The sequence below is a fragment of the Streptomyces sp. CBMA123 genome, assembly GCF_014596465.1.
In the GTDB taxonomy this organism is placed as follows: domain Bacteria; phylum Actinomycetota; class Actinomycetes; order Streptomycetales; family Streptomycetaceae; genus Kitasatospora.
Genome location: NZ_MECK01000445.1, coordinates 1 through 57,671, shown reverse-complemented (window position 1 = coordinate 57,671; position 57,671 = coordinate 1). Strand labels below are relative to the sequence as shown.

Genomic DNA, 57,671 nt, shown 5'->3' with positions numbered 1-57,671 from the left:
CCGGTCGTCCGCGGCCTGCTCCGCCTCGGCTACCGTCCGACCGACGGTGAGTGGCTGACCGTCTTCACCTTTCTCGACGAGCTCGACTGAGCGCTGTCCGCTGTCGCCGCCGGATCGCCGACCACGGCCACGACCGCCTACTTGTCCCGTCCGTGCGCCCGCGCCGCCGACGGACCGGGCTGCGCTGCGCTGCGAACGCTGCCCATGGACTCCTTCTCTGCCGCTGCCACCGCCGATGGGCGGGCCGGGACCCGGGAGCACGGTCCCGGGTCGGGGCGGGGGCGGGAGTGCGGTCCCCGTTCCGGTGGGTGACGCCCGGTGACGGGTGCGCTCCGTAGTGTCGTGGGTGTGACCTGGTGGTTCGTCCACCGTCACCGTCAACGCCCGTTTCCCGCGCCGCACCCGTGGCGCCGCTGTCCAAGGAGCCTGCCCATGGCCGATCGCCACTTCCGCCATCGTCTCGATCTCTCCGCTTCCACCGGCGACGGCGGGCCGGGGTTCGGGCCCGCCCGGTGGAGCGGGCCGGAGGCCGCGCTGGCGGACCTCGCACCCGCGGGCCTGTCCCGGCGGCGCTTGCTGACGGCGGGCGCGATGGCCGGGGCGACGCTTCTGGGCACCGGCCTGATGGGGGGCAAGGCCTCGGCCGCGTCCGCCCCGGCGATCTTCTACTCGCCGCACCAGGACGACGAGGCGCTGGGCCTGGCCGGATCGATCCTGGAGCACAAGGCGGCCGGACGGCCCGTGTACCTGGTGCTGGTGACACGGGGTGAGAACGACCAGCTGGCGGCCATCATGAACGAGTGGGCGTGGCAGAAGAACGATAAGACGGGGGAGATGGAGAAGGTGGACTGGCCGTGCAGGCTGCGCCCCTCGGGCCGGTGCGCGGCCCACGGCCTCCACGGGGTGGACTGGCCGACCGACGGTGCCAGCATGGTCGTGCCCGGCCGGACCACCGAGTTCATGGCCTCGGCGAAGGCCCTCGGCGTCGACAAGGTGATCAACTGGAAGATCCAGGACTCCGCGTACAACGGCGGCGACGCCTTCAAGAAGCTCACCAAGACGGTCAAGTCGAAGATCGCATCCCTCGCGGACCAGTACCCGGGCGCCTCGCACAAGTTCACCGCGGGCTGGCTGGAGGTCACCCGGACCCACAAGGCGATCACTGACGCGGCCGTGGAGCTGGCGTGGGACGGCGCGCTCACCGACGTGCGCTTCAACTTCGTCTACGCCTACGACTACCCGGAGAGCGACCGCCGCAGGGGCGCCGCCTACGTGCTGGACATCCCCGACGAGCACATGAAGAAGAAGCGCAACGCCATCTACTGCTACAACAAATGGAACCCGTCCGAGAACTTCTACGCGCTCGGCTACCACAGTGTCTCGGAGAAGATGGAGAGCGCGGCGGCCGACCGGCGCGAGTACGTCTTCGCCCTCCCCAAGAAGGACAAGTACAAGACCGGCAACATCGACAAGGAGAACAAGGACTTCACCGGCGAGCCGCAGTGGGACTGGTCCTGACGGACCGCCGGGCACGGACCGCCGGGCGGGACCGGCGCCCGGGCGGTTCGTTTCCTGACCACCGGGTCGGGGCGTTGAACGCTGCACCATGTTCTCGACGCAAAGCCCCCCGGCGCCCGTTCGCCCCCGGCACGCCGACCACCGCCGCCGGCGTGGCGCCGGCCGCGCTGCTGCCGGCCCCGGCCCGTGCCGTTCCGGTGGAGCCGGTGGCGTACGAGCTGCGCAACGCCCGTACCGGCACCTGCCTGCACCACACCCCCGGCACCGCCCAGGTGGTCGGGTTGTAGCCGGCGAGGTGCCAGTGGTCGGCGGCGTCGGGGCCGACGATCGTGGGCCAGCGCTCGCACAGGCCTCCGCCTGCGGTGCCGAGGGTCCAGCCGTGAGCGGCGGCAAGGCGAGGAAGTCGTCCGCGATCGGTTCGGGTCTACCGGCAGGCGGCGTGGTGGGCGAGGATGGACGGCTGACCGTGTCCCGTACGCGACCGAAAGGGCAGCATCATGGGTAAGCACGAAAAGGCACCGCCCGACCCCTCCAAGGGAACTCCACCCCCCGGAAACGGCGACGGGCAGGTCCCGCCACCTCCGCCGGGCACCGGCAAGCGGGGGCGGTAGCGCGGTGACGAGCGGCGAGGACCTGGCGGGGCGCCGGGCGCGCCTGGACGTGGCGATGGCGAACGAGCAGGCGTGGCCTGCCCGTTCGCCGTGGGTGCGGGAGGCCTGTGCGGCGGTGCCGCGCGACCGTTTCGCGCCGGACCGGTTGTGGCGGTGGGATGGTCGGGCGTACCGACCGGTGGACCGAGCGGTCGATCCCGGAGGCTGGGCCGACGAGCTGTTCACCACGATCCACGACGCGGCCATCACCCAGGTGCGCGGCAGCCTGCCGTCCTCGTCGCTCTCCGCGCCCGCGGTGGTGGCGGACATGCTGGACAGCCTGCGGCTGGAGCCCGGGCACCGGGTCTGGGACATCGGCACCGGGCAGGGGTGGACGGCGGCGCTGGCCGCGTGGCGGGCCGGTCCGGGCCGGGTGGTCTCCAGCGAGGTCGATGAGGGCCTGGCCGCGCTCGCCCGTCGGCGCCTGGCGGCCGCCGGCCTTGCGGTCGAGGTGGTGACCGGCAACGCGACCGGCGGCCCGGTGCCCGGGGGCGGGCAGGTCGACCGGATCCACGCCACCTGCGCGGTGCAAGCCGTTCCGTGGACATGGGTGGAGGCGGTGCGGCCGGGTGGCCGGATCGTCTACCCATGGGGCCTGCTGGGGCATGTGGCTCTGATCGTGGCCGACGACGGCAAGAGCGCGACCGGCTGGGTGCAGGGACTCGCGCAGTTCATGGCCGACCGCGCCGGCCCCACCCCGGTGCCCATCGGCCACGCCGCGTACACCGCGGTGCGCGGCGACGCCGAACCGGACTCGCAGCGGCTGCTGACGCGCGACCTGAGCCCGCTGGAGAGCGACTGGGACCTGCGGTTCGCACTGCGCGTGGCCGTGCCGGACGCGGTGCTGCTCACCGGCCGGGACGAGGACGGCGTCAACGCCTGGGTCCACGACGGCGCCCGGTCGTGGGCGGCGTTCACCGCCCGCGGTGACGGCACGGTGACGCTGTACCAGGGCGGGCCGCACCGTATCGGCGACGAGGTGACCACCGCCTGGTCCGAGTGGGAGGAGCTCGGCCGGCCGGACCGGTACGACTACGGGATCACCGTCACACCCGACTCCCAGTGGGCGTGGCAGGGCAGCCCGGACGGACCGCGCTGGCCGATCGCGCAGCCCGCACCGGCCAGGCACTGACCGACGGCGGCCCCCGCTCCACGGGCGGAGCCCGGCGCTGTCGGCCTGTCCACCAGGCCGAGACCAGGGCCGATGTCGAGCGCCACCGGCCCCGCGTCAGCTCCGACCAAGGCGTGGGTGGACGCCGGCTGCAGCGACATCCTCAGGTCAGAGCCCGGCAGCGGCGTTCGATGACGAGCGAAAGTCAGCCAGGAGCTGGTGCGCGTGCTGATCCGCTGGGCCGAAGTCGTGGACGTGACCCCACCCCTTCGGCTCACTGCGGGGTTGCACAGTGACGTCCCGATGCCCCCGCTCCGTCACGCGGGAGGCCGGTCCGGTACGGGGCGGCTCCCCGACGCGCGGGCGAACTCGGCCGGGCTCTGGCCGTAGTGGCGCTTGAACGCCCGGCTGAAATGGCTGCTGTCGGCGAACTGCCAGTACGCGGCGAGCTCGGAGATGCTCGGCCGACCGGTCGCCAACAGGAGCGCACTTCGGGCGTGTTCGAGCCTGCGGCGGCGGATGTATCCGGCGACGGTCTCCTCGGCACCGGCGAAGGCCCGGTGCAAGGTCCGGACCGAAACATTGAGTTCCCTGGCGAGCAGGGCGGGCGAGAGCTCCGGGTCGGCGAGCCGGGTGTCCGCGAGGTCCCTGGCGGCCTGCGCCAGGGCGGGAGCGTGGGCGGCCTCGGTGGCATCGGGTTGCTGTCGCAGCACGCCCCGGATCAGTTCGACCAGGGCCAGGTGGGCGGCCTGCGCGCCGTTCGGGGAGAGGTCGGGGGCGCTGCGCGCTACGAGCCGGACGTGGCCCAGGAGCAGCCGTGCCTCGGGCGCGGCCGAGGAGCCGGTGATCAGCCGGTCGCCGATCAGCGGACCGAGCGTGCGGGCGGGCAGGATGACCACCGTCGCCCTGGCGCGCCGGGCTGCTTCGAAGGTCGGTGGCCCGCTGCGCTGGAGTGCGAAGCCGCCTGCGGGGACGGTGAGTCGGCCGCTCTGCTGTCGGGTGAACTCCCAGGCGTTGCTCGTCACCGCGTGCAGCAGCAGCAGGTCGTCCCCCTGGTCGAGGGCACTGCCGTTGGTGCCGATCAGGGACTCGCTGCGGACGTCCGCGAGTACCGACTCGTGGGCCAGGACGGCGCGGGCGCTGATCCTGAAGTCCCCGGTGGCTCCGGGTGTGAAGGCGGGCGCGGGGTAGGGGCCGCCGATCTGGTCCTCCCAGCCGTGCCGGAACCGGTCGTAGCCTTGCCCGGGGGCGCTGGAGGCTCTGACGTCGACCGCGAAGGTCCTTCCGCCGGCCGAGCCGCTCGACCCCGACACCGCCATCTCGCCTCCCGTCTGGCGCTGAAGTCCCGTCGACGTGGCACTGGAGTTCAAGCGTACGGGGCCACGCCGTTCCTAGGGTGGGTGGTGCCGGACAGGACGGATTCCTGACGCGCGTCCCGCCGCGACGGCCGGATTCGCGAACGCTGCGCCGAGGAGGACGTGATGGGTTCAGAGGCCGGGCGGGTCGTGGTGGTGACCGGGGCCGGGTCGGGGATCGGCGCGGCGATCGCACACCGCTTCGCCGCCGAGGGCGCGAAGGTCGTCCTGGTCGGGCGCAGTCGGGACAAGCTCGACCGGACGGCGGCCGAGGCGCCCCCGGGCGCCGAGGTCCTGACGCGGACCGCCGACCTCACCGTGCCCGACCAGGTCGAGGCGCTGTTCGCCTCGGTCGCGGCGGAACTGGGACGGCTGGACGTCCTGGTCAACAACGCGGGTGCGCCCGCGTTCGGCGCCGTCGACACGGTGGCCCCCGAGGCTTGGCGGGCCGCGATGGCGCTCAACCTGGACGCGGTCTTCTACGCCAGCCGTGCCGCGCTCGGGCTGTTGCGGGCCGCGCGCGGCGCGATCGTCAACGTGGGCTCCACGGGCGGTCTGGGCGGCGACTACGGCATGGCCGCCTACAACGCGGCCAAGGGCGCGGTGGTCAACCTGACCCGCGCGATGGCGCTGGACCACGCCCCGGAGGTGCGCGTCAACGCGGTCCACCCGGGATTCACCCTGGGTACCGGCATCACGGGCGGCCTGAGCGCCCAGGCGCCGGTGGTCAAGGCCTTCGCGGAGCGCATCCCGCTGGGCCGGGTCGCTTCGCCCGCGGAGATCGCCTCGGTGGTCGCCTTCCTCGCCGGTCCGGACGCCCGCTACGTGACCGGCATTCAACTCCCGGTCGACGGCGGCCTCAGCGCCTCGAACGGACAGCCCCGCGTCGTCGTGTGAGCCGGCCGCACGGCTCGGACACCGGCCGCAGGCGCCGCGCGCGGTCGGGGCGGTGTCCGTTGCTCATGTGCCATGTGCTGATCGATCGGCCCCCCCCGACCGCGACAGGGTGGGGCCGACCACGAGTCCCGCCCGGTCGCACGGGCCTCGGCGGAGGAGCGTTCGAGCGGCCCAGCAGGCTCCCGGCGGTTGCGTGACGGGCCTCAGGCGGGCAGGTCGGCGAGCCAGTCGGTCAGGATCCGGTTGACCTCGGTGGGGCGTTCCTGCTGGATCCAGTGGCCGCAGCCGTCGAGCAGGTGACAGGAACGCAGGCCCGGCAGGGTGACCGGGAACGCCTCGATCGCGTCGGCCAGCCAGGTCGTGGAGGCGTCCAGGCTGCCACCGACGAACAGGGACGGCTGGGTGATGGGGGCGCCGGCGTGGGCGGCGAGGTCCGCCCAGTCGCGGTCCATGTTCCGGTAGCGGTTGAGCGCTCCGGTCAGGCCGGTGCGTTCGAACTCCCCGGCGTAGACGTCGAGGTCCCGCTGGTCGAGCCAGGCCGGTAGCGGGCCGGCGGGGAACCGGTCGCGCAGCGTTGCGCCGACGCCGACGAAGTGCGGATCGGGGGCTCCGGGTGCGGGCATGGTGTCGGCGGAGAAGGCGGCGTAGAAGCCTGCGAGCCAGCCGCGGACGTCGGGTTCGATGTCGTCCTCGGCGCGGCCCGGCTCCTGGAAGTAGGAGACCTAGAGCTCGTCGTCCCCGCCGAGACTGGCGAAGACGTCGCTGGGACGGGGGCCGCCGGGCGGGGTGTAGGGAACGCTCAGCAGGCCCACCGCGCGGAAGACCTCCGGGTGCAGCAGGGCCGAGTTGGCGGCGATGGCCGCGCCCCAGTCGTGGCCGATGATCACCGCCGACTCCTCGCCCAGCGCGTGCACCACCGCCACGTTGTCCGCGACCAGGTCGAGCATCCGGTAGGCGTCCGTGGCGGCCGGCCTGGATGAGCGGCCGTAGCCGCGGACGTCGACGGCGACCGCGCGGAATCCCGCGGCCGCGATCACCGGCAGCTGGTGGCGCCAGGAGTACCAGGATTCGGGGAACCCGTGGACCAGCAGCACCAGAGGCCCGGCGCCCTGCTCCGCGAGGTGGATCCGGCCGCCCGGCGACGCAACCACCCGGTGCGTGATCTCTACGGCCTGCTGCGACATGCGTCTCCTCCTGAACCATGGGACCGCTGTGCGATCAAGGTAGCGTCCACCGCATCGGGCGGCCGCTTGCCTCCGCCCATCCTGCAGAACCGGCGACGAAGCCACCAGACTTGTTGCCAGGTCAGCAAAAATCAGGCTCAGCCGATCCCGCCGCCTGCCCACTGGAGCAGGCCGCCTGCGGCGGGGAATACGGACGGTAACCTTGCCGTGGTGAACTTATTAAAGGAACACCTCACCGGTGCACTGGCCCGGCTGCGTCTGGTGACCAGACCCAGGGTGGCACTGGTGACACTGTCGATTCTGGGTACGGCACTCGTCGTGGTACCAGGAGCTTCCCCCGCCGCCGCGGCGCCGTTACGGCAGACGTCGATCATCACCAACAACATCCAGGGCGAGGGCGACGCGACGGCCAGCAAGTGGTCCTCGCAGGTCCAGGGCTACGCCAGGTCCGCCGAGATCGTCCTGATCCAGGAAGCCGGGCCCCAGGGCCCGAGCCACGCCACCCAACAGCCGGACGTCACCACCGCGGACGGTGACACCGTCCGGCACTCGGCCTGGCAACCGTTCAGCAGCCGGCTGCAGCCCAGCCCGTACCACGTCTTCTTCATCCAGACCGACGACAACGGCGGCCGGGGCCAAGGCGGCCGGGTGAACCTGGCGACCATCACCCATGACCAGCCCGACGAGGTACGCGTCGTCACCAACCCGATCGAGCGGGGCCGGGCCGCGCTGGGCGTCCGGTTCGGAGACGACTGGTACTTCAACGTGCACGGCCTGTCGGGCGGCGGCGGTGACTCCAACACCCTGCTGACGGCGATCCGCGACTCCGTCCGCTCCTGGGGCGCGCAGTACCGCTGGACGGCCGGCGGCGATTTCAACATCGACCCGCGGACGCTGCAACGCCGCGGCACCTTCCCGATCGGCGCCCGCGTCTACAACTCCAGACTTCCCACCCACCAGAGCGGAAACGAACTGGACTACTTCGTCAGTTCCGACGGGAACCCCGGCGACGCCACCGCGAGCCGTATGAACGGCGGCAGCAGCGACCACTACCCCGTGTGGTGGAACGGCATGCGCGCGGCGGCGGAACCGCCGGAGCTGAAGGTGATGCCGCTGGGCGACTCGACCTTCGGCACCACCGCGAAGATCGGCTACGGCGCCACCCTGGCCGGCTCGCTCTATGCCCTGATCTCGCTCGTCTCCAAGAAGCGGGACGTTCCGGTGGACTTCGTCGGCTCCGGCTCCACGGGGCAGAAGGGGGACCCGGCCTACGAGGGCGCTCCCGGCGAGCAGATCAGCGACATCGCCAAGCGGTCCACGACCGCCCTGCCGAAGTACCGGCCCAACATCGTGACGCTGCAGGCCGGCACGTACGACATGCGGGACGGCAAGCAGGACGGCGCCGCGCAGCGGCTGAAGGACCTGGTCGACCAGATCGAGAAGGACAACCCGGGCACGGTCGTGGCACTCGCCACCCTGGGTCCCGCGACCGACCCCGCCGTCCAGGCCCGGATCACCGCCTACAACGCCGAGATCCGCGAGATGGTCGGCGCCTGGCAGAGCGCGGGACGGCACGTCGTCCTGGCCGACACCGGCGCCCTGACCACCGAGGACCTGTCCGGTGACGGCCTGACGCCGAACGACTCCGGCAACAAGAAGATCGCCGAGGCGTTCCAGGACGCCATCCGCTGGGCCCTCGTCATGGACTGGGTCGCGGAACCACGAGCCGGCGACGGCGGCACCGACGAGTCCAGGGTGCCACTGAAGGTGATGGTGGTGGGCGATTCGATGAGCCAGGGCTACGAAGGCGACTGGACCTGGCGCTACCGCCTGTGGGAATGGTTCAAGAAGGAGCACATCGACGTCGACTTCGTCGGTCCGTACCAGGGAACCCGTCCTCAGGAATCCCCCAAGCCCCCGCCCGTGCCGCCGTTGCAGGGGGAAGCCCCGCCACCGGCTCAGAGCGCTCCCGTCACCTCGGGCGCGTATGCCCCCGGGGTCGCGAAGGACTTCGACTCCCACCACTTCTCGGTCTGGGGCCGGCAGGCGGCGCAGGACAAGACGCTGATCGCCGAGCAGGTGGCGAAGTACCAGCCCGACCTGCTCCTGGTCGGGCTCGGCTTCAACGACATGGGCTGGTTCGTCAGCGGCCCGGAAGGCACGCTGGACAGTATGCGGACGCTGGTCGACCAGGCCCGCGCCGCCAAACCGGACCTCAACTTCGCCCTGGCCAACGTTCCCCAGCGCACGTCCATCGGCGGCCGGGACGACCTGCCCGTCAACACCACCACGTACAACAGCATGCTCGCGGCCGCGATCCCGTCGTGGAGCAACGACAAGTCCCGCGTGGCCCTGGTCGACTGGGCCGGCAACTACAGCTGCGACACGCATGACTGCCCTGCCGGCTACGACGGGCTGCACCCCAACGCCCTGGGCGAGTACCAGATCGCCCAGGCCTTCGTGCGCACCTTGCACACCAGCTACGGTCTCGGCAGCCAGCTGATCGACATCCCCACCCACATCCCGGACCGGCCGACGCTCGCGCCGGACACGATCTGGATCGACTCCGGCCCGAGCGGCATCACCCTGGACTGGGAGCCGGTCTTCGGCGCCCACGGATACACCGTCCGGCACCGGATCAAGGGCTCCGGCACCTGGAACGAGACACCGGTCAAAGCGGCCCGCTTCGACACCACCTGGACCCTCGACGGCTGGGAGTGGGAATACCAGGTCCGTACCGACAACGGTGAGGACGGGAAGTCCGAGTGGTCCCACACGGTCGGTGGTGTCGCGAACCCGAAAACCGCCGCGGCCCCCAAGGGAATCGTCACCCGGGCCACTGCCACCGGCGTCGACGTGTCCTGGGACGCGGCGACCGGCCCGTACACCGACACGATCGACCGGTACGAGATCACCACCTGGGACAGGGACACCCCCGGAGCGTTCACCAACAGCACCGCGGTCAGGGGACATTCGGCGCACATCGACGGGTTGAAACCGGGCCACCACTACCTCGTCGCGGTGGCCACGTGGAATGCCGCCGGTGGCGGAATGCCGGGCGTCGCCCGGTCCGTCACCGTCGGTGCCGGGACACCACCAGCCCCCAGCGGTTTGGAGGTCACCTCCACCGACGCCACTACCGTCCAACTGTCATGGAACGGGTCCGTGTGGGCCGCCGGTTACCGCGTCTGGATCCGTAACGTCGACGACAGCAGCGGGTCCAAGCACGACGGCAGCGGGTTCAAGGCCGACGAGTACATCACCAACGAGACCAGCCGGGGCATCGCCTACCTCGTCCCCGGCGTCTGGAACTACGAATTCTGCGTCACCGCCATCAACGGCGAAGCGGAATCCGGCAAGTCCAACTGCGTGATCGCACCGAAGCCGTCGGCCACAGCCCGGACGCCGGCCCCGCTGGACGCGAAGAAGGACGCACCGCTCTCCGCCCTGCTCCGGGCACCGCGCGCACCGGCCGGGTTGGCCGGGCTGGCCGGGTAACAGGGGCCGCACTCCAGTGAGGAGGCGGTGGGTGAACGCCTCACCGCCTCCTCACTCAGGGTGGCACCCGTCCGAGACACCCTGGGACTTCGCGTCAGTACGGGCTGATCCGCTCTCCGTCCGCGTAGCGGTCGTAGCCGATCATGGAGCCGGTGTACTTGTTCTGCGAACCGAGAACCAACCACGTGTCGCAGTACCCCCTGGAAGCCGCCGCCGGTCTCCCGGGGCGTCGGCGCGGGCGGGTCGGGGTCAGAACCAGTCCGTGCAGGAGACGCCGCCGTAGCTGTCCACGACGTCGCAGGCCCGGGACTTGATGTCGGCGTCGTTCACCATGAGCGTGTAGTACGACCCGGAGGCGTCGGCCGGAACGTGCAGGGCATTGAAGTCGGAGGAGGAGTTCCAGATCGAGATGGTGTCGCCCACCCCGTTCATGCCGGACGTACGGCGGGCCCAGGTGGCCCGGCAGGAGGGGCTGTAGCGCAGCTCGACGCCGAACGACGAGGTCTGGATCGTCCGGGCGTCGTTGGCGCAGGTCGTGGTGGCGGGGTTGAGTCCGCTGCAGCTGTTGGCGTAGCAGCTCGTCGCGGCGAACGCGGGCGAGGCGCCGGCGCCCAGCAGCAGGCCGGTCACGGCTATGGCCATGGCGGCACCAGTGCTCGCGATACGGCGGGTCGTCAGGCGCATGGAGGGGCTCCTTCGGGGAAACGTCGTGCGGGATCCGCGACGCAGAGTGTCGCGCCCGGGGCCCGCCCGTGTCACCAGCCGGTGCGTCCCCGCCCGTCCCGGGACGCCCGCCTGCATCCCGGGGACGCCGCCGGGACGTGGGGGGCCGTCCCCGCACCAGGCCGGACGCCGTCCTGGCCGACAAGGCCTGCTCGTCCCGCGCCGTCCGCGACCACCTGCGCAGGCGCGGCATCCGCACGGTGATTCCCGTCCGTGCAGACCACGAGCCCACCGGTTACGCCGAGGGAGCCACGGAGGCAGACCGCCGGCCAGGAGGCCCTTCATCGGGCAGGTCCTGAACTTCGGTCGCTCCGGTCGCTCCGGTCGCTGTCCCGACCCGGAGACACGAGTGCGGCCCGTCGACGCACCGCCGGGCACGTGCGCGGCTCACGTCCTTGGCCTACGCCAGGGCTGGTCGCGTGGGCAGCGCGAGTACGGCGTGCCGGGTGCCCGGCTCGGTCAGGTAGACGGTCCACGAGGGTGTCGCCTCGGCGTGGGCCGGCGCGCCGGGGTGTTCGAAGACGAGGACGGTGAACAGCCCTGACGGCGTGTCGAGAACGCCTCCGTGGGACAGCCGCTTCCCGGGCTCGTCGAGAAGGGTCTCGGGAGGACGGATGACGGTGGGCTGCTCGCTCATCCTGCGACCGTAGGGGACGGGCCGGTGCGGCGGCCCGGGATTGTGGGGTGACACTGCGGGCCCGGCGGTGGTGACGGGCGACACGCCGGCTCATGACCCTCAGTGGGGCGCCGAGCAGGCATCAGCGAATCGCCCTCGGCGTGGAATTGCGCCGAGGGCGATCCGTGTGGCTAGAGCTGGGTGGCGCCGCCGTCGACGAACAGTTCCGCGCCGGTGGTGAAGGAGCTCTGGCCTCCGGCCAGGTAGAGGGCGGTGGCGGCGACTTCGTCGGGGTGGCCGGGGCGGCCGAGTGGGGTCGGTGCGGCGGGCTCGGCGGCCTGGCCGTCCTGCGGGAGGGCGGCCCGCAGTTCGTCGGCGCCGGGGGTTGTGACGGGGCCGGGGGCGAGGGCGTTGACCCGGATGCCGCGGCCGGCGAGTTCGGCGGCCCAGGTGCGGGCGAGGCTGCGGATCGCGGCCTTGGTGGCGGCGTAGATGCCCAGGCCCGGGACACCGCGCAGGGCCGCGCTGGAGGAGAGCAGGATCACCGAGGCGCCGACCGACAGCAGCGGAAGCGCCTTCTGTACGGTGAAGACCGTGCCCTTGAAGTTGATGGAGGTGGTGCGCTCGTACTCCTCCTCGGTGATCGCCCCGAGCGGGCCGAAGGCGCCGACACCGGCGTTGGCCACGACGATGTCGAGACGCCCGCTGCGCTCGGTGATCTCGGCGAAGAGCCGGTCGAGGTCGTCGAGTTGCGATACGTCGCTGCGGATGCCGATGGCGCGGCCGCCGATCTGTCCGACGGCGTCGGCCAGTTCGGCCTCTCGGCGGCCGGTGAGGTAGACGGTGGCCCCCTCGGCGGCGAACCGGCGGGCGATGGCCAGGCCGATGCCGGTGGAGGCCCCGGTCACGAGGGCGGTCTTGTCGTCCAGCTGTCCCATGGCATTCTCCGATGCTTGATGTAACTGTTCTGGTTACATTCAGGGGCGCGAAAAGCGCCCTGCTGCCGCGGTCCGGCAGGGCCCGCGGCGCAACTAGGTGGCTTTCAGTACGTCGCGCAGTACGTCCTCCAGCGTGGTTCTCGCCAGCTCCGCGCGGAGAGCGGTCTCGACCCCGTCGTAGACGACGCCCAGCACTGGTGCGATGCCGTGGCCCACGACGCACCCGGGGTCGGGCGTGGCGGGATGCAGGGCGAAGATCGGACCCGGCTCCACCGCCTCGTAGACGTCGAGCAGGGTGATCGCCGACAGGTCCCGCGAGAGCGTCCAGCCGGCGCCGGCGCCTCTTCGCGAGTCGGCCAGGCCGGCCTTGCGCAGCTGGGCCAGCAGGCGCCGGATCACCACGGGGTTGGTGTTGACGCTCGTCGCGATCTGTTCGGAGGTCGCGACCTCGTGGCCGCGGCGCTGATACAGCCCGATCCAGGTCAGGGCGTGCGCGGCGACGGTCAGCCTGCTGTTGGCACCCATGCCGTCCACCACCTCCCATCGCGTTGTAACAATAACAGTTATGACTGCCGTCGGCGAGCGCCCTGGCCGTACGTCAGGCTCCGCTCGCGGCGGCACGGCCGTACGCCGAGCCCCGCTGCACTCTTCGTCCCGGGCCCGGCGTGGGGTGACACGGCGGGCCCGGCGATGGTGACAGGCGAGACGCCGACTCATGACCATGATCATGAGCCACAGGATCACTGCCTGGGAGCCGTCGGTGCGGATCTCGTGGTCGCGGGCGAGGCGGCGTGAGCGCATGAGCCGGCCGAACGTCCGCTCCGCCACCCAGCCGCGTGGGATGACGGGGAACCCGGGCAGGTCGTCGGTCCGCTTGACGATCTCCACGACCAGGGCGAGCCGGGTTTCCGCCCAGGTGACGAGGTCGCCGGTGCAGCCGGCCCAGGGCCAGGCCGGCCAGGCGGGTCGTCTCCGCCTCCGCGCGCCGGTCGCGGCCGGCCGCCTGCCGGTCAGACGCCGCAACGGTGGTGGCCGGTGCCGAGGCCGACAGATGCGGGGCGGCCTCGGGCACGATCATCGGCGGCTTGGCGCTGTACGCGGGAATGGGGGTCGTGTGTCGACGACCTCGGGAGTCGCCTCGCGTCCAGTGGGCGTGATCAATGTCGATGAGTTCGGGCGTCACCTGCACCTCGGCGGACGTTGTCCGTGCCAGCGCCCCGCTGCCTCGCAGGAACCCGCTGCTGGATTCGGTCTGGGGTCAGCGGGCGAGGGAGACGGCGAAGGGCTTGAAGCCGTGCCGGCGCAGGATGTGGGGAACCACGAGGATCATGGCCTCGGCGGAGCGGGCTGTGGTGATGCCGCCGAGGTCCTCGATCCATGCGGGCTGCCAGCCCAGGTCGCGGAGCAGGCCGGTGACGGTCTTCTTCGCGTTCCGGTCCTCACCCGAGAGATAGGCGGTCGGTGGGGTGGCCAGGGTTTCCGGAGCGGTCATGACCATGAACAGCATGGTGTTGAGGGTCTTGACCACGCGGGTGTCGGGGAGGGCGGCCTGGAGTTGCTCGGCGAGGCTGCTGCCGGGGTAGCACAGGTCGCCGGGCAGGCCGTCATCGGCGTCGCGGGTGGCGTTGGAGACGTCGACGAGGAGTTTTCCGGCGAGTTCGGTGCGCAGGCCGGTCAGTCGGCCCAGGGAGGTGTCGCCGGGCGTCGCGTTGATCACGATGTCCGCCGTGCGGGCGGTGGTGCGCTGGTCGGCGAAGGCGGTCTGCGGGGCGATGCCGGCGGCAAGGGCTGCGGTCTCCTCCGGGTTCCGGACACCGAGGGTGACACGGTGTCCGGCTGCGGAGAGCTTGGCGGCGAGGTTGGCGCCGACGCGGCCGGCGCCCAGGATGCCGATGCTGGTCATGAGGTGATGCTCCTTGCGGTGTGTGGTGGGTGGAGCGGGGGTGTCCGGTCAGGCGATCGGCGCCAGGACCTTGAGAGCGGCGGTGTGGATGCCGGGGGCGGCGGCCAGGAAGTCGCGGCTGCCCGTGTTCCAGGGCTCGCCCGCCAGGTCGGTGACGGTGCCTCCGGCCTCGGAGACCAGCAGCGCACCGGCGACCAGACCGGAGCGAACGTCGGAGAACTGCCAGAAGGCGTCCGTGCGTCCGGCCGCGACGTGGATGAGCTGCATCGTGGCGGGAACGGACACGCGCACGACCAGGCCGTTGATGAGCATGGCGGTGACCGAGTCACCGATCCGCCGGAAGGTACGCTCGTCCTCGCCGGGCCTGGCCTGGCCGGTGCCGACGAGCGCGGCGCGCAGGTCGGTCTTGGCGGACACCTTCAGGGGCCGGTCGTTGAGGCGGGCACCGCCGCCGGCCACAGCGGTGTAGGTGTCGCCGGTCAATGGCAGGTGGACGACGGTGAGCACCGGCCGGTTGTCGCGGACCAGGGTGGCGGTCACGGCCCAGTCGTCCAGGCCGTGAACGTGGTTGATGTTGCCCTCGGCGGGGTCGACGACCCACCACTCCCCCGGCGCAAGCGCACCGCCGGCCAGTTCGTCCTCGGCCCACTGCGATCCCCGCCGGGCCCGCAGCAGCGGCTCCCGCAGCACGTCCAGCACCGCGTCGTCGTTGGCGTGGATCTCGGCGACGACCTCGTCCAGACTCACGCCCCGGGCGTGCGGGGTGTGGCGGCCGAGCAGGGTGCGGCCCGCGGTCTTCACCGCGGCGGTCACCTCGGCCAGGAGCGGCGTGTCGGCGGCGAAAGGCATGGCTGTGCTCATGGCGGGCTCCCTCGATTCGATGGGTGCGGGCGGCTTGCTCGACGCCCGCCTGCACTTCGAAGGTATGTGCCCCGCTCATTAACAACAAGTGCATGCTATTCAGTTGTAGAGTTACCGCCGTGCAATTGGATCTGAACCTGCTCACGGCCCTGGACGCGCTGCTGGAAGAGGGCAGCGTCGCCGGCGCCGCAGCACGCCTCCACGTCACCGCGCCGGCGATGAGCCGCTCCCTGGGCCGTATCCGCAAGGCCACCGGTGACCAGATCCTGGTCCGCACCGGCCGCAGCATGGTTCCCACCACCCGCGCGCTGGCCATGCGCGGCCAGGTCCACGCCCTCGTACAGCAGGCCCACCACCTTCTGTCCTCGCAGCAAGAACTCGACCTGGCAGCTCTGGACCGGGTGTTCACCGTGCGCTGGCACGACGCCCTGACCGCCGCCTGCGGCACCGCCCTGATCACCGCCGTCCACCACCAGGCCCCCGCCGTCCGGCTGCGCCTGTGGGCCGAGCCCGGGACGGACGACGCCGAGCTGCGCCGAGGTGAGGTTGACCTCGAATCGAGCTCCAGCGCTCCGACGCTCCCGGACATCCGCCACCGCCTCGTCGGCAGCGATCGGCTGGTCGTCGCTGTCCGACCAGGCCACCCCCTCGCTCAAGGCCCACTGAGCATCGAGCGCTACGCGGCCGCCGAACACCTCACCGTCTCGCGACGCGGAAGCCTGCGCGACCCGATCGACGACGCCCTGACCACCCGCGGCCTGGAACGACGCGTCGTCGCCGCCGGGCCCACCGCCGCCTTCGCGCTGCAACTCGCCCGCGACACCGACCTGGTCGTCACCCTCCCCGACGCGGTCACCCGCGCAGCCCGGGACCAACTCGGCCTCGCCACACTGCCGCCGCCACTCCCGCTGCCCGAGGTCCCGCTGTACCTGCTGTGGCACCAGCGCTACGACGACGACCGCGCCCACACCTGGCTGCGAGATCTGGCCACCGAAACCGTCCAAGCACTCTTTGAACTGCCGACCGTCCCTCAACAGCCCGTCACCAACCGGACCGGGCAGTGACGGATACGCCGGGGGCAGGCCCGCGGCAGCCGACTCCCCCGCTCTCGTGAACATCACTGAGAGCGTCCGCCGGTAGGCGTGGTGGGCGGTAGCAGCGGAGGGGGAAACGGAAGCGCTCCGGCAAACTCACCAGAGCCATCAAGCCGCCGGTGGGTTTCCTTGATGGGCCATCAAGGAAACCCACCGGCGGCTTGATAGCCATTCCAGCAGGTCAGAGAGGTGCCGAGCGGGCCGACGAGGCCATGAACCATCCCCCATGCCAGCAGGACGTCCTCTCAAGGGGGATCACGTCGGCCCCTCACCCGTCGACCGCGCCCGCCCCGGCTCCAAAGGGACCGAGGTCGAGTACGCGTACTCATGCGGTACCGGGTGGTCGACCCGTTGCGCCTTGCGGTCTCTGCCATGTCCTCATCCTGCGGCACCAGCGACACGGCTTCGGAGAACAGGGCCGAGACGACAGCGAGCGGTAGAAGCCCGCGCGGTCCAGCCGACACCTCCGTGAACTATTCAGTATTTTACCAGAATGGTGATGGAAAGTCATATCGACGGAGACAATGGAGAATTGCCCACTTGTTCGCTACATTGGCAGCCATGACTGCGCGCGCTGAATTGATCGTCGATTCCGGTGAATTGCGGCTGTGGACCGAACGGTTCGGAGCCTCGGACGACCCAGCAGTCCTGATGGTGATGGGTACCGCCGCACCGGGCATCGGATGGCCGGACGAGCTGGTGGATGTGCTGGTCGCCGGTGGTCGACAGGTCATCCGCTACGACCACCGGGACACCGGGCGGTCCAGTTGCGTGGACTTCACCACCCACCCCTACGCCCTGGCGGACCTGGCGGCCGACGCGACGGCGGTGCTCGACGGCCACGGGGTAGCCGCCGCGCACATCGTGGGAGCGTCCCTGGGCGGCGCGATCGGCCAGTGGCTGGCCGTGCACCGTCCTGAACGCGTACTGACGCTGACCGCGGTGATGACCGGCCCGATGGGCCACAGTGCGGGCCCGGCTTGGGCGCGCGCCCTGGCCGGCCAGGCAGCCGACCCCAGCGACCTGCCGCCACCCACGGCACGCTTCCTGACTCACCTCGCACACCGCGCCGCCCTCCCGCAGGGGACTCGCGACGAGTACGTCACGGCGAACCTGGAGACGTGGCGTGTGCTCAACGGCGACGTCCTTCCGTTCGACGAGCCAGCCGCTCGCCACTTCGTGCACGCCTCCTTCGACCGGACCAGTGACCACACTGCGGCCCTCAACCATGACCTGGCCGGACGTCACATGACCGAGGACCGCCTGGCCCCGCTGTCCTCGATCAAGGCCCCGACACTGGTCATTCACGGAACCGAGGACCCCCTGCGCCCGCTCCCGCACGGCCGCGCCCTCGCCGAGGAAGTCCCTCACTCCCGATTCCAGCCGATTCCGGGAATGGGGCACTCATTGTTCTCGCCTGGACTTCCTCGGCAGATCGGAGAAATCATTCGCGAGCACATCGCATAGAGAATTGGAACGTCGAGCGGAACGTCCGTCGACAAAGCCATCGGGGTCCGCCGGCCACTGAGCCGCTGCTTCCCTGGGACCTCGCCCAGGATGTCGCCGGAGGGGGCGGTCGGAGGCGTCACCCTCTGGCTTCGGCCGCAACCCAGTTCTGCCAGACGTGGATGGTGTGAGGCACCTCGGGGCGATCGAGGAGCCAGAGAACATAGCCGGCATGCCGGCGCGCCCATGGGTTGTCAGACCGGGCGGCGGTTTCCAGCCTGCCGCGCAGATCCTCACTGTCGACGGCTCGGGCAACGCGCAGGTACTCGCGGTCCTTGCAGCGGTAGGCCCTCTGAACGACGATCTCGACGAGGTCGATGAGCTTCGTCCTGACCGTCTCGCCGTGGTCAGCGACCGCCACGTCCCGTAGGAGGCTCTGTTTCGTGCCCCACTTCTTGGCATGCCGGGTCCACTCCTGCGGATACCTCGCCTCCCACTCCAGGAAGAGGAGCGCGTAGGGCAGACCCTGCCATGTCCTGATGTCCCCGGACGGGCGGTTCCACAACGCGTCGGGCAGCGAATGCCTCCCGGCTTCGACGTACCTCTCATGTGCCTCGAGGAGGGCCGGATCCTGCCACTGCTCCTGTCCTCCGAGCGGCAGCGTCAAGCGCCACACCTCATTGAACCGACCGAGAGCATCCCGCACGTTCCCCTGGACCCCGGCAAGACGGACCAGCGCCGCAGCCCGTTCGGCGGGATCGTCGGCTATCAGCCCGAACGCCCAGCCCAGCCGGGCGTCCCACGTATGAGCTTCATCAACGACCGCACCCGCATCCGCTTCCTTCGTCACGCAGGAGATCATCCAGCAGCCACTGCACCGAGGTACATCGACTCTCGCCTTCATCCAGAGCACCGATCGCTCGGGCAGTGCGGGAGCAGTTCAGGGATCCCGAAGTTGCGTCAGTAGGCAGTCGATCCCCCTGCGGCCCGCCGCAGCGCTCGGGTTCGCACGCCCCGCCCAGGCCCGGACCGGTGAGCGGGCAAAAGCCCGGCACTCACGCGGGTCAGGAGCAGTCGTGGGTGTCGGCGGGGTCGTTGTTGATCACGATCGAGCAGTGGTCACCGCCGCCGCTACCGGCTTCGATGTACCCGTCGTTGGTGCCGACGTTGATCGTGTTGTCGCTGCCGGTGCCGCCGTTGATGCTGGAGTGGTCGCCGAGCGCGGTGCCGTTCTGGTCGACGGTGACGCTGTTCCGGTCGCCGGAGAAGGCGATGGTGCCGCCGGAGTTGCCGACGCCGGCGGGGCCGACGAGCAGATCACGGTTGGCCTTCTGGGCCGTGGTGGCGCTGCGGGAGGCGTCGGCGAGTGCTGCGAGGAGGGACCCGCCGTTGCCGCCGGTACTCACTTCCTCCCAGTGGCCGGTGAGCGGGCCGTAGATCATGCCTCCTTGGTTGCCGTTGCCACCGTGCCCCCAGTAGTTCTGGTCGAGCGTGTCGCTGTCGCCGCCGTCTCCGCCCCGGACGCCGACTCTGGCCGAGCCGTTGATGCTGCCGTCGTTGCCGTTGCCGCCATGGCCGGCAGGCCCGCCGCCGAAGAGGCTGCCGCCGCGGCCGCCGGCGCCGCCGGTTCCGCCGGTGGCGGTGGCCCGGGCACCGGTGATCGTGCCGGTGCTGCTGTTGCCGTCGCCGCCGGTGCCGCCCGTGCCGCCGCCGAAGGCGCTGTCGCCACCCGCGCCGCCGTTGCCGCCGGTGGCGGTTGCGGTGGGGGCGTTGATGGTGCCGGTGTTGCCGATGCCGCCGTTGCCGCCGGTGGTCGTGCCGCTGGTGCTGCCCGTGCCGCCGTTGCCGCCGGTGGCCCTCGCGGTCGTGGCGGTGAGCGTGCCCGTGTTACCGATGCCGCCCGTACCGCCGGTGGTGTCGGTGGCGGTTCCGCCGGTGGCCGTGGCGGTGGCGGCGTTGATGGTGCCGGTGTTGCCGGTCCCGCCGGTGCTGCCGCCCCCGCCCTGGGCGGTGACCGTGGTGGTGGCGGCGGTGAGGGTGCCGGTGTTGCCGGCTCCGCCCGCCGCACCGTCCCCGCCGTTCCCGCCGGTGGCGGCGAAGGTGGTGGCAGTGGCGGTGATGGTGTCGCCGCTGCCGGCGCCTCCGGCCACACCGGCGCCGCCGTTCCCGCCGGTGGCGGCGACCGGGCCGGCCGCGTCGATCGCACCCTTCTGGATGCCGACGCCGCCGGCCCCGCCGCTTCCGGCGCTCCCGTTCTTGCCGAACGCGTAGCTGAAACCGCCGCTCCCACCGCTCCCGCCCGCCCCGCCGGTGGCGGTGATGGCGCCGGCCTTCGCGGTCAGGCCGACGTCCTGACTCCCGGTCCCCCCGGTCCCGCTGGAGCCGCCGTTCCCGCCGGCACCGCCGGTCCCGTTCATGGTGTTGGCGGAGCCGTCCCCGCCGCTGCCGCCGCTCCCCCCGTTCCCGGCGTCGCTGGCGTTGCCGGCGGTGGCCGTGATGGTGGCGCCGGTGACGGTGCCGGTGTTCCCGCCGGCTCCGCCGTTTCCGCTGGCGCCGCCCGCACCGCCGCTGCCGCCGTCGCCGCCCCGGTTGGAGCTGGAGAACCCGCCGTTGCCGCCGGCACCGCCGTTGCCTCCCGCACCGCCGCTGCCGCCGGTGAGGGTGACGGCGGAGGTGGGGGCGTTGATCACGCAGTTGTAGGAGCCGTGCCCGCCGTTGCCGCCTGCTTGGCCGGCTCCGCCGTCTCCTCCGTTCCCGCCGTTGGCGGTCCCGTAGGCGTTGCTGCCCGGCGCGCCGTCGCTGCCCGCGGCACCGGTCCCGCCGTTCCCGCCGGTGACGGCCAGGGTGCTGCCGGCGCCGGTGTTCATGGTGATGCCGGTGGCGGCACAGCCGTTCCCGCCGGTGCTCCGGGACCCGGATCCCGCGCCTGCGGTGACGGCGACGTGGGCGGCCTCGCCGGTGGAGGTGGGCTTCTGGGTCGTGCCGTCCGTGGGGCCGTTGACAGTGATGCCGCCGAGGTTGCCGGCACCGCCGGGAACGTCGGCCGCTCCGGTCCCGCCCGTGACGTTGATGCTCACCATGCCGGTGCCGGTATAGCTCACCGAGCCGTTCACACCGATGCCGGCACCGCCCTGTGTGCTGTTGGTGATGTTGACCTGGGTGGGGGTGGCGCCGTCACCGACCGCCAGCGCCGCGTTCAGACCCTGCGTGCACGTCCACACCGTGCCGGTGGGGGTGCTGCCGTCGGGCAGCGGCGTGGGGAAGACGGTGTTGGTGGCAGACGTGCAGCCGACCGGGGCGGCCATCGCAGGCGCCCCTGCCGAGATGGTCATTCCGGCACTGAGCAAGGCGGCAGTGGCCAACGCCACCATCCGGGCAGGGGGACGGGACACGGACATCGACACTCCTGGACGGCACTCGGGAATGGAAGGCCCGGAAGTCATATCCACCGCACACCGCCAGATCGCCCCTGCCGGCGACAATCCGCCGGTTCAGATCACTGATCCCGCTTCCCCGCTGCTCCGTTCGGCACCACGCCCGCACTCGGCAGCCGCAGCCCGTGAACCCCGCCCCACCACCACACCTCCTCTTCCCATCGGAGCCGCCTGCCCCGACCGCCCTCGCATCCCACCGGCCCGCCCCGTACTGCCGGGACCGCACCGGGGTGGGGACGGGCCAGGGGTTCGACGCCCCCTCGTAGCCGGCCGGAGCCGACGGGTTGTCCGGGGTGTCTGCGGTGGGTTCGGTGCCAGTCCAGCCCTGGTCGGCGTCGACGGCGGCGAGGGGGCGACGGAGGTCACCAGTGCCCCCCGCCCTTGCAGTGGACCTCAGCCGCTCACCACACATCGGGCAGGACCGCCCCGATCACCAGCCACCCGGCCGGAGTACGGCCCATCGGGGGACGCGGCTGGCACCTGAAGTCATGGGCCGAACTCGCCCGCAGCGGCGTCCGCCTTCCACCGGCGCTGCTGCTCCAGCCAGTGCACGAAACCGGGCCGAGAGCCACGCAAGTCGATGCTGATCGGATAGGGCTCGAACTCGTCGAGTAGCAACCGCCGGAGAAACTCGACCATGCCGCACGGGAAGAGGGTGAAGTCATCACGTGTGTGGCGACCGCAGACAAGCACGGGCCAACGGTCGGGGTCGGGGTCGGTGGTCAACCAGCACAAGATGTCCGCACCCGAAGTGACCCCCCACGCGAGGATGTGCTCCGGGTCGATGTCGAGACCTTCCTGACCGCCCACCATCTCCCAGGTGTAGCGGGCGTTCTCGGTCTCCTCCTCCAACGTCCCAGGGTCCCACCGGATGTACTCCTTGGGCAGGGGCATCAGGACAACGACCTCGTTGAACGTGCCCGCACCGTACACAGACATGAAGGCCATGTAGTCCTGCGGAAAACGCGTGCCCCAGCACGCCTCGGCCTCTGGCCAGTCGATCTCCTCATCGGCGCCGAGATCCGCCGGCATGACCTCCACCAGCGCTGCGATACCCCTCGGATCTTCCACTGCAGTCCCCTCTCCAGCTCGCGGCGAGCCTACGCGGTTGCGCCGACAGGCAGCATCGATCCAACGTCAAGGCCGACGACGACATCCGGGCCGCGCTCGTGTCCAGTCCGTGGCCATCGCAACCGCGCGCGCCGGAGGTCACGGGCGTCGACGGATGTGGTACACGCCCTCCCGGTAGCAGCCCCGCAACACCTCCGGGGCTACGGCCGTGCTCCGATCGCAGCGGAGCCGGCCCCAGCCGACAGGCGGACCACGTTCGGGGACGCCCGCACGGCGTCCCCGAACCCCCGCCGGCCAGAAAGGCCGTCACGTCACGGCCTGGTCCGCCTCGGCCTGCGCCGTACGGTCACCCCGGCTCGCTCCGGACGACGGGGAGCGGGAGCCGGCCGGAGTGACGGGGACGGGGCTCAGCGACCGGGTAACGGCCGGATGACGGGATTTCCAAGGGCGGCAAAAATCTTTACCGGGAAAGAGTGTGCTTTTCGGACATTCCTTATCCGATCAACCACATCTGAGAAGGCGTCACGCCGACGGCAATTGCGGACCGCTCCACCGGTCGAGTAGATGTTCCCGTCGGCATGCCCGTCCTGGCAGATCCGTCCCGGCATGCCCGTCACGACCCCAGGGGGACCTTCCACATGCGCAACTCGCGCAGACGCGCGCTCTACGCGCCCTTCACCATCGCCGCCGTCGTCCTCGGGGCGACCGCCGTCCCGGCGCACGCGGACGACCTGAAGCTCACCTTCGCCGGAGTCTCGAACTCCACCGTCCAGATCCCGACCAAGCCTGCGCAGCCAGATCGGGGTAGCCAGAACCTGCACATAGAGATCGGCCGGATCGGCTCGGGCACCGCGCACGACGCGAAGGTCGTGTTCGACACCACCGACCTGGCCGGCGTTGCGGACCTGACCGTTCCCGGTTGCGCGACCGCGGGCAAGACCATCACGTGCGACGAGCACGAGCTGAACTTCGACCGGATCAACCTCGTGCACAACCCGTGGCTCAGTTCCGTACAGGGGGCGACCCCGGGCAGCCACGGAGTGCTGCACCTGAAGCTGACGGCGTCCAACGCGCAGAGCGCGAGCCGGGACATCCGGGTCGACGTCGGCGGACCCGACTTCAAGGCCAAGCCGCTCGCCGACCAGAACGACGTCAAGCCCGGCACCGTGCTGACGCCGTCGGTGGAGTTCGCCAACGTCGGTGACCTGCCGGCCGGCAAGGTCGTGGTGGCCCTCGACGCCATCTCCGGCATCGACTTCAAGCAGCGCCCGTCGAACTGCGAGTTCGCGTCCGAGCCGGACGGCAGCTGGGGCGACAAGACCTGGCCCGGTGACTCCGTCGCGATCTGCACCGTGGACACCACGGTCGCGCCCGGTCAGGTGGTCGCCCTGGACCCGCTGCAGCTCGGCATCACCGACAGCGCCTGGTACACCTTCGCGGACATCACGGTGTTCCCGGCCGAGGACGCCCAGTTCTCCGAGATCCCGGACTGGCGCAAGCGGCTGACCTTCCAGCGCGGCACCGGCCCGGCCCTGACCGTGAAGCCGGCCACCGACCCCGGCCTGCTGAGCGCTCCCCGCACGAGCTACGACAACCGCGTCGAGCAGAACGTGCTGGCCACGAACACCGCCGATTTCTCTGCGCTGGGCTCCTGGAAGCCCAACGGCGACAAGCAGGGCACGCTGTCGGTCGGCTTCCGCAACAGCGGCCCGGCCTCGATCTTCTACCGCAGCGGCGACGCGGTCGTGACCGTCCAGGCCGCGATCCCCGCCGGCGTCACCGTGACCAAGGTCCCGGACGGCTGCCGACCCAAGACCTGGGAGAACGGCAAGCAGGTCGCCCACCCGGACAAGTACCTGTGCGAGTCACCGATCTGGGTGGCGAGCGGGCTGGAGAAGGTGTTCCCGTTCGGGCTGTCGGTCGATGCCGGCACCACGCCGCCGACCGTCCAGGTGACGCTCCAGAACCAGGAGAGCCTGTACGGCACCGGCGCCACGATCGCCAAGCTGTCCTTCGAACCGGACCCGTCGCACGAGTCGGTCTCGGTCCAGCTGGGCGCCCAGGCGAGCGGCTCGATCCCTGGCCCCGTCCCGACCTCGGAGCCCTCGCAGGGCCCGACGCCGAGCAGCCGCCCGACCTCCGCCCCGCCGATCTCGCGGCCGACCGCCACGCCCTCGACGCCGGGCCAGGCCCCGAGCACGACGGCCTCGGCCGTGAGCACCGCCTCCCCCAGCGCCCGCGCGCTGAGCGGCGACCTCGCCCACACCGGTAGCGACGGCACGCTCCTGATCGCGGGCACCGGCGCGGCGGCCATCGCCGTCGGCGGCGCGCTGTTCGTGGTCGCACGCCGCCGCAAGGCCGCGACCCACCGCTGAGACCCGACGAGGGCGGGGACCAGTACCGGTCCCCGCCCTCGTGCGCGTTCGGCGCCGCCCGGAGCAGCTTCACCGGCGGCCCGAAGGGTCACCGCACGTGCCCTCCCAGCAGCGCGCTGCGCCGGACGGGACCGCACGGGAAATGATCCGGACCCGCCCTCCGACGCCTCAGTGCCCTCGTCCCCTGAACGGCCTCGGCCGTCACTCGGAGGGGCCACGGCGCGACCCACCCCGGCTGTTCGCGGTGAGGCGGGCGGCGTCGAGCATGGCCAGCTCGGGGCGCAGCCGGAACGCCTCCTTGGCGGCGGCCAGGGCTTCGTCCCACCGGCGTACCGCCTCAAGTCTCAGGGAGAGTCCGTACAGGCCGTTGGCGAGGTTGGGGATGTGGGTGTCGGGGTGGGTGTCGGCCAGCACGCGGTAGATCGCGACGGCCTCCTCGACCGCTGCGACGGCCTCCTGCTGCCGACCCCTCTTCTCCAGCCTGAGGGAGAGTGAGATCAGGCTGCTCGCGAGCTCGCCCAGGTGGGCGCCCGGTTCGCGGGATTCGAGGGTGCGGCGCAGGGCGAGGGACTCCTCGACGGCGGCCAGGGCCTGTTCCTCCCGGCCGAGGGCGGCCAGCCGCGTGCTGAGGGTGGCCAGCACGGTCGCGAGGTCGCGCAGGTGGGATTCGGGGTAGGCGTCGGCCAGGCGACGGCAGATGTGGACGTACTCCTCGGTCGCGGCCAGGGCCTCCTCCCGCCGGTCCAGCGCCGTGTACAGCGAGGCGACGGTGCTCAGGCTCGCCGAGAGTTCGAGCAGGCGGGCGCCCGGGTGGAGGTCGGCCAGGCCGCGCTGGATGTGCAAGGCCTCCTCGGCCGCCGCCAGCGCCTCCTCCCGTCGGCCCAGATCCTCCAAGGGCCAGGCCAGACGGGCCAGGCTTTCGGCGAGAAGCGGCAGGTGGGCGTCGGGGCGGGCCTTCGCCGCGCTGCGACTGATGCGCACCACGCGTTCGGCCACGGACAGGGCATTGGTCAGCCAGCCCATCTCCGCGCCCTTGAAGGCCAGCTCGTTCAAGGTCGCGACGAGACCGGGGGAGTACGCGGCGTAGGTCTCGGTGTCGATGTCGACCAGGCTCTGGTGGAGAAGCGCGGCATCCACGAGGACCTCCATCGCCTCCTGCTTGCGGCCCAGGTCCCACAGCCGGTCGGCGTGGACGCTCAGGCTCCGGGCGAGCTGACGGACATCGGAGTCGGTCCCGGGCTCCGCCCCGGCCTCGGTACGGCGTCGAAGGCGCACCGCTTCCTCGGACGCGGCCAGGGCCTCCTCCCGCCGCCCGAGGTCACCCAGCCGGTCGGCGAGGTTGTTCAGGCTCTCGACCAGGTCGGGTGCGTGGCCCTCAGGATGGGCGTCAGCCAGGGCGCGGGAGAGGGCGACGGCTTCCGTGATGGCGGCCAGGGCGTCCTCCCGCCGCCCGAGGTCACCCAGCCGGTTGGCGAGGTTGTTCAGGCCGGCGATCAGGGGTACGGGGTCCAGCGAGGTGTCGGCCAGGGAACGCGCGAGCGTGACGGCCTCCTCGGCGGGGAGCAGAGCCTCCTCCCGCAGGTCCAGACCGGCCAGCCGCGAGGAGAGGATCTGCAAGGCCCGGAAGAGATCGGACATCGGGCCGAGGGTGCGGTCGGGAAGCTCGCGCCGGCGCTCGACCACGTGCCAGGCCAGCTCACAGGCCCAGACGGCCAGGCGCTGGCTGCGCGGGACGAGGTCGTTGAGCTGCTGGAGGGTGTCCAACGAGGTTCCGGGATCACCCGTGATCTGATGCAAGCCGTCGACCAGGGGGTCGAAGTGCTCGACAGTCGTGGCAGCGGCCAGCACGGTCGGCGCGAGGACGGTGCGGTGCCGGACGCACAGCGCGGTCAACTCCGTGTCGAGCCGCCCCTGGAAGACGGGGTGCGCGGCCGCACGGCTGTAGAGGGTCAGCAACCGGGTCGCCTGTGCCTCGGTGACGCCGGGAACGAGGCGGTGGGCGAGCAGGGGATCGGCTTCCAGGCGGCGGCCGATCAGACGCTCCGCCAGCCGGTCGGGTTCCAGGCCGCCCCACGGGCCCGATGATCCGGTCACCGGATAGAGAGCGGCGATCCAGGCCAGCACGGCATCGCGGCGATCCCGCGGCTGGTCGGCCAGTGCCGTCACCTTGCGCAGCAGTTCGTCGGCTTGCTCGTGAGTGGCGGCTCCGACGAGCAGCGCGGCGGTCAGGGCGGCATCGAGCGTGCCCGTGCTCAGGGTCGCCCCGAGGCCGCGGGTGGCGGCGCTCTGCTCCCAGTAGCGGCGCTCGTGCAGCAGCAGGCGGTCCTCGACGCCGGCTGCGGCCGCAGGTCCGGCCCCGCCCCGGGCCGGGCCGGCTTCGGCGGCGTCCAGCAGGTCGGCGAGGGCGGTCATGTGCAAGGTCAGCGCGTTGTCCAGCCCCGCACGGTCCCCCTCGGGAGGGGTGAGGGCCGCGGCGAGCGCCGGCCAGTCGTGCCCCCGCCATCCGCGCACGTCGGGCAGTGCGCCGGCGAATGCTTCCGCCGCTCGCCGGTACGACTCCCGGCGCGCGGCCGCATCGGTCACCAACGCCGACAGCGCGACCACCGGCGTGCCGTCCAGTAACTCCTCGGCGGCCCGGCTGACGGCCTGCGCACTGGTCCACCAGTCCCCGGCCACCCGCGCCAGCAGCAGGATCTTGAAGGGAGTGGCCCCACCGTGCTCGGCGGCGGCCTCCAGCAGCGCCGCGAGCTGCGCGGTGCGCGTCTCGGCGTAGTCCAGCACCACCAGCAACGGCTTGGCGGCCCTGTGGACCGAACGCAGCTCGGCAGGAGTGGCGCCGGGGCGCGGCCACAGCACCGCCCACCCGTCCGGAGCCAGTACGGCGGCCAACTGGTGGGCCACCCGGGTCTTGCCCTGCCCCGCCGCCCCGTGCAGCAGCCAGCTCCCGAACCCCTCCCGCCGGCACCAGCCGGCCAGTCGGCTCAGCAGTTCCTCGCGGCCGTGGAATCCCACGACCTGCAGACCCGCCTGCAGCAGCGCCGCCGCAGATCCCAGACCGCCGTTCGCCACCACCGGATCGGGCTCGGCCAACTCCTGGAACTCCACCGCCTCCAGGGCCATGGCACCGGCGCCGTGCTCGTCCATCACGGCCCGGAAGCCCGCGTCGTGGTGCAGCACGTACGCCGGTACCACCGCCAGGGCGGCGTGCGCCGAGTGGCCCGCATCGGCTGCGACCACCCCGGTCAGCAGCCGACCGCAGAACATCGCGGCCCCCGACAGCCCGCCCCACGGCGACGACCCGTCGACCGGCCACACCGGTGGATGCTGGACGAGGTTCATCACATGCCGGTTTCCGACGTAGCCGCTGCCGGGGTTCACCGTCCCGGCCAGTTGCGCGGCCTCCACCGCCGTTCCCGGCCGCTGGACCGCATCCGGCACCCCCCACGTCTCGCAGGCCTGCCCGGGGTGCTCGGTCACCAGGCGCCCCCAGCGGACCCCCGACCCCGTCGGCGGGCGCCACCTGTCGTCGTCGACGAGTACCAGCGCCGCATCGTCACGCCCACCGGGCGTACCGCACCACACCACCACCGCGCCGTACACGGTGTCGCCACCAGGACGGAACACCTGCACCAGCGCGCCGTGCCGGGCAACCACGTGCGCCGAGGTCAACACCAGCCGCGGACCGACGAGATACCCCGACCCCGGCCCACCCGGCCCTCCTACCGCGACCAGACGGTCCCGCCTCACCGCGTCCCCCTCCTCCTGGCCCTTCCCGCCGACACCCGTTCAGTCCCGGATCCGCCCGCTCACGTCGCCGGGGCCCGCGGCTCGGGCTGCCGTCCCGCTGACCAGCAGATCACCGCCGTGCGGATTCCTGGGGGTCAGGGTGAACGACACCCGGTGCGTCCGGCCCCGGGACAGCCCAGCCTCCGCTTCCGCGGCCACCGCCCACACCCGGAAGCCCGCCTTCGCCTTCGCATCCGCGCGCAGCTCGACCTCGAACTCCATCTCCACCGGCCCCACTACGAACGCGATCTCGTGCCCCGCGGCGCGCGCCGCGGCCTCCAGCAGCTCATCGCGTACCGCCGCCACCGCGTCCGCCAACCCGATCTCCACGACCCCACCTGTCTGTCGACTGCGTGTGCCCCAGAGGCCGAGCGTAGAAGCAAAGCCCCGTCCCACGCAGGCGATCACGAATGGTTGACCGACCCCGGCGGGACGGAGCCCGGCCGACGAAGAGGGCGGGTGCGGGCCGCGCCTGGTCCGGGTCGCTGATGGTCCGAACGCAATGCTGCTGCACGTGCCGACCCGTCAGCATGTCGGTGGGGTTCATCGGGACGTGGTTGCCTGGTGCCGACGGCGGTGGCCGCCGGGGCGCGGGTGCACCGCAGAGGGGGCCTCAGCCGTTGACGCCCAGCTGGGTCAGCAGGGTCTGGTTGTCCTCGATGTGCCAGTCCTCGACGATCTTGTCAGTGCCGACGTGCTGGATGTCGATGGCGTTGAAGTCCACGTTCTGGCCCTTGCCCTGGACGCCGTTGAACGTGCCGGTGAAGTGGCCGCGGAAGACCAGCCGGGCGGTGATCTTGTCGCCGGTGACCAGCAGGTCGGACAGCTCGCAGGTCAGGTCCGGCACGGCGGCGCGGAAGTTCCTCGAGGCGAGGAGCGGGCCGGCGGGGCCCTGCGGTCGGCCCGCGGGCAGGGTGTTGTCCTTGAACTGCGGGCTGACGGCGGCGTCGAGGTACTTCCGCTGCCCGGTGTTCCAGAAGCTGTACAACTGCTGGGCCAGGTGGACCTCCTGGGCCGCCCGCTTCTCGCCGATCGAGCGGTCGACGGTGATCGCCTGGGGCTGGACCAGGTCCGGCGCGCGGTCGATCAGGCGCTGCGGCCAGGCGTGCGAGGACGGGTGGCGGGTGTCGTCGTGGGCGTACGCGGCCACGGCAGCGCCACCGGCCAGGCAGGCGGCACCGGCGGCGACGGCGACGGTACGGATCAGGGTGCGCGAACGCATGGAGGTACTCCTTGGTTGAGCCGGTCACGCACCGGACTTCGGGCGTGCCGGGGCTGCCGACCGGTCCGTTCGACCGGTCGGCAGCGGTAGCTGATGGTGCGCCGGGTTCGCGTGGTCCGGACGACTGGAGCCGGACCAGTGGCGGGGCGCCGGTCAGGCGAGGCGGCCGCCGCCGTCGACGTGCAACACGGTGCCGGTCACGTAGGGGCTGTCGATCGCGTAGCGCACGGCCTTGACCAGGTCTTCCGGGCTGCCCACCCGGCGGGCCGGGTTGCGCTCGGCGACCCCGCGCAGGAACGCCTCCTTGTCCGCGCCGAGGCCGTCCCAGGAGCCGGTGTCCACGATGCCTGGGGAGACTGCGTTCACCCGGACCGGGGCGATCTCCACCGCGAGCGCCTGGACCAGGAAGGCCAGCGCGCCGTTGGTGGTGGCCATCACCGTCCGCGCCGGGGCCGGGCGCCAGGCGGCCACGCCGGAGAAGAAGGTGAACGAGCCGCTCTCGGACACCTGGCCGGCCAGGTGCTTGGCCAGCAGCAGCGGGCCGATCACCTTGGCCGAGAACGCCCGCTGCACGTCGGCCAGTTCGAGGTCCTTCAACGGGCCGTTGGCCGGCATCGCGGCGGTCGAGACCAGGTGGTCGAACCGGCCGACCGCAGTGGCGAAGTCGGCGATCGAACGCTCGTCGGCGAGGTCGAGCGTGAGCACCTCGGACGGCCCGGACAGCTCACCGGCCGTCCACTCCAGCTTGCGCGAGTCCGGACCGGCCAGCACGACGGCGGCGCCGGCCGCCGAGACCGCCTTGGCGAGCGCGCGCCCGGTGCGCGAACCGGCGCCCACCACAACAAGCCGCTGTCCCTGGAGGGACGTGCCTTCGGACATGGGAGAACTCCTTCGAGTCGTCGGGGATCGGCCGTCCGCTGTTCCCCGCGGCGGCCACACCACGACCCTCTCCCACCCTTCAGCGATGAGTCCAAGGCTTGTTCTCTACCGCAGCCATAAAATCTGCTCATGGCAATCCCGACGCTCCGGCAGCTCGAATACCTGGTCACCGTGGTCGACACAGGCTCCTTCACACGCGCCGCCGAACAGCTGCACGTCACCCAGCCCGCGCTGTCCCACCAGATCCGGGCCCTGGAGAACACAGTCGGCGGCCCGCTGCTCGAACGCCTGCCGCGCTCGGTGCGGCTCACCCCGATGGGCCGCGCGGTACTGCCGCACGCCCGCGCCGCGCTCGCCGAAGCCACCCGCCTGGGCACGGTGGCCCGGCGCACCGCCGGCCTGGAGGAGGGCGAACTGGAGGTCGCCGCCACCTACTCGATCAGCCTGGGCATCCTGCCGCCCGTCCTGCGGATCTGGCACCGCCGCCACCCCGGCGTGCGGATCCGGCTGCGCGAGTACCCGCACGCGGACCGGCTCCAGGCCGCCATGGCCGCCGGCCACGCCGACCTGGCCGTCGGACCCGCGCCCACCGCCTGGGAGGGACCGATCCGCGAACTGGGCGTCGAGGAGTTCGCGATCGTCCTGCCGGCCGACGACCCACTGGCCGACAGCCCCACCGGCACGGTCGCGCTCACCGACCTCGCAGACCGCACCTGGGTGCACTACGCCCCCGGCAACGGCCTCGGCGAGCTGCTCGACCACGTCTGCGCCCTGGCGGGCTTCCACCCGCGGACGGCGATCCGGGCCGAGCAGACGACCGCCGCACCCCTGCTCGCCGCCGCCGGACTCGGGCCGGCCCTGGCGCCCGCCAACATCATCCCGCCCCACTTCGACGGCGTCCTGCTCCGCCCCGACCCCCCGATCCGCCGCACCCTCACCGCCTATACCCGCACCCGCCCCGACCCTCTCACCGTGGCCTTCGCGGACCTCCTCGCCCACCAGGCCCGCGTCAACCCGACCGGATTCCCGGCGGCCCCGCGGATCGGCGCGGACCGGTCAGCGGATTCGCCCGCCCCGCAGCCACCATCCGGCGGATGACGGGCCGGGCGCAGCAGACCCAGGTACCGCGTCTGTCCACCAGCCCGCATTATTCGAGCCGAGCGTTTTGCGCGGGCGGGCACTGAGTTCGACGACGGAGGCCAGGTGTTCGGGGCAACAGCGGGCACCTCAGCCGGCACCCACCCAGTCGTTCGTCATGACCACTACCCTGACGCAGCGCCTGCCCCGTGTCCTGGCCTTCTGCGGATGCGCCCGGCCGGCCAGGCGAAACCAGGGCGCAAGGATCAGCCGCGCACCTCGTCCGTCCCGGTCAGCTGCTCGATGAGGGCCCGACCGGCTCGCTGCAGCGCCTCGTCGTTCTCGATGCCTTGGAAGAGGCCGCCGCTGCGCCGGGCGAGGGCAAGTTCGGCGCGGACCCGGGGCAGGGCGGGGGCGGCGGCGGGTCCCAGTCGCCGCAGGCAGTCGAGGACATGAGCGTCTGCCGGGTCGTCCTCCTGCCATCCCTCCAGGAGCACGGGCAGGACGGCCCCGGCCTCGGCCGGGCCGCCGATGGCGTAGATCGCGGCGGCCGCGTGCGTGCGGATCCAGACCGGGCCGGCCTTGAGCAGCCGTCGCAGGCGGGGCAGTGCGGCGGCCGCCGGCGCCCCGATCCGGCCGAGGACATCGGCGACGTCGGCGGTGTCGCGGCCGCTGACGGCGTCGAGCAGGGCGGTCAGGCGCAGCACGGCGTCGGCCGGATCGCTCTCGATCTCCCAGAGGGTCTTCACCGCCGCGATGCGCAGGTCCAGGTCCTCGGCGTCGGCGAGAACTCGGACCGTCTCCAGCGCGGATGTGGCGGCGCCTCCGAAGGAGCCCAGCGCACGTAGGGCCACCGCGGCTGTGCGCCAGTGCCCCTGCTCGACGGCGGTGCCCAGGGCCGTGGTGAGCGCGGGGACGGCGGCCGGGTCGCCGAGCTGGTTGATGGCGGCGATCAGCGCGGTGGCGGATCCCCAGGGCGAGGAGAAGTCCGCGTGGGCCAGGCGCCGGATCAGCCTGGGTGCGAGTTCCTCGGCGGCCTGCGGGAGGTGGCGGGCGGCCTGCACGGCGCGCCAGTCGTCGACGCCGGTGTCGAGCGCGGTCAGCAGGCTGGGCAGGGCCCGCTCGTCGCCGAGGCCGGCCAGCGTCGTGACGGCCTGCTGGTGGGCCCGGCGCAGCAGCGGGTGGCGTGCGGCCCAGACGTGCGGGCCGTGGGTGGTGCGGTGCGCGGCGACGAGGGCGGCGAGGGCTTCGCGTGCGGGTTCGGCGAGAGCGGCGGGGAGTTTGCCGAGGGTTTCGGCGGCTTCGGCGGCGGTGTAGGGGTCGTTGGGGCGCAGGTGGTCGGCGAGCAGGAGGACGAGGTGGGTGTGGTTGCCGCGCCAGGAGCGGATCAGGTCCCAGGTCATGGCGATGGCGTCGTGGCGGGTGCCTGCGTCGGGGCTGCGGAGCTGGGCGGTGAGCAGCGCGGTGCGTTCCGGCACGCGCGCGTCCAGCACCTGGTGGAGGGTGGTCAGCAGTTCGGTGGTGGGGGTGTGGACGCGGCCGTGGCGGTCGAGGTCGGCGAAGGCGGCGGCGATCTGCGGAGGGACGTGCTGGCCGGGGTCCGTTTCGGCGTCAGTGTCGGTGTCGGCGCAGCCGCACTGTCCGCAGTCCGCAGTCCGGACCTGGTCCTCGGGCTCCGGTTCCGGCTCGGGGGTGATCAGTTGGAGCAGGCCGGTTGCCGTCGGGACGAGGTCGGCGTCGATCGACTCCGGTGCGCCGGCGGCCTGGTGGACGAGGGCGGCGAGCCGGATGTCGGCGTCCAGAGCGGGGTCGGCCGCCAGGGTGGTGAGCCAGGTCGTCACCGGGCCGAGCGCGGCCGGAAGTCGCTGGGCCAGTGCCGCGGCCGCCTCGATGACCAGCAGCCGCTCGACGGTCCCGTCTTCGGCTGCCAGGCGCTCGCGCAGCAGGGTGAATGCCCGGTCGGCGTCGTCGAGGAACAGTCCCAGGGCCGGGAGGGCGGCCTGCCGCACTTGCGGGTCCGGGTCCGCAGCGTGCCGGACGAAGTCCTCGAAGCGCTCACGCAGTTGGGGAACGACCTCCGCGTAGGGCCTCGACGCGTGGCCGGACGGACTGTAGTAGACGGCCTCGGGGTCGCAGTCCAGCGCGGCCCTGCCGATGCTGAGCACGAGGCGGATGACGGCCGCGCGGTCGGGCGTGCGGAGATCGTCGGCGAGCGTGAGCAGGAACGGCAGGCTCGCCGCCGTGCACGAGTAGACGTCGCCCTGGTGGTGGGCGGCACCGTAGAAGCTGCTGAAGGCCGCATTCCGGACGTCGGAGTCGGGCGAGGCCATCTGCTCCAGCCACCGCGGGACTTCGTCAGCCGGCCCGTAGGCGTGGCCCATCGATGCCCAGTCGACGCGGTCAAGGCCCTCAAGATCGTTCGTCATGGGCTGCACGGTGGCACGGGGCACTGACAGCGCAGCCCAGCCGGTTGCACAGCCGCTTGTGCGAGAGGGCGTGCGGCTTCCCGGGGGCACCCGCTGCGGCGGAGCGCCCGTTACTACTCCGTATCCGCTGGTCGGGCCTTCGCGTCGGGAGGAGCATGACGACCAGACCGTGCCTGCTGGATGGTCCAGGCCGCCACGACAGCGAGCCCTGTCCGTCCGTCACATGTGATCAGCACGCCAATCGCCCGGGCTGATGCGGAGTTCCGCGCGGCTGCCCCCGCCGCGGGGTTCGCCGGCACAGTCGGCCGGTGGCACCACACGACACCATCAACGTGGCTCACCTGAACCAGGCCTTCCGGGGCCGGCCCGTGATGACCGCCGCGTTCGGGCCCGCGACGCTGACGCCGCCGGCCGTGGAGGTCCACCTGCGTGTCATACGGCCGGGCTCGTCTCCTCCGGCGTGGCCGCCAGCCGTTCGCCGCGCGTGGGGGCCGCCGGGCCGGGGACGGCAGCGATCGGAGCCTTCACCAGGCGCCAGCGCCGGACCTCCGGGTGCATCCAGGGCACGGTCATCAGCTCGCGGGGCGCGCCGGGCATCCTCCGGCGAGCGCCCCCCGGAGCCGTGGGGGGCGAGGGCAGGGCTGCCACCACGCCATTGTTCGATAGTTTGTTCTACTGATCAATCGCCAGCAGCCTGCCCTCCTCGTCACCGGGTCCCGGCCGCCGACGGGGTGACCTGCACCGACGCCTTCCCGTGCAGCACCCTTCCCGCCGCAACCTCCTGCTCGAGCCTCCGGGTGAACACGTCGAGACGCTCCGCAGGCTCAAGTTCGATCAGGCCCGGCGGCCAGGTGCCCGGCGGCACGATGACCACCACCACGGCGCCCCGGTCCTCCGCTGCCGCCAGCCAGCCGGGCGACGCCTCGACCCGCGAGCCCGGCTCCCACACATCGCGACCCCCGACCAGCTCCAACCGCTCCACGCGGCCACCTCCGACCCCGACGGCCGCGCTCGTCCCCGGCGGCTCGCCCGCAGCGAGCACGAACCCGCTGTCGACGGCAGCCTCCACCAACGCGGCGTAGAGGTCCTCACCGACCTCCACGATCAACTCCGCGAACGGAGGCCCCTGCACGGACTCGTGCACCGCCAGCGCCCACACCACCGGCGCCCGGTCCCGGCCGTTGTCCCTCTCGTCAGCCATGACCGATCAACGAGCCACAGGTGCCGACCGTGCGGACCTCACACGATCGGCCCCCCGCCGAGACCGGCCACGGCGATGCTGGTGCTGGCCTTCCCGGTGCTCTCCGCGGTGATGAAGAGACGGTTGGACTTGGCGCCGTTTCAGGAGATGTGGACCAGCAGTGCAGCAGCTCCGGTGCGACCGGCCGGAAGCCGGGCGGAGCCGGCGGCCCGTCAGGAGGCCCTGTCCGCGGTGTCCTCTCCCAAGCCGCGGCGGATCGCGATCTCCACGGGTGAGTACGCGCGGTCGGCCCGTTCCAGTTCGAACGGCGCGGCCGGCATCAGCGGCGGCTGGGCCATGAAGCGCGGCCGCACCCCGTGGTGCGGCTGCGCCGCGTGCACCAGGAACGGATGACACAGGAAGACGTCACCCGGCGAACCGGTCGCGAGAGCGGTCGGCCGGTGGTCGGACGCCGCCACCAGATCGGGTGCGAGGGTCAGCCCGCTCGCCCCGTCCTCGCCGTACTTCTCCAGCACCTTCGGCACGTCGAGGTGTGAGCCGACCCGGATCCGGGTCGGGGCGTCCTCCTCCCCGACCTCGCTGAACAGGAACAACATCAGCAGCGCCCGGTCCCGGGAGCGCAGGTTCGTGAAGTACCAGCTCTCACCCTCCGGCAGGTAGCTCCCCTCGATGTGCCAGCCCGCGTCGTCCGGCTCCTCCTCGTGCGGGAAGCGCAGCGGGAACGTGCCCAGCGAGTAGCGCGGCTCCCAGCGCCCCGCACCGACGAGCAGGTCGTACGCGCGGTGCAGGGAGGGGGAGTTGGGTGCGGCGGCGAACGGTCCCTGTGCCATGCCGCCCACCCAGTGCACGGGCTGCGTCCACGTCGACGGGTCGTCCGGGGCGCAGCCCGTCTCCCGCCACAGCAGCCGCTCGCAGTCCGCGGCCACGCGCGGCGCGACGGCGCCCTCCAACTTCACGAAGCCGTCGCGGAGGAAGCGGGAAACCAAGGTCGTGTCATCCATGCCCCCATCGTGCGGCGGCACCGGCCCCGGTCGCCAGACAATTTCCGCACCGCATTTGTCGGGTGAGCTTCGTGGAAACATCGGCGCCGCCATGGTCGCCGCGTGAGTGGGAGGCGCGGCGCGCAGGAGTTCGCGGTGGTGGCCGGTCCACCCCGGTTCAGCCGCGTGGCGGTGCGCTCCAGGCGGGTGAGGGCGGCCCCGTCTCTGTGGCGCGGGCCCGGGTGGACGGTGTCGGCGAGGGCGGCGAGCGCCTCGGCGAACGACCGGGGGTGCCAGACGTGGTGGGGCCGTCCGTCGGTGAGGCCGGCGCAGTTGCGGACCGTTACCGCTCCCCCGCCGGGACTGCCCGGAGACCGTGGGCGGCAGGCCGAGTGAGGCCAGAGTGTGCGGGGGGCTGGTCCGGCCGGACCACCCGGTGGCCGGCGGCCGTCGCCGGCGTGGTCTACTGGCGCGACGTCAGCCGCGCCACATCGAGGGAACCAGCAATGCCCGACCCGCTCCGGGGACTCGACGAGATCGACTGGGCCGCGCTCCGGCACGCCTACGGCAGCGCCGCTGACGTGCCCGCACTGCTGCACGACCTGACCGCGGCCGACTCCGGGACGCGCGCGTGCGCGCTCGACGCGCTGCACGGCGGGGTGCACCACCAGGGCGACATCCACGACTCCACACTGGCCTGCCTGCCGTTCCTGTGCGCGATCGCGGCCGATCCCGCGGTCGAGGACCGCGGCGGAGTGCTCGGACTGATCTGGAGCATCGGCGAGAGCGCCGAGGCCGCCGTCGAGCAGAGCGACGAGGAGATGCCCGACCCGTTGGCCGTGGTCGCCCAGGCGAAGGCGGCGGACGACTGGTGGGAGGAGGTCGGCCACGCCTACGGCATCCTCGCGCAACGGGCGCTCGCCGAGCTGCTGCCCCCGCTCACCGCCCTGCTCACCGACCCGGACCCGGACGTCCGGGCCACCGCCACCCACCTGTTGGCGAGCCGTCACCCGCAGCCCGCGGCGCTGCTCCAGGTGCTGCTGGGACGGGTCGACGCGGAGAGGGACGGGGCCGTACGGCACGCGCTCGCGGGGGCCCTGGGCACGCTCGCCGCCCGGTCGGCCGGAACCGACGCGGCAGTGACCGGGACCGACACGCCGCCGGACGGAACCGACGCGGCGCCGACCGGAACCGACGCGGCGCCGGACGGCCGGATCGGCCGGGCCCTGCTGGTGCTCGCCGAGCCCGGCGCCGACCCGGGCACCGAGCTCACCGCGCTCGCCGCACTGGCCCGGCAGCTGCCCGAACTGCTGCCCGCCGACACCGCCGAGCGAGCCCTGTCCGCCCTGGACCGCGCCCACCACCGGCCGACCACGCCCGCGCCCGCGCCCCAGCCCGCCGCCACCCCCAGCACCCTGCTCTCCCACCTGCGCGACCTGCGGGCCGAAAGCTTCGCCGAGGGCGCCGACGAGCGCACCGCCGACGCCCTCGACCTGCTGCACGCCTCACTCGGCGACCGGGTGGAGATCCGCCACGAGCTGGTGCTGCACGGCCTGCGGCACGGCGAACCGAACGGCCCGTACGCGGCCGTGGAGCGGGCCGCCACCCTGCACACCGGCTGGCGGACCTCGCCGGAACGCGCCGCGGCCACCGCCGAACTGCTGGGCGCGCTGCTGGACGACCCCGACGAGCGGCTCGCCGCCCTCGCCGTCCGCACGCTGCGCCAGGCGCGGCTGCCGTGCGGCCCCGAACTGCTGGACGCGATCGCCGGGCGCTGTGCCGACGGTCGCTACACCACAGGGTGGGGCTGGGAGCGCAACCTGCCCGGCGAGTGCATCCAACTCCTCGCCCGCAGGGGCGACGGGCGCGCCGCCGAAGCCCTGGCGCCGCTGCTCCCCGGGCGGGCGGTGCCGGAGGACCTGCCGCTGCTGTGCGAGCGGCTGCGCTCGCGCGCGCACTCCGCTCAGCTGATGCTGGCGCTGATCAGCCGGGCCCGGGCCACCGTGGAGCTGGTGGACAGCATCGAGGAGACCGGCCGGGTGCACCACGAGGGCCTGCGCGAACTCGGCCGCCTGATGGGCGCGATGGCCGCCACCGGCCGCCCCGAGGCGAACGAGATGCTCGCCGCCCTGCTCACCGCACTGCTCGAGCAGGCCCGCGAACACGGCGACGGAGCGCTGCACCCCGATCTGCGGGTCGCCCTCGACCGGCCGGACGGGCTGGGCCCCGAGCCCGGGGCGGCCGTGCCGGTGCTGCGCGAGCTGCTGGCCGACCCCGAGGAGCGGACCCGGCTGCTCGCCGCCCGGGCGCTCTTCCACGGCGGCCATGACCCGGCCGAGTTGCTGCCCGTGCTGGCCAAGGGCCTCGCGGACGAGGTCCCCTGGTGGCACAGGCACGACGCGCTCGGACTGCTCGCCGAGATGGGCCCGGCCGCCGCGCCGCTCGGCGGGCAGGTGCGCGCGGCCCTCGACCGGGCAGTCCAGGCGTCCGACCCCGATCCGCTGCTGCTCCGGCTGCTCCTCGCCGCCAGGGCGGCCACGCCGGTCACCCCGGCGGACGACCGGCTGCTGGTCGAGCTGTGGAACCGGGAACGGGCCACCCGGCCGCTGATCGCCGAGGCGCTGATACGCGAAGGCGGACGGGTGCCGGAAGGATTCGCCGCCCTACTGCGCGCCGAGCTGGTCCACCCCCGGCGGCACGGCCACGACGGCGGCGAACAGACCTCGGTCTCGTTCCGCTTCGACGTGGAGCCCGACGACACGCTGCTCGCGCACTGCCGAGAGCTGCTCGGCCGCTGACACCCCACGGTCCGCCCGGTACACCGGTTCCCGAAGAACCGGTTCCCGCGGAGCCGGCGGCCTGACCCGCGGGGAGCCGCCGCCGGTGCACTGTCCGGTCGACCGGCTCATCGTGCTCTGACCGCATTGGTTCGCCGGGTTGGTGATGGTGTCGTCCCCATGTCCTGGGATCCGCGGTGCCGGTTGGGTACAGCTCGCCCGGAGGGAAGGGACAGGCAGGGAAGGCACTGATCCCGGGCCCCCTGCAGGGGCCGGTACGGTTGGCCGGTGATCACCAATCCGAAGCTCCAGCTGACCATCGACTGTGCCGAGCCGGAGCGACTCGCGGCGTTCTGGGCCGCAGCGCTGGGCTACGAAGTCGAGCCGGCACCGGCGCCCTTCGCCAGTTGGCGTGGGTACTGGTTGGACCAGGGCTTGTCAGAGGAGGAACTGGGCACGGGTGACTGCAGTGACTCCGTCGTCGATCCGCAGGGCGTAGGACCGCGGATCTGGTTCCAGCAGGTGCCCGAGCCCAAGGCCACCAAGAACCGGCTCCACCTCGACCTCGGCGTGAGCGGTGGGCGCGGAGTCCCGTTCGCGACCCGTAAGGAGCGCGTCCTTGCCAAGGTGGCGCGACTGGAGAGCGCTGGTGCCTCCCGGCTGCGCGTCGAGGAGTCGGAGGAATCGGGCTCCTGCTTCGTCGTGATGCAGGATCCGGAGGGCAACGAGTTCTGCGTTCACTGAGCTCAGCGCCGCCGGTCCCGTTCGGAGCGCGTTGTGGCATCGACTCTGCTCGGCCCTTCCCTCCAGAAGAGCTGATCGAGTCCGTCAGCGACACCCTCAAGGGCCAACTCGGACTCGAACAGCACCGAGGACGCACCATCGAAGGCACCGCCGTCCGGGTCAGCCAGCGGATCCTCGCGCTGAACTGGGCGATCTGGCACAACTGCACCACCGGCCAGCCCGTCACCGGGTCACCCGGTCAGCGCCTACGAGCACGACCGACCCAGACCGGAACTACTCGTCTACAGAAGGTGTCCGCATTGCGGGCGGAAGCGACGCCGCGCTGCCACGGGCCGAGACCGACAAACGGCCGTCACCGGGGGTTCGAGAGCCGTTCGCATCACCGTCCCGGAGGGCTGTGGTGTCCCGGCCGATCAGGAGCGCCGGTCACTGAACCGGAAAGCTGCGGCGCGACGTCCGGCTTCACGGTCCACGGCGAGGCGGGGACTTGCGATCGTGGGCGGGGGATGTGTCGGGTATCTGCCGATACCGCCCCTGACCTGCGAAAACTCGCTGGCAGCCGGTGCCACGCATCCCCTAGGGTCGACGTACCCGTCCCGGTCAGGGGCAGTGGCCTACCGGTGCGTTCGGTCGAGCGCGCGCCGATTCCAGGAGTTGACGATTCGATGGTGTGTCTGGCGTGCGGCACGCGTCCGGCGGGAACGGACAGCGGCCGCTGCTTCGGCTGCGCGGAGGCGGCCCCCGGCTGGGCCGCCGCGCTGAACCCGGCGAACGGCCTCGCCACGGCGGTGTCCGTCCTGCTCGGACTGAACGCCGCGATGGCGGCGGTGCTGGTCACGATTGACGTCTGGTCGAACGTGCTCACAGGCCGGCTGCTGGACGGGGCCGATGACGTCGGGGCCGAGGACTTCGCGCCCCTGAAAGCGGTGGCGAACGCCCTCAACGGGGTGCTCCCGCCGGTAGCGCTGGCGACCGTGGTGGTCTTCATCATCTGGTTCCACCGCACCCGCAAGAACGCCGACCTGCTCGCACCCAACGGGCACCGCATGGGACGCGGCTGGACCATCGGCGCCTGGTTCACCCCGATCGCCCAGCTCTGGATCCCCTGGCAGCTGATGGCGGACTGCTGGCGGGCCAGTGCGCCGCTGGACCCCGAAGGAAGGCGCCGCCCGCCGTCGGAGGCAGTCCTTGCCGTGTGGTGGTCGACCTTCGTCGGCTCCCTCGTCCTCGGTCGGGTCGCCGCCACGATGACCCGCCACGTCGGCCAGATGGATTCCATCGACCTCGAAAACCTGCGGACCGGCGTCTGGGTGGAGGCCGGCGGGGCGGCCCTGCGGCTCGTGGCGGCGATCGCCGCGATTCTCGTGGTCCGCCGCCTGACCTCGATGCAGCGGACACGCCGGGCCGACATCAACCTGATCGCCGCCCGGGCCGCCCAGGAGGCCCGCGTCAAGGCCGTCGTCTCCCCCACGGGTTGAGAGCATTCCGACCGACACGATCACCAAAGTTCGCCGCCGACCGTGCCACGCGGGGTGCTGGACAGGGTCCCGTACCTGACGCCGTAGGTATGCCGAGCCGGCCCGGGCGTCCCGCGGTTGACGCTCCGTTCGGCTGCCGTTCGGGCTGTTTCCCTGGCGGCGATCACTAGCTTCGCCGCCCGCCGACACGGCCGGAAGGCCTTCCGGATGTCGCCAATCGGCCTGACCAGATTCGGACATGTCATCATGAGCATGACAGAAATGGCGCTCGCGGGCACGGTGTAGGGGGTGGTGCCGGGGGTCGTGCAGTGGACGGGGGGCGATTGATGAAACCGCCGCAGGTCGGCGCCCGCCGGTGATGGCCCGTGAGTGTGCGTCTCGGGTCCGACGGGCGCCTGTCCGCAGGCTATCGGGACGCGGTCGGCGGGCCGGGGATTTGTACCCGCCGCAGGACAATCGCGTTACCCGTGGTGGTAGCACTCAGATCTGCCGGTCCGGGTCGGAGAAGGTCAAACCGCCAGCGGCGAGCGGACGTCGGGCCGGAGCAGGAACGGCCATGCTCTCGCCGGGCGGCTGGCGGAAGTCGGTCTGCTCGACCGGCAGCAGCCGGCGCCCGCCGGGCTGGGTCGGCTGGGGCGCGTCGGCGGAAGGGTCGGAGAAGGCAGGCAGCGAGAGGCTGCGGCGGTCAGTCATGATCACCAGTGTCGCAGCCCGGACGGGAGTCGGGTAGGCCGGACCGCTCTCACCGGTGGTAGTGCTCTGGCCCTACCCGTAGGACCGAAGGGGAAGGGCCTGGGCGGGGGTGCCCAGGCCGTCTCCTTCATGTTCCGGCCGACCGCGTCAGGCCCCCCGGTCGCCATGACGGCGCCGGTGCGCTCATTCTGCTCGGAGCTAGCGTAAAAGATGACTTCCCTCTGGGTCCGAGCGGTCCTCGATGGCGGAGAGCTGCTCCTAACCCTCCTCCGTGGCATCGTCCCAACTCTGCAGGGAGACACCGACTGCCGTCGTCATCCGGAGAACCTCACAGCCCATGAGCCGTACGGCATCGAAGAGGCGCTGTCGGACCCGTTCGCTGTCCTCGGGCGGGAAGCTGATACGGATCTGGTGAGGGCGGGACATGTCGTAGGTGAGCAACCAGTCGGTGTCGACGGTCGCGAAATGGTCCTGCCCGCTCTCGCCGTTCTCCGTCCGCCACGAGCCACGGTCCGTCGTAGGGGTCAGGGCATCCCGGAGCACGCGCAGGCGCTCGGGATGAGCCAGGTGGCCTTCGGTCAAGCGCAGGCACCGGTGGACACGGGGCCGGAAGGCGTTGAACCACGGTGCAAGGTCCGGTTCCATGTCCGCGAGCAGCCGGGAGGTGACGTGTCCGCCGGCCCAGCCTTCGAGGAACGTGGTCACGCCCATGGCGAAGGTCTCGTACTGACCGTCCCGGCTCCAGACCACAACGGGCCAGTCCCGTGGGTCTCCGACGGTGAGCCAGCACAGCCGGTCGGCGTCCATGGTGGTTCCCCAGACCAACAGCCCACCCGGAGACGGGTGCAGCGGGTACGGGTACCGTTCGCGGTCCCTCTCGGGCGCCCCCGACGGTCGTCCGCTCTGCCATTCGACGCCGTTGTACTGACTGGCGCCGAACGGTGTCCGCAGGTAGAGGAAGTCGCAGAACTCCCCCCACCCGTAGGTATGGACCAGCCACTTGTAGTCCTCGGGCAGCCGCACACCGAGCGCGCTCTCGGGGACGGTCCAGTCCCCGCTGGCATCCATGGGTGTGGCCGGCGGCGCAACGAGGCGCGTCAGGCTGTGGCTCCCCATCAGGTCACCCGCCGCACGAGGGCCTTGGCCACAGGCTCGCCAGTACGCCTCGCATACGTCATCCGCTCCCGCACCTCGCGAAGCGAGCGGGGCCGGTACCCAGGGCCGCCACAGCAGCCCTTGTGGAAACCCACGCCTGCGTTCACCAGGACGGAGAGAGTCCGCCAGGCCGCGGTGTCCCGTCGCCGGGGCGCGGCGAAAGCCGAGCCCACGTGGGTCAGCGGCTCCGAGCAGCGCGGGCAGATCCGCTGCCGTTCCCTGTCGTAGGGCTGCTTGTACGAGGCCCGGCAGGGCAGGCAGATGTACGAGGTCTTCGCGTGGGCCATGTCACCAGCCTAGACATCACCCGGTGACGAATTCGACGGGTATTTCAGGGGCCGTGAACGGGCGTAACGGGTCGCATGTGTTGCAACAATTCGACGTGTCCTGTCATGTGGTCGACGCGCAGTTCAGGCGTGCTGCCGCCCGCCGGGCCATGCCCCGCTCGGGGTTGCTGACCCGTGCCGCGTAACCCCGCCTGTCGGCCACCGCTGAGCCGTCTGTGCCGGACTATCCTCGGCCGTGGGCGAGCGCCGCCGCGGTTTCGATCAGGCTCCGCTGGCCCGGCGTGGCCGCGCGTCCACGGGTGTGGTCGGCGAATCGGCCGAGGTCGGTCCGGATGGTGGCGGAGTCCAGGGTCCGGATCGTGGGCAGCAGTGCTTCGACGAGGTGGCAGGCCCGATCGAGCCGGTCGATGCCGGCCAGGGCGCTGGCCTGGCGGATCTCGAAGCGGGTGCGGGAGTTGGTGTCCGGGGGGAGCTCGGGCCGGTGCCGGAGTTCGTCGGCGAAGAGATCGGCGGCCTGTTCGAACTGGCGGAGGCCGATCAGGCAGGAAGCCTCGATGAGGAGCGGGCTTCCGTTCTCGATGCGCGGACCCCAGCGGACTCCGGGCCGGTCGGCCTCGCGGGCGTAGTCGCGTGAGCGCTGCAGTGCGTCCCGGCAGGCGCCGTGGTCGCCGAGGTAGGCGTGTCCCTGGGCTTCGCGGCGGGCGGCGTGGGCACGGATCAGTGGTGTGGCCGCGGGATGGACCGCTGCTCGACCGGCCAGGAGGACCGCGGTGGGGTCGCCGCGGTGCTCGGCGATCGAGGCCTTTCGGACCAGGGCGTAGGCGGCGATCGTCTCGTCCCCGCCGTTGGCGCCCCAACGGACCGCGAGATCGGTCCAGCGCAGGGCCTCGGCGGGGTTCCCGGCCTCCTGTGCCATCCAGCCGGTGTATTCGGCGAACCGCGAGGCCAGCAGCCAGACTTCCTGGCGGCTGCGCGCCTCGGCCCGGGGAGCGGCCTCGGTCAGGACCCGCGTGGTGGACCGCAGCGCGGCGTCCACGAATCGGGGGCCGGTGGACCTGCCGATGTCCCTGAGCTGCTCCAGGATCCGCCCGTATCCGACGACGAGCGGCTCCACCTCGACCTCGACCAGGCTCCGGTCCGCCGTACCGCGGCGCGCGGTCTCGGTGAGCCTGATCAGCCCGCCGTCGGCGCCGAGCGCCGCATCGCAGGCGGCTGCCACGGAGGACGTCGGGTTGCGGCGCCCGCTCTCGAGGTTGCTGATCTGCCCTTCGGAGACGCCCGCGCGCCGCGCGAGCTGGCGCACCGTCAACCCGCGCCGTGCACGGAGCCGCGCCAGCTCGACACCGAAGTCGCCCATACGGACGAGGGTAGGAAGACCCGTGGGCGTTGCGCAATCGGATGCTATTCAGTTTGATCTGAAAACGCGTCAAGAGCACTGCCCTGTCGGTACCGTACGTGCGGATCTGGTCGTCAAGGTGCACTGGAGAGGGGCCGACCGTGCCGCATGTCTTCCTCAGCTTCCGCAAGCTGGATTCCCGGTGGATGCGGGACCGTGTCTACCAGGCCCTGGCCGACCGGTTCGGGGCCGGCGAGGTCTTCAAGTCGGGTGAGTCGATCCCGCCAGGGGCCGACTTCGCCCGGATCCTGGACCGGCAGGCCGCCGAGTGCGAGCTGATGCTCGTGCTCATCGGGCCGGCCTGGCTCGACCTCCGGGACGGGCACGGGAAGCGGCTGCTCGACCGGGACGACGACTGGGTCCGGCGGGAGATCGCGACCGCAATGGGAGCAGGGAACCGCGTCGTTCCGCTGCTCCTGGGCGACGGGACGATGCTGCCCGAGGCTGCGGCCCTGCCCCGGGAGATCGCCGATCTGGGGCGGCTCCAGTTCATTCGCGTTCCGGAGACCCACCTGGACGACGAGCTCGGCAGCCTGTGTGACGCCGTGGCGACCCTGCTGCCATCACTCGGGCACGGCGAGGTGCCGCCGACGGCGGCCGCGGAGCCCGCTGCTCAACCGCCGGTGAGCATGACGGCGCACGTCTCCGGTGGCGGCAGCGTCTACCAGGCGGCCCGCGATCAGACGATCACGTTGACTCAGGAGTAGCGCCGTGGAGACGCTCGAAGCGGATGATCCCCGCCAGGTCGGTCCGTACCAACTGGCAGGAAAGATACGTACGTTCAGTGCGGGTGAGGTCTTCGCGGCGCGCTCGGCCGACGGGCGGAGCCTCGAGGTGACGGTGGTGCGGCCGGAGGTGGCCGCGGCGCCGGGGTTCCGGGAGCGGTTCCGAGCCGGCGTGGCGGCGGCCCGGGCAGTGCCCGGGCCGTTCGTGATGCCGGTCGTGGACGCCGACCCCGAAGCACCGTCTCCCTGGACGGCGACCGCGGTCGTTCGCGGACTGCCGCTCCGGCAGGCGGTGGAACGTTTCGGCAGGCTGCCGGAGTCGACGCTGAGGGGAATCGCGCTCGGCCTGGGCAGGGCGCTCTCCCGGATCCACGCCGCACGGCTGGTCCATGGCGGCGTGCGACCGGACTCCGTGCTGCTCGCGGGGGACGGGCCTTACCTCGCGGCCTTCGACCCCACTGGGTCCGTCGATGCCGACGGATCGCCGATGGGCGACCTCCTCGACCTGGGCGCGACGATGCTGTTCACGGCGTCGGGAGGCGAGTGGTGGTGGGACAGTCTGTCCGAGGACGCACAACTCCGGATCGCGGAGCTCGAAACGGTGATGGGCGGGCTGCCGCCGTCGCTGCGTGAGGTGATCGGCGGCTGCTTCTACCCCGACCCCTCGACCCGGCCCACCGCCCAACAGCTCGTCGACTACCTCGACCGGCAGGGCCTGCCCGCGCCCGCCGAGGGTTGGCTGCCGCCGGCGCTGAGCGCCGAGATCGCGGCACTCGACGCGGCCGCCCCGTCGGTCAGCCGCCGGAAGCTGCTGCTCGGGTTGGTCGGCGGCGTGCTCATGATCGGAGGCGGGACCGCGGCCGCGGTCCTCTCCTCCAACGGCTCGTCGCCGACGCCCTCCCTCAAGCCCGCGCCGCCGTCGCCGTCCTCGTCTGCGACGGCGTCGGCGTCGGCGTCGGCGTCCTCGACGGGCGGTCCGACCCAGATCACCTTGGACGCGCCCGACGCGACCAAGGAGTGGCAGGTCAACGGGCAAAGCGCCCCGACCTGCCTCGAGGCGTCGGACAAGGTGGTCATGGTCATGACGGACAAGACGACGGCTTTCGTGGACGCCTCGACGGGCAAGCCGATGCTCCCCGCGCTGAACACCACCAGCGGGTTCGGGGGGGACAACATGACGTCGCGGACCACGTACGCGGGCGGCGTCTTCTACTACCTCTGCGACGTGCCGGGCTCGCCCAACATGATCGCCGCGGTCGACGGCACCACCGGGAGCGTGAAGTGGGCGACCCGGATGGCCGGGACCAACTCCAACGGGGACTTCCGAGCCGCACGGTACGTGGCGGTCAACGGGACTACCGTGTTCGTCTGCGGCAGCGTGGTCAACTCGGCCTCCGTGAACCTGGATACGACGACGGGATACATCCGGGCGTTCGACGCCGCCACCGGCAACGGGCTGTGGACCGTCGAGGGCACGGACATCAACAACGTGCTGGTCCCGCAGTCCGGCTCCGCCCTCCTCGCGGCGTCGAGCACCCCAGGCGGGAAGGCTGGCCAGGTCGAGATGATCGACTCCGGGAATCAGGGTGCCCGCGGCTGGAAGCTTCCCTCCTTTGGCGGGTACTACTTCACCACGGGCTGGCCGATGACGTGCTTCGCCGCCGGGCTGTTCTGCTTCGTCGGCGGCTCCGGCAGCGTGGTCATCGCAGTCGACGCGGCAACCGGTCAGGAGAAGTGGCGTCAGGAGTTCGACGCGAAGAACGGGGACCAGGTCGAGCTCGGCGACCTCTTCGCGAGCCCGGACGGCCAGACGGTCTACGTGCCGGTCGGCCGTGACCTGGCGTCCCTCAACTCCGCCGACGGGACAGTCAAGTGGGTGGCCACGGTCACCGGGGCCGGCGCCATGGGCGGAGGCAACCTGTTCGAGGCCGGCCTCGGGGTGGTCGGCCGGAGTGCGCGCTGCTCGGCTGACACCGTGTTCGTCACCGACGCGGCGCAGACCCTTTGGGCCATCGACGCGGCCACCGGCAAGGCCCGATGGAAGTACAGGGACCCCGGGCAGCCGGACACCGGGTTCAAGTGGACGGTCGGCGGCGATCGCGTGTTCATCGCCTCGAACCTGACGTTGACCGCGATCTCGGCCCACGGCCAGTAGCAGACTTGAGGAGGGGACACATGTCGACAGGCTCAGAACTGGCCGGGGGCCTCGCATCGGCCGCCGCGAGCCGTCTGATCGACCTTCTGGCGACGGACGGATGGGCCGCGGTCAAGGCGTCGGTCCTGGCGTTGTGGCGCCACGCGCATCCCGAGCGCTTGGAAGCCGACCTCGCCGAGGCCCGCAGCGAGTTGATGCAGTCCGGCGGCGACAGCGAGATCGAGCGGCTGCTGGTCGCCGAGTGGCAGGCGCGTCTCGCCAGGCTCCTCGCCGCGCGACCGGAGATCGCCGAGGAGCTCCGTGCGCTGCTCCTCGACGCGTCCGCCGGGACCGGACTGACGGGGCAGCAACCGATGGGCTCGACGACATTGACGGCGCACGTCTCCGACGGTGGAAGCGCCTACCAGGCAGGTCGGGACATGCACATCACCGAGGGCGGGACAGCGTGACCGAGGCGGACGAGGGCGCGGCACCGAGCGGGCCTCCCCCCTGGCAGCCGATCAAGCTGGAGGGCACGGCGACCGGCGGTGGCAGCGTCTACCAGGCGGTCGGGGGCATCACCATCATCCGCAAGCCCGAGGGGCCGAACCGGACGAAGCCCGGCCAGGCGTCCCGCGACATGCGGTGCCCGTACCCGGGGTTGATGCCGTTCTCGGCGGAGTACCGGGACTGGTTCTACGGTCGCGACACGATGATCCACACGGTCATCGAGCGGATGGACGCTCGGCTGCGCGAGCGCGGGCCGCTGGTGCTGATCGGCCCGTCCGGGGCGGGTAAGTCCTCGCTCCTCGCCGCCGGGATGCTGCCGGCCGTGCGCGACGGTCGGCTACCGGTGAAGGGATCGAGCGGGTGGCCGCAGCTGACGCTGACTCCGACGGCGTCCCCGGCCGAGGCGCTGGCCGCCGCTGCCGGGCTCGAATCCGAGGAGGCCCGGACCCGGGCCGAGTCCTGGCGCACTGATGTCCCGCAGTGCGTCGCGGACCTCCGCACACTGACCGGCGCCGGGGAGGGTGACGCACCCGGCCTGGTCGTGGTGGTCGACCAGTTCGAGGAGCTCTTCACGGCTTGCGGTGACGAGGCCGAGCGGCAGTGGCTCGTCGAGGTGCTCGACCGGTTGGCCACGGGCGGCGCAGCCGTCGTGCTGAGCCTGCGGGCGGACTTCTATGCCGCGTGCACGCCCTACCCGGAGCTGCGCACGGCACTGCAGGCCGGCGCCGTGGTGCTCGGCCCGATGAGCGAGCAGGACCTCAAGGATGCGATCCGCCTTCCTGCCGAGGATGTGGGGCTGGAGGTCGAGGACGGTCTGGTCGAGCTGCTGCTGGCCGACCTCGGGACGGTCGGGGCCCCGGCGGGTGCGGGCTTCGGAGGAAGGCTGCCGCTGCTGGCACACGCGTTGCGGGGAACCTGGCAGCAACGCAGCGGCCACCGGCTGACCGTGGACGGATACCGGGTCACCGGCGGGATCCAGCGGGCGCTCGCCAATTCCGCGGATCGGCTGTTCAACACGCTGCCCTGGCCGGGCCGCGAGATGGCACGGTGGGTGTTCCTGCGGCTCGTGACCGTGGGGCGCGACGCGGACGACACCCGCCGCCGGGTCCGCTACGACGATCTGCTCGGACATGCGCCGGATCCGGAGTCCGCCAGGACGGTCGTGGACGAGTTCACCCGCGGCCGACTCCTGACCCGCGATCAGGACGCGGTGACGATCACTCACGAGGTACTGATCCGGGCCTGGCCGAAGCTGCGGGAATGGATCGAGCAGGACCGGGACGGCAACTTGGTCCGGCAGGACCTGGAGGAGGCCGCCGCCGCCTGGGCCCAGTCCGGCCGGGAGTCGGGCGGGTTGTACCGCGGCAACCGCCTGGAGACCGCCCAGGCCTGGGCGGAGCGGCACGCACCGGACCTCAGTGCCGCGGCCGGCGAGTTCCTGGCCACCGCCCGGCGCCATCAGCGACGTGGGCTGCGGCTGCGGCGAGGCGCGGTCGCGGTCATCACGGCCCTGGCCGTTACCGCCTCCGCAGCCGCGGCGTTCGCGTTGTGGCAGAACGCCAATTCCGTCAGGGACCGCAACAAGGCCATCGTCGCCGCCGTCTCCTCGGCCTCCCTGCAGCAGGCGCCCACCGACCCCTCGCTCTCCGCCCAACTCGCCTTGACCGCTTACCGGTTGAACCCCGACCCGCAGGCCGCGTCCCGGCTGATCACCACCGAGAACATACCCATGGCCATTCGCCTGGCGGGCCCCGCCGGCTCGGTCGGCGCCGTGGCCTACAGCCCCGACGGGCACACCCTGGCCGCCGGATACGTCCAGCAGAACACCGTCCGACTCTGGGACGTCTCCGATCCCGGCCACCCGGTCCCACTGGGCAGGGCGCTGCCCGAGGACGCGGCCGTCAACACGATCGACTCCCTCGCGTTCAGCCCGGACGGGCGGACGCTCGCCGTCGGCGGCAAGTCCGACCACATCGGCGACAACGGCGGCGGCGGCTTCGTCGACCTCTGGAGCCTGACCAGCCCCAGCCACCCGGTCCTGCTGAGCAGGCTGACGGGAGTAGGCGCGGATGACTTCGACTTCATCAGCCCCGTCGCATCGCTGGCGTTCAGTCCGGACGGCCGCACTCTGGCCGCCGGACGCACCACCGGGCTCGTGAGCGTGTGGGACGTCACCCGGCCCGCCAGCGCCACCGCGGACGGAGCGGCGTTCGACTCCTGCCCGGACCTGCTCTACCTCCATTCACTGGCATTCAGCCCCGACAGCCGCACCGTCGCGGCCGCCTGCGAAGACGGCACCGGTGGCGACACCGGCAAAGGCGTCATCGGTTTGTGGAACGCGACCGACCCGAGCCACCTGACGAGCCGAGGCCAGCCGCTCGATGTCGGCAGCGGCCCCGCATCGGTGGCGTTCAGCCCCGACGGCCACACACTCGCCGCGGGGGCCAACGACAGCGACGTCCACCTGTGGAACCTCACCGACCTGGACCACCCGGCCCCGATCGGGAAACCCTTGAAAGGGCCCGCCGACCCGGTGCAGTCGGTCGCGTTCAGCCCGGACGGCCACACGCTGGCCGCCGGCAGTGCCGATGACACCGTCGACCTCTGGAACGTCACCGACGTGCGAGTGATCAGCCCGCTGGGTCGAGCGCTGAACGGCCACGGCAACGTGGTCGCCGCGGTGGCCTTCAGCCCGGACAGCCACACCCTGGCGGCGGGCGACACCGACGGCCACGTGGACCTCTGGAACCTGCCGCCGACTCAACTGGCAGGCGGCGGAGGAAATGTCGCATCAGTGGCGTTCAGCCCGGACGGCCGCACGCTGGCGGCCGGGAACCAGAACGACACGGTCAGCCTGTGGAACACCAGTAACCCCAACCACCCCGCCCCGAGGGGTGCCCCGCTGACCGGGCCCACTCAACCGGTCGACGCGGTGGCGTTCAGCCCCGACGGCCGCACCCTGGCCGGCGGCGACAGCGGCGGCGCGGTCACCTTGTGGAACGTGGCCGACCCGGACCACCCCGTTCCGCTCGGACCAGAGCTCACCGGGGCAGGCGGACTGATCTTCTCCCTCGCCTTCAGTCGCGACGGCCACACCCTGGCCGTGGCCGGAGACAATCGCGTGTCCGGCGGCATCGCCCTCTGGGACGTCAGCGACCCCGCACACCCCGAGCAGCGAAGCCTCATCCGGGAGGACCACACCAGGTCCGTCCAGTCCATCGCGTTCAGCCCCGACGGACACGCTCTCGCGACCGGTGGGGACAGGAGCACCGGCGAAGTCGGAGTGTGGAGCACGACCAGCCAGTACGCGCCCGTCCGGATCGGCGAACCGGTGAAACAGCCTGGTGACTCCGCCGCCTGGGTCGCCTTCAGCCCGGACGGCAAGACCCTGGCTACGGGGGACAGCAACGGCCGGATCACCCTGTGGGACAGCACCGATCTCAATCACCTCAGGCCCAGGGGCCCGGCCTGGACCATCCCCGGCGACAGCCTCTGGGCGATCGCCTTCAGCCCCGACGGCAGGACCCTGGCCGCGGCGGGCCACACCAACGTGGGCAGCATCTCCCTTTGGAACGTCGCCGACCCGGACCACCCGAGGGAGATCGGCGACCCGCTGACCGTCGCCACCGGACCTGTGTCTGTGCTGGCGTTCAGTCCGGATGGCCACACCCTCGCCGCCACCACCGACGACGGCGTGGCCACCCTCTGGGACCTGGATGTCGAGGCCGCGATCGGCAACGTCTGCGCGAGCAGCGGCGACGCCCTGAACCGCGAGAACTGGGGGACCTACGTTCCGGTGCTCGGGTACAGATCGCCTTGCCACTAGGCAGTGCAACGGCAGGCGCCAGGTCACGGGCCGACCGCTCTGGCGGACTAGCAGGTCGTTGGCCAGGCTGAACGGAGGGGAGCCACCGCAGATCAGGTCTCCGGTGGTGGAGCGGAGCGGCCCGCTCGCATGACCGGGCGCTAACGATGTGCCTGGTGGGATTGGTGGGATTGGTGGGCACCGGGCGGTGGCTGAACCCCTGGGTGCGCTGTCCGCAACTCACCGGCAAGGCGACTGATGCGCTGTCACCTTGCTCGAGGCTGGGGGAATACGACACGGCAGGAATACTGACTCTCCGCCAGTCCAGAGAGCGAGCCGTCGCGGCTCGCCTTGGCGGGCCGGTTCGGCGCTCGCGCGGGTCGGCCAGGCCGGGTTCCGGCTCGGACAATCGGCGTAGTGGCTTCACGTCCACGACCACAGACCCCTCGTCGGTGACCAGGAGACGGTCCGGATGTGCTTGCGCAAAGCCCCGTCCACCTCGGACTTCCGCAGGAACGACATGGAGACCGGGCGGCCCGCCGGCGACAGCCGGAGGGTCGCCCCGAGCGCGTCCCCGTCGCCCGCCCCGGGCGGCACCCGCATGCTCGTCCCCACGACCGTTCCCGTAACGCTCGTAGCGGGAAGCCCTTGTTCCGTGACACCCGCCCGCGCGCCCTCCGGGGTCGTCAGCTCCGCCTGCGCGCAGGTGTCTCCGGGTTGCGGCGGTTCCGAACTGGCCCCGATCTCGTGGGAGGCTCAGAAGTCTGCGGTGTCGAGTCGGACGTTCAGCGGCGGCGGGAGCTGCAGCGGCGTACCGAAGGGGTGGGGGCCTTCGATCCGGGTGTAGCCGAGCTGGCCCGGCTGGGAGAGGAGGGTGCAGGTGCGCTCCTGCCGGTCGACCAGGAGATACACCGGTGCACCGAACTGCGAGTAGCGCCGCCGCTTGGAGGTTCGGTCGGTGTCGCCGTTCGAGGGCGAGGTCACCTCGACGACGAGCACGGTCTGGTCGGGCAGGAGCGCCCCCTCGGTCTTCGCGAGCTCGGCGGGTACGACGGCGAGGTCCGGCACGTAGTAGTTCTCCGTGCCGGGCAGGTCCAGGTTTCCGGATCCCGCCCGCAGGCCGAGCTCGCGCATCCGGGGCCCGATCTGTTCCCGGATCAGGTCGACGGCGGTCTCGTGGGCCCAGGACGGTGACACGGGGGTGATGACTCCCTCGACGATCTCCACGCGGTCACCCGCGATGTGCTGAATCGCGTACTTCAGTGCCTGCTCCGGGTTCGGCACCTGGCTGTAGTCACCCGGGCTCGCATGCGCCGTGCTCACCTGCTGCTCTCCTGTCCGGATCTCGGTCCTCGGAACGGACCAGTGACAGTTGCTTGGTCCGGCTGCGGTCCGGCTGTCACGGCCGGAGCGATGAACCGGCCCCGGCGCCGGCGGTACGAGCAGAAGCCAGGGCACTTAGTAACGTTACTAGGCGCCCCCGGCGACGTCCCTCGGCCGGCGAGCAGGATGCAGCCCCCGGCCCTCACGACTGTGCAGCGGGAGGCTTCACTCGGGGCGGCTGGTGGGTCTTGAACGGTGGTCAGGCCTATGAGCGGTCCTGAGTCCGGGAACGCGCATCGCCCCGGGCCCGGAGTGGGCGCGGGGCGATGAGGTGACCGATTCACGGGTGGCCCGCGATGAGGTCCGCGGCTTCGCCGCTCCCGAACGAGTGATTCCCGGGCCGCCTCCTTCGAAGGTGGACCTTTGGAGCTCAGTCCTGGCCACTGGCCCGGCATTCGTTGGTGAGCTCAGAGAATTGTTCTCAGGGCGGTTGCGGCGGCGACCAGATCGTCGAGTCGGTGGAACTCCCGCTGGTCCTCTTCGGTTTCCGAAGAGGACCAGAGAAGGTAGGAGCCATCGTCCTTCTGCCGGATCAGCAGCTCGCCCGGCTGTTCACGGTAGGAGTCCTTCACCAGCCGGAGCGTCCACATCGAGAAGAACGGGAACATCTGCGCGAGCAGCGGCTCGGCACGGAGAGAGGTGAGCAGCTCCCGGTACTGCGCGAGTGTCGGGTCGCCGATCTGCAGGTCCCACATCACGGCCACCTGGTTGCCTTCGTCGTATCCCTGGCTCAGCCTGGTGTACGTCATGAAGGGGAAGCCCTGGGAAAGCTCGGCGAGGGAAGCGCCGTGCTTCCACGCCATGAGTACCCCGGTGGTCTCGGTGATGTCCGCGGTGATGCCGTCGGCCCAGCGGGAGAACCATCCGCGGTTGCTGTACAGCGAAATGTCAAATCCGCGTTCTGTGGGCCGGAGGTTGACCTTCATCTGCCCGCGCGGCGAGTCGAACTCCGCGACCGTCGGTGCCCAATCGGGCTCGGGGGCACGCAGTTCGTCGCCGAGGCTGAGGCCGTGCTCGGCCGCGGTCGCGAGGATCGCAGCTGTGAGGCCCCCGTGTCGGGCGAGCTCCGGATAGTGCTCGGAGAAGTCCGGCGGGAGGCCGTCGGTCACGTCGTTCATGGAAGAGTTCGTCCTTTTCGCCCTGCTCGTAAACGAAATGCCCGTCCGGCGGGGCGGCCTGCCGGAGGGCGGCCGCCCCACCGGAGAGGTGGTCAGTCAGCCCACTCGAAGATCCAGGCCTTCTGCCATTTGGCTTCCTGCCATTTCGGTTCCGGGACGGAGATCGATTTCCCGTTCTTGTCGTAGAACTTGAACTTACTCCACGGCACCCTCTCGCCGATCACGGCCCGGGCGATCCATGACATCTCCTCCTGGGTGGCGGTGGCCTTCGCCGCCGCGCCCCCGAGGCCGATCGTGGCCATCTGCTCGAAGCTGTCGCCGTCGAATTCCTTCATGTTGACGTGGATCTCGGTCTGGGGGTCGTCGATGGCCTTCTTGACGTATCCGCGCCAGGTGTCCTTGTACTCCGGCTTCATGTAGTGGGTGAACCCGAGCTTCTCGGCCCACGCTGCCGTGTCGGTGAACTGGTAGCCGAGGGCGACCGCCTTGGTGCAGTTGTGGACGAGGACCGGGGTGTCGCCCGCCAGCACGTAGTACGTGTGCAGGTCGGCGACGGTGAGGTTGTAGGCGGCCTGCAGTCCCTCCCACTGCCGGGTCGCACTGATGCTCTCCTGCTGCCCGGAGGGGTTCAGCAGGGAGTCCCCGGGCCGCAGGCGCGAGGCGTCGGCCCAGGCTCGCTCGGAGGCGTTCCAGAAGCGGTGACCGCTGGTGGCGGTCAGCGACCCGCCGCCGGCCAGGGTCACTTCGGTGAACTGGCGGTCGTCGGGTGTGTAGATGGTGGCATCGACCCGGCGTGGCACTGTCCGGGATGCGGTCGGGTCGGTGGCGAGGACGGTGTCGCCGATGCGGACCGCTTCGATGGGGCGGGTGGAGCCGTCCGCCATGAGGACGGGGGTGCCGGCCGGGAAGCTGTTCGGGCAGACCGCGGGGGTCCGGGTGACCAGCTTCCTGATGAACTCGACAGCCGTCTCGCCCCAGCTGCCGAACTTCTTGGTCCACTGGACGAACTTGGCCATCATCGCGCCGTTGCCCGCGATGGGGATCGCGCCGAGGCAGGAGATGACCGCCTGTTCCTTCTGGCCCTCGATGGCGTAGTAGGCGCAGTTGATCAGGTCAGCGATATCGGCGAGGCCGGGGGCGATGACGCCGCCGGCGCCGCCGATGACGTCGAGGGTGAGGTGGATGCTCTCGGAGATCAGGTGGTAGATGAAGCTGGCGTTGTCCTTCTCCTCCTGCCCCTTCTTGATCTCCGCCTCGATCGCCGAGACCTGGGCGTCCTTCTCCTTGGCCTTCTGCTCGTCGGCGGCCTTCTGGTCGGCGGCTTCCTGCTTGCGCAGCCGGTCCGCTTCAGCACGTGCCGCTTCCAGGGCCTCGCGCTTGGCCTTCTCCTCTGCTTCGTGCCTGGCCTCGTAGGTGCCGAACGCGTCGTCGGCAGCGGCTTGGGCGGCCTTGGCGTCCTTGCCCGCAGCGTCAGCCGACGCCCGCGCCGCCGCAGCGGAGGCGTATGCATCGGATGCGGAGCGGCGAGCCGCGCCCGCTGACAGCTCGGCCCGCCTGGCCGAGTAGGTAGCCAGGGCTGCGTCGTGCCGGGCCGAGCCTGCGGCAGCGTTGGCGCTCTTGGCGGATTGGGCGGCCTTGGTGGCGCTGGTCTGGGCGGCGTCGGCCGCAGCCTGGGCCTTGGAGACCTGGTCGGCGGCGGTGTTGGCGGACTGCTGGGCGTTGCCCGCGTAGCCCGCGGCCTCGTTGGCGGCGCCGCGGGCGAGGGCAGCGACGCGCTGGGCCTCGGCGGCGTTCTTCTGTGCGGTGGCGGCGGCTGCGGTGGCCTGGGCGATGAGGCCGGTGACGTCCGCGACGTGGACGGCGGTCAGCCGGTCCTTCTGCTGGGCGGTGTACTGGCCTTCGGCTACGAAGGCACGCAGCTTGACGACGGGGCCTTCGAGTGCGATCCGCGCGGCGGCCTTGAGTTCGGGCTCGGTGTCGGCGGCGTCCGCCAGCCGTGTCGCGGTGAGCCGGTCGTCGGCTGCCTGGGCGTCGGTGACGCCCTTGGCGAGGAAGTCCCGCAGCGCCTCGGGGGTGTTGGTGCGCAGCGCGGTGTCGCCGGCGGCCTTGACGGCGGGCCCGGCCTTGTCGAGGAGGCGGGTGATCGTCAGCCGGTTGTTCGGCGCCGCGGCCTCGTACTGACCGCTGTTCAGGAACGCACCGACCTTCGCCGCATCCCCTTGGAGGGCGGTGTAGGCGGCGGCCCGGACGGCGGGGTTCTTGTCGTCCTTGTAGATCTGGGTGGCGCGCTCGCGCGCGTCGTGCTCCTCGGCGGCCTGGCGCCCGGTCTTGAGGTAGGAGAAGACGGCGAGGTCGCCACCGGTCAGGGCGGCTTCGGCGGCTGTTTCTCCCCAGGTTCCGGAGATCTTGCGGGAGAGGAGGGCGAGTTTGCGGCCGTCGGTGGCGACCTGCTGGGGAGTGGTGCCGGGCTGGTTGACGGCCTGGGCCAGGCGGTCGGCCTCGCTGCGGGCCTTCTGGACCTCCTGTCGGGCCTGCTCGGTTTCGGCCTGCTTGTCCGCCTCGTCCGCGCTGGCCTTGCGGGCGGTCTCGACGGCGGCTGCGGTGCGGTTGGTCAGGTCTTCGGTCTCGGTACGGCGGGCCAGGTCCTGTACGGCGTTGGCCTTGTCGACCGCGGTCTGCGCGTCGGTCGCGAAGCCGGAGGCCGCGTTGGCGTGGTCGGTCGACTCCTTGGCGGCGTTGGAGCTCTGCCCGGCGTGGTCGGCGGCGTCCCTGGCGGCCTGGGCTGCCGAGGAGGCGTGCGCGGCTGCGGATTCCAGCAGGGTCTTCGCCGCCTCAGCCTGGCCGGCGGCTTCCTCGGCCAGCTTCTGCGACGCCGTCGCGGCGCGCCCGGCCTCGGCGGCCTGACGGCGCGTCGCCGCTGCCGCGCGCTTGGCCTTGGCGGACTGCCCACCCGCACTGTCGGCATACGCGCCGGCCTGGTCTGCCGAACCCGCCGCGGCGTCCGCGTTGCCCCTGGCACTGAGCGTGGCTCCGGCGGCTTCCTTGCTGCTCGCGGCGGCTTCTTTCGCCTTCACCAGGGTCGCCTGCGCATCCGCGGCGATCTTTGCCGCCGCGTCAGCAGCATCGGCTGCGACCCGCGCCTCGTGCGCCTTGCCCGCATCACCCGCGGCAGCGGCAGCCGCCGTTCGGGCGTTGGCTGCGGCCCGCTGAGCGCCGGCGGC

At 71.8% G+C, this 57,671-nt stretch carries 42 protein-coding genes and 2 pseudogenes (1 of these 44 running past the window's edge); 18 read left to right on the top strand and 26 right to left on the bottom strand.

Features of this window, described 5'->3' with window-relative positions; all coding sequences use genetic code 11:
- The 4 genes from BG452_RS33265 to BG452_RS33250 form a co-directional block, all read left to right on the top strand.
- Positions 1-90 carry the 3' portion of a hypothetical protein gene (locus BG452_RS33265; protein ID WP_188308070.1) on the top strand. Its footprint begins 627 nt before the window's first position, so only the last 90 of its 717 coding nucleotides appear in the window; the start codon falls outside the window, past its left edge; its stop codon occupies positions 88-90.
- Positions 91-432: 342 nt separating this feature from the next.
- Complete coding sequence (locus BG452_RS33260) at positions 433-1,518, top strand: PIG-L deacetylase family protein (RefSeq protein WP_188308069.1); 1,086 nt, start codon at positions 433-435, stop codon at positions 1,516-1,518.
- Between the two features lie 74 nt (positions 1,519-1,592).
- Entirely contained in the window at positions 1,593-1,805 is a 213-nt protein-coding gene (locus BG452_RS33255; protein WP_188308068.1) for a hypothetical protein, read from the top strand.
- Between the two features lie 502 nt (positions 1,806-2,307).
- Complete coding sequence (locus BG452_RS33250) at positions 2,308-3,300, top strand: methyltransferase domain-containing protein (RefSeq protein WP_317621345.1); 993 nt, start codon at positions 2,308-2,310, stop codon at positions 3,298-3,300.
- 296 nt (positions 3,301-3,596) lie between these two features.
- On the opposite strand, the gene BG452_RS33245 is transcribed toward BG452_RS33250, so the two are convergent.
- On the bottom strand, positions 3,597-4,598 hold the full coding sequence (locus BG452_RS33245; protein ID WP_188308067.1) for a helix-turn-helix domain-containing protein: 1,002 nt from the start codon (positions 4,596-4,598) through the stop codon (positions 3,597-3,599).
- Between the two features lie 162 nt (positions 4,599-4,760).
- On the opposite strand from BG452_RS33245, the gene BG452_RS33240 reads away from it, so the two are divergent.
- Positions 4,761-5,531 (top strand): SDR family NAD(P)-dependent oxidoreductase, encoded by a 771-nt coding sequence (locus BG452_RS33240; protein WP_188308066.1) that lies wholly within the window; start codon positions 4,761-4,763, stop codon positions 5,529-5,531.
- Between the two features lie 203 nt (positions 5,532-5,734).
- Here BG452_RS33240 and BG452_RS33235 read toward each other — a convergent pair.
- Positions 5,735-6,715, bottom strand: a pseudogene (locus BG452_RS33235) (alpha/beta hydrolase).
- Positions 6,716-7,000: 285 nt separating this feature from the next.
- Between BG452_RS33235 and BG452_RS33230 the strand changes: the two are divergent.
- Positions 7,001-10,213, top strand: a complete 3,213-nt coding sequence (locus BG452_RS33230) for a GDSL-type esterase/lipase family protein (RefSeq protein WP_188308065.1) — start codon at positions 7,001-7,003, stop codon at positions 10,211-10,213.
- Positions 10,214-10,462: 249 nt separating this feature from the next.
- Here the strand turns inward: BG452_RS33230 and BG452_RS33225 are convergent, their stop codons facing one another.
- Entirely contained in the window at positions 10,463-10,897 is a 435-nt protein-coding gene (locus BG452_RS33225) for a DUF2690 domain-containing protein (RefSeq protein ID WP_188308064.1), read from the bottom strand.
- A gap of 143 nt (positions 10,898-11,040) precedes the next feature.
- Here BG452_RS33225 and BG452_RS33220 point away from each other — a divergent pair.
- Positions 11,041-11,207, top strand: a pseudogene (locus BG452_RS33220) (IS5/IS1182 family transposase); the annotation flags it as partial.
- Positions 11,208-11,336: 129 nt separating this feature from the next.
- Here BG452_RS33220 and BG452_RS33215 read toward each other — a convergent pair.
- The 5 genes from BG452_RS33215 to BG452_RS33195 form a co-directional block, all read right to left on the bottom strand.
- A complete protein-coding gene (locus tag BG452_RS33215; protein WP_188308130.1) occupies positions 11,337-11,573 on the bottom strand; it encodes a hypothetical protein in 237 nt (78 codons plus the stop codon).
- Positions 11,574-11,743: 170 nt separating this feature from the next.
- On the bottom strand, positions 11,744-12,490 hold the full coding sequence (locus BG452_RS33210; RefSeq protein WP_188308063.1) for an SDR family NAD(P)-dependent oxidoreductase: 747 nt from the start codon (positions 12,488-12,490) through the stop codon (positions 11,744-11,746).
- A gap of 93 nt (positions 12,491-12,583) precedes the next feature.
- Positions 12,584-13,015 carry an Rrf2 family transcriptional regulator gene (locus BG452_RS33205; protein WP_188308062.1) on the bottom strand — a complete coding sequence of 144 codons (432 nt, stop codon included), beginning with the start codon at positions 13,013-13,015 and terminating at the stop codon, positions 12,584-12,586.
- Between the two features lie 733 nt (positions 13,016-13,748).
- Positions 13,749-14,393: an NADPH-dependent F420 reductase gene (locus BG452_RS33200; RefSeq protein WP_188308061.1), complete on the bottom strand. Its 645-nt coding sequence runs from the start codon at positions 14,391-14,393 to the stop codon at positions 13,749-13,751.
- A 48-nt stretch (positions 14,394-14,441) separates the two neighbouring features.
- Complete coding sequence (locus BG452_RS33195) at positions 14,442-15,254, bottom strand: inositol monophosphatase family protein (protein ID WP_188308060.1); 813 nt, start codon at positions 15,252-15,254, stop codon at positions 14,442-14,444.
- 119 nt (positions 15,255-15,373) lie between these two features.
- On the opposite strand from BG452_RS33195, the gene BG452_RS33190 reads away from it, so the two are divergent.
- Positions 15,374-16,318, top strand: a complete 945-nt coding sequence (locus tag BG452_RS33190) for a LysR substrate-binding domain-containing protein (protein WP_188308059.1) — start codon at positions 15,374-15,376, stop codon at positions 16,316-16,318.
- A gap of 591 nt (positions 16,319-16,909) precedes the next feature.
- Positions 16,910-17,815: an alpha/beta fold hydrolase gene (locus BG452_RS33185; RefSeq protein ID WP_188308058.1), complete on the top strand. Its 906-nt coding sequence runs from the start codon at positions 16,910-16,912 to the stop codon at positions 17,813-17,815.
- A gap of 118 nt (positions 17,816-17,933) precedes the next feature.
- Here BG452_RS33185 and BG452_RS33180 read toward each other — a convergent pair whose 3' ends face one another.
- From BG452_RS33180 to BG452_RS33170, 3 genes are all read right to left on the bottom strand, one after another.
- Complete coding sequence (locus BG452_RS33180) at positions 17,934-18,644, bottom strand: hypothetical protein (protein ID WP_188308057.1); 711 nt, start codon at positions 18,642-18,644, stop codon at positions 17,934-17,936.
- Between the two features lie 214 nt (positions 18,645-18,858).
- Complete coding sequence (locus tag BG452_RS47335) at positions 18,859-21,126, bottom strand: hypothetical protein (protein WP_188308056.1); 2,268 nt, start codon at positions 21,124-21,126, stop codon at positions 18,859-18,861.
- 588 nt (positions 21,127-21,714) lie between these two features.
- Complete coding sequence (locus BG452_RS33170; RefSeq protein WP_223243104.1) at positions 21,715-22,260, bottom strand: SMI1/KNR4 family protein; 546 nt, start codon at positions 22,258-22,260, stop codon at positions 21,715-21,717.
- Between the two features lie 677 nt (positions 22,261-22,937).
- Between BG452_RS33170 and BG452_RS33165 the strand changes: the two genes are divergently transcribed.
- The gene (locus BG452_RS33165) at positions 22,938-24,674 is read left to right on the top strand and encodes an LPXTG cell wall anchor domain-containing protein (protein WP_188308054.1); all 1,737 of its coding nucleotides are present in this window, start codon (positions 22,938-22,940) and stop codon (positions 24,672-24,674) included.
- 201 nt (positions 24,675-24,875) lie between these two features.
- Here BG452_RS33165 and BG452_RS33160 read toward each other — a convergent pair whose 3' ends face one another.
- The 4 genes from BG452_RS33160 to BG452_RS33145 all read right to left on the bottom strand — a co-directional run bounded on the left by BG452_RS33160 (position 24,876) and on the right by BG452_RS33145 (position 30,561).
- Positions 24,876-28,346 (bottom strand): tetratricopeptide repeat protein, encoded by a 3,471-nt coding sequence (locus tag BG452_RS33160; protein ID WP_411293060.1) that lies wholly within the window; start codon positions 28,344-28,346, stop codon positions 24,876-24,878.
- A 114-nt stretch (positions 28,347-28,460) separates the two neighbouring features.
- Positions 28,461-28,790 carry a trypco2 family protein gene (locus BG452_RS33155; RefSeq protein WP_188308052.1) on the bottom strand — a complete coding sequence of 110 codons (330 nt, stop codon included), beginning with the start codon at positions 28,788-28,790 and terminating at the stop codon, positions 28,461-28,463.
- 283 nt (positions 28,791-29,073) lie between these two features.
- Positions 29,074-29,682 (bottom strand): ester cyclase, encoded by a 609-nt coding sequence (locus tag BG452_RS33150; protein WP_188308051.1) that lies wholly within the window; start codon positions 29,680-29,682, stop codon positions 29,074-29,076.
- A 153-nt stretch (positions 29,683-29,835) separates the two neighbouring features.
- Entirely contained in the window at positions 29,836-30,561 is a 726-nt protein-coding gene (locus BG452_RS33145) for an SDR family oxidoreductase (protein ID WP_188308050.1), read from the bottom strand.
- Positions 30,562-30,690: 129 nt separating this feature from the next.
- Here BG452_RS33145 and BG452_RS33140 point away from each other — a divergent pair, with 129 nt between their 5' ends.
- The gene (locus tag BG452_RS33140) at positions 30,691-31,659 is read left to right on the top strand and encodes a LysR family transcriptional regulator (RefSeq protein WP_223243091.1); all 969 of its coding nucleotides are present in this window, start codon (positions 30,691-30,693) and stop codon (positions 31,657-31,659) included.
- A gap of 245 nt (positions 31,660-31,904) precedes the next feature.
- Here BG452_RS33140 and BG452_RS47330 read toward each other — a convergent pair whose 3' ends face one another.
- From BG452_RS47330 to BG452_RS33120, 4 genes are all read right to left on the bottom strand, one after another.
- On the bottom strand, positions 31,905-34,064 hold the full coding sequence (locus BG452_RS47330) for a HEAT repeat domain-containing protein (RefSeq protein ID WP_188308049.1): 2,160 nt from the start codon (positions 34,062-34,064) through the stop codon (positions 31,905-31,907).
- A gap of 432 nt (positions 34,065-34,496) precedes the next feature.
- Positions 34,497-34,661, bottom strand: coding sequence for a hypothetical protein (locus BG452_RS33130; protein WP_188308048.1), 165 nt, complete (start codon positions 34,659-34,661; stop codon positions 34,497-34,499).
- A gap of 109 nt (positions 34,662-34,770) precedes the next feature.
- A complete protein-coding gene (locus BG452_RS33125) occupies positions 34,771-35,265 on the bottom strand; it encodes a hypothetical protein (RefSeq protein ID WP_188308047.1) in 495 nt (164 codons plus the stop codon).
- A 212-nt stretch (positions 35,266-35,477) separates the two neighbouring features.
- Positions 35,478-36,266: a phytanoyl-CoA dioxygenase family protein gene (locus BG452_RS33120; protein ID WP_188308046.1), complete on the bottom strand. Its 789-nt coding sequence runs from the start codon at positions 36,264-36,266 to the stop codon at positions 35,478-35,480.
- A gap of 485 nt (positions 36,267-36,751) precedes the next feature.
- Here BG452_RS33120 and BG452_RS33115 point away from each other — a divergent pair, with 485 nt between their 5' ends.
- The 3 genes from BG452_RS33115 to BG452_RS33105 all read left to right on the top strand — a co-directional run bounded on the left by BG452_RS33115 (position 36,752) and on the right by BG452_RS33105 (position 41,244).
- The gene (locus BG452_RS33115) at positions 36,752-39,043 is read left to right on the top strand and encodes a HEAT repeat domain-containing protein (RefSeq protein WP_188308045.1); all 2,292 of its coding nucleotides are present in this window, start codon (positions 36,752-36,754) and stop codon (positions 39,041-39,043) included.
- A 267-nt stretch (positions 39,044-39,310) separates the two neighbouring features.
- Positions 39,311-39,766 carry a VOC family protein gene (locus BG452_RS33110; RefSeq protein WP_188308044.1) on the top strand — a complete coding sequence of 152 codons (456 nt, stop codon included), beginning with the start codon at positions 39,311-39,313 and terminating at the stop codon, positions 39,764-39,766.
- Positions 39,767-40,431: 665 nt separating this feature from the next.
- A complete protein-coding gene (locus BG452_RS33105; RefSeq protein ID WP_188308043.1) occupies positions 40,432-41,244 on the top strand; it encodes a DUF4328 domain-containing protein in 813 nt (270 codons plus the stop codon).
- Between the two features lie 480 nt (positions 41,245-41,724).
- On the opposite strand, the gene BG452_RS33100 is transcribed toward BG452_RS33105, so the two are convergent.
- The 4 genes from BG452_RS33100 to BG452_RS33085 all read right to left on the bottom strand — a co-directional run bounded on the left by BG452_RS33100 (position 41,725) and on the right by BG452_RS33085 (position 44,736).
- Positions 41,725-41,937, bottom strand: a complete 213-nt coding sequence (locus tag BG452_RS33100) for a hypothetical protein (protein ID WP_188308042.1) — start codon at positions 41,935-41,937, stop codon at positions 41,725-41,727.
- A 258-nt stretch (positions 41,938-42,195) separates the two neighbouring features.
- On the bottom strand, positions 42,196-43,053 hold the full coding sequence (locus BG452_RS33095; protein WP_188308041.1) for an SMI1/KNR4 family protein: 858 nt from the start codon (positions 43,051-43,053) through the stop codon (positions 42,196-42,198).
- On the bottom strand, positions 43,053-43,379 hold the full coding sequence (locus BG452_RS33090) for a deoxyxylulose-5-phosphate synthase (RefSeq protein WP_188308040.1): 327 nt from the start codon (positions 43,377-43,379) through the stop codon (positions 43,053-43,055). Before BG452_RS33090 ends, BG452_RS33095 begins: the two co-directional genes overlap by 1 nt.
- 223 nt (positions 43,380-43,602) lie before the next feature.
- Positions 43,603-44,736, bottom strand: a complete 1,134-nt coding sequence (locus BG452_RS33085; protein WP_188308039.1) for a helix-turn-helix domain-containing protein — start codon at positions 44,734-44,736, stop codon at positions 43,603-43,605.
- A 140-nt stretch (positions 44,737-44,876) separates the two neighbouring features.
- On the opposite strand from BG452_RS33085, the gene BG452_RS33080 reads away from it, so the two are divergent.
- From BG452_RS33080 to BG452_RS47860, 4 genes are read left to right on the top strand one after another with little or no spacing between them, the layout of a single operon-like run.
- Entirely contained in the window at positions 44,877-45,482 is a 606-nt protein-coding gene (locus BG452_RS33080; RefSeq protein ID WP_188308038.1) for a toll/interleukin-1 receptor domain-containing protein, read from the top strand.
- Between the two features lie 4 nt (positions 45,483-45,486).
- A complete protein-coding gene (locus tag BG452_RS33075; protein WP_188308037.1) occupies positions 45,487-47,655 on the top strand; it encodes a PQQ-binding-like beta-propeller repeat protein in 2,169 nt (722 codons plus the stop codon).
- Between the two features lie 20 nt (positions 47,656-47,675).
- Positions 47,676-48,104 carry a hypothetical protein gene (locus tag BG452_RS33070; protein ID WP_188308036.1) on the top strand — a complete coding sequence of 143 codons (429 nt, stop codon included), beginning with the start codon at positions 47,676-47,678 and terminating at the stop codon, positions 48,102-48,104.
- A complete protein-coding gene (locus tag BG452_RS47860; RefSeq protein ID WP_188308035.1) occupies positions 48,101-51,970 on the top strand; it encodes an NACHT and WD repeat domain-containing protein in 3,870 nt (1,289 codons plus the stop codon). The genes BG452_RS33070 and BG452_RS47860 overlap by 4 nt, the downstream gene beginning before the upstream one ends.
- 735 nt (positions 51,971-52,705) lie before the next feature.
- On the opposite strand, the gene BG452_RS33060 is transcribed toward BG452_RS47860, so the two are convergent.
- The 3 genes from BG452_RS33060 to BG452_RS33050 form a co-directional block, all read right to left on the bottom strand.
- Positions 52,706-53,272: a Uma2 family endonuclease gene (locus BG452_RS33060; protein WP_188308034.1), complete on the bottom strand. Its 567-nt coding sequence runs from the start codon at positions 53,270-53,272 to the stop codon at positions 52,706-52,708.
- A gap of 467 nt (positions 53,273-53,739) precedes the next feature.
- The gene (locus BG452_RS33055; RefSeq protein WP_188308033.1) at positions 53,740-54,450 is read right to left on the bottom strand and encodes a hypothetical protein; all 711 of its coding nucleotides are present in this window, start codon (positions 54,448-54,450) and stop codon (positions 53,740-53,742) included.
- A 92-nt stretch (positions 54,451-54,542) separates the two neighbouring features.
- A complete protein-coding gene (locus tag BG452_RS33050; RefSeq protein ID WP_188308032.1) occupies positions 54,543-57,524 on the bottom strand; it encodes a polymorphic toxin-type HINT domain-containing protein in 2,982 nt (993 codons plus the stop codon).
- Between the last annotated feature and the right edge of the window lie 147 nt (positions 57,525-57,671).

What these genes read in the sequence shown, in the direction of transcription:
- BG452_RS33260 (WP_188308069.1), top strand. Translation starts at nt 433, where the DNA reads ATGGCCGATCGCCACTTCCGCCATCGTCTCGATCTCTCCGCTTCCACC.
- BG452_RS33245 (WP_188308067.1), bottom strand. Translation starts at nt 4,598, where the DNA reads ATGGCGGTGTCGGGGTCGAGCGGCTCGGCCGGCGGAAGGACCTTCGCG.
- BG452_RS33240 (WP_188308066.1), top strand. Translation starts at nt 4,761, where the DNA reads ATGGGTTCAGAGGCCGGGCGGGTCGTGGTGGTGACCGGGGCCGGGTCG.
- BG452_RS33225 (WP_188308064.1), bottom strand. Translation starts at nt 10,897, where the DNA reads ATGCGCCTGACGACCCGCCGTATCGCGAGCACTGGTGCCGCCATGGCC.
- BG452_RS33215 (WP_188308130.1), bottom strand. Translation starts at nt 11,573, where the DNA reads ATGAGCGAGCAGCCCACCGTCATCCGTCCTCCCGAGACCCTTCTCGAC.
- BG452_RS33210 (WP_188308063.1), bottom strand. Translation starts at nt 12,490, where the DNA reads ATGGGACAGCTGGACGACAAGACCGCCCTCGTGACCGGGGCCTCCACC.
- BG452_RS33205 (WP_188308062.1), bottom strand. Translation starts at nt 13,015, where the DNA reads ATGGGTGCCAACAGCAGGCTGACCGTCGCCGCGCACGCCCTGACCTGG.
- BG452_RS33200 (WP_188308061.1), bottom strand. Translation starts at nt 14,393, where the DNA reads ATGACCAGCATCGGCATCCTGGGCGCCGGCCGCGTCGGCGCCAACCTC.
- BG452_RS33195 (WP_188308060.1), bottom strand. Translation starts at nt 15,254, where the DNA reads ATGAGCACAGCCATGCCTTTCGCCGCCGACACGCCGCTCCTGGCCGAG.
- BG452_RS33185 (WP_188308058.1), top strand. Translation starts at nt 16,910, where the DNA reads ATGACTGCGCGCGCTGAATTGATCGTCGATTCCGGTGAATTGCGGCTG.
- BG452_RS47335 (WP_188308056.1), bottom strand. Translation starts at nt 21,126, where the DNA reads ATGACCATCTCGGCAGGGGCGCCTGCGATGGCCGCCCCGGTCGGCTGC.
- BG452_RS33170 (WP_223243104.1), bottom strand. Translation starts at nt 22,260, where the DNA reads ATGCCGGCGGATCTCGGCGCCGATGAGGAGATCGACTGGCCAGAGGCC.
- BG452_RS33165 (WP_188308054.1), top strand. Translation starts at nt 22,938, where the DNA reads ATGCGCAACTCGCGCAGACGCGCGCTCTACGCGCCCTTCACCATCGCC.
- BG452_RS33150 (WP_188308051.1), bottom strand. Translation starts at nt 29,682, where the DNA reads ATGCGTTCGCGCACCCTGATCCGTACCGTCGCCGTCGCCGCCGGTGCC.
- BG452_RS33145 (WP_188308050.1), bottom strand. Translation starts at nt 30,561, where the DNA reads ATGTCCGAAGGCACGTCCCTCCAGGGACAGCGGCTTGTTGTGGTGGGC.
- BG452_RS33140 (WP_223243091.1), top strand. Translation starts at nt 30,691, where the DNA reads ATGGCAATCCCGACGCTCCGGCAGCTCGAATACCTGGTCACCGTGGTC.
- BG452_RS47330 (WP_188308049.1), bottom strand. Translation starts at nt 34,064, where the DNA reads ATGACGAACGATCTTGAGGGCCTTGACCGCGTCGACTGGGCATCGATG.
- BG452_RS33130 (WP_188308048.1), bottom strand. Translation starts at nt 34,661, where the DNA reads ATGCCCGGCGCGCCCCGCGAGCTGATGACCGTGCCCTGGATGCACCCG.
- BG452_RS33125 (WP_188308047.1), bottom strand. Translation starts at nt 35,265, where the DNA reads ATGGCTGACGAGAGGGACAACGGCCGGGACCGGGCGCCGGTGGTGTGG.
- BG452_RS33120 (WP_188308046.1), bottom strand. Translation starts at nt 36,266, where the DNA reads ATGGATGACACGACCTTGGTTTCCCGCTTCCTCCGCGACGGCTTCGTG.
- BG452_RS33115 (WP_188308045.1), top strand. Translation starts at nt 36,752, where the DNA reads ATGCCCGACCCGCTCCGGGGACTCGACGAGATCGACTGGGCCGCGCTC.
- BG452_RS33105 (WP_188308043.1), top strand. Translation starts at nt 40,432, where the DNA reads ATGGTGTGTCTGGCGTGCGGCACGCGTCCGGCGGGAACGGACAGCGGC.
- BG452_RS33100 (WP_188308042.1), bottom strand. Translation starts at nt 41,937, where the DNA reads ATGACTGACCGCCGCAGCCTCTCGCTGCCTGCCTTCTCCGACCCTTCC.
- BG452_RS33095 (WP_188308041.1), bottom strand. Translation starts at nt 43,053, where the DNA reads ATGGGGAGCCACAGCCTGACGCGCCTCGTTGCGCCGCCGGCCACACCC.
- BG452_RS33090 (WP_188308040.1), bottom strand. Translation starts at nt 43,379, where the DNA reads ATGGCCCACGCGAAGACCTCGTACATCTGCCTGCCCTGCCGGGCCTCG.
- BG452_RS33085 (WP_188308039.1), bottom strand. Translation starts at nt 44,736, where the DNA reads ATGGGCGACTTCGGTGTCGAGCTGGCGCGGCTCCGTGCACGGCGCGGG.
- BG452_RS33070 (WP_188308036.1), top strand. Translation starts at nt 47,676, where the DNA reads ATGTCGACAGGCTCAGAACTGGCCGGGGGCCTCGCATCGGCCGCCGCG.
- BG452_RS33055 (WP_188308033.1), bottom strand. Translation starts at nt 54,450, where the DNA reads ATGAACGACGTGACCGACGGCCTCCCGCCGGACTTCTCCGAGCACTAT.